This is a genomic window from Flavobacterium terrae, assembly GCF_900142035.1.
Lineage (GTDB): Bacteria > Bacteroidota > Bacteroidia > Flavobacteriales > Flavobacteriaceae > Flavobacterium > Flavobacterium terrae.
On sequence record NZ_FQZI01000005.1, the window covers coordinates 173,015 to 230,685 of the forward strand.

The window sequence follows — 57,671 nt, forward strand, 5'->3', positions numbered from 1 at the left end:
CTTGCTTGCAATAATTTTGCTAACGAAGCTGCAATAATCCCTTTTCCTAAAGAAGAAGTTACACCTCCGGTAACAAAAATATACTTTGTTTGATTCATTGTATTGTGTTGTTGTGTTGTTGCCCTTTGCTTCGACTACGCTCAGCATAAACTAAGCTCAGGGTAAATTTAGTTGTTGTTCTGATTTTAAATTAAAACCGCGCAAAAATACAATTATTAATTGATATTAAGCAATGCCTATTTGACAATTATTCGTTAAGAAATTATGGCTTTGGAAAGTTTCTTTTAATATTACGAACTAGCTCTTCGAGTCCGTTAAGTTTAAGTTCATGAACCAGTTTAAGTTGATCACCCAATTGTCCCTTAGGGAAACCTTTTTGAGAATACCAAACTACATAGTATTCTGGTAAGTCTATAAGATAACGCCCTTCGTATTTCCCGAAAGGCATTTTTGTATGTGCGAGTTTTATGAGGAGATCTTGATTGGAAGCCATTGTAAATAATCAAAAAATTAAAATTACAACTATATCTTAAAGATTTCGAGGTCTAATTTGATTTAACTTCAAATCAAAAATTTTATTTTTTTCAGTAACTATATATAAATCCGATTCTTTTCTATTTAGAAGTATTTTTTCTTTAGTTTTTACAATATCACCATCATAAACATCAATATTACTAGAATACTCTAAGGATTCAATCTTAAATTTATTAGTAGGTTCTATTACCCATTCAAATTTAACAAAATCATACACCCCCATCTTTCCCTTAATTGTAACTATTGAAAATCCTAAAGCTTTTATTAATTGCAAATCAAGAATTTCATTAAAACTTACTTTTGAAGAGTTTGTATTACCAAATATTGATTGAATTTTATAATTATTTTCTTTATCCTCAGTTACAAAAAAAGCCTCATTCTCATCTCTATACAAAAATTCCGGCTGAGACACTTTGCTTTTTAACTCCTTAATAATTTTTCCACTTTGATCCACAATAGTAAAATGATCATCCATTGTTGCTAAAGCATAATTGATATTATTAATTTTAAAAAAATCACTTAATCTCGTATCAGATTTTTTATTGTCATAAAATTTCTTGTTATAAGAAATTAAATTATTTTGCTTATCGACCTCAAACCCATCAATCTCTTTAACTTTTTTTATTTCATTATTTGAAAAATTAAACGCTACTTCTGCAAGAACTGTATCAGGTAATTCAATCTTAAACTTTTCTTCTATAACATATAATCTCAAACGACAATTTTCAAAATTTAAATTTTTTGATTCAAAATCTGATTCAAAATCTAGATAAATATATGGACTGAAGAATTTATATTTTTTTAAAACTGGTTCTACAACTTTATTTCCAGTCGTTAAATCAAAATAACCCCAAAGTTTACTTTCTTCAGAATAATATGGTAGAATTTTTTTTGAATCATACTTTTCAATATTTGATATAATTTTATTCTTCACAAACTCAAAGCATTTATTTTGAGCTACAACACTAAAATTAGCAACTATCAAAAAGAATAAAAAATGATTTTTCATTATAGAAAATTAAGAATATGAGATTTTTACATGACGCAGAATGAAAGCAGAGCACTTAATTATTTCCAATTAAAAACAATCTCCTTTTTAATATCCGGATGTAAACTGTAATGCACAGGGCAAGTCATTCCAGTACGTTCTAAAATAGTTTTTGTTTTTTCATCAGCCTCAAGATTCATATTAAAAGTGATATGAATTTCTGAAATTCTTCTTGGTTCTGTAGCCATAACTTTAGTAACCTCAGCAGTTGATCCTGAAAAATCAACATCCATTTCTCTAGCTTTGATTCCCATAACGGTAAACATACAAGACGCTAAAGCATTTGCAACAGTATCTGTTGGAGAAAAAGCTTCTCCTTTTCCGTTATTGTCTACTGGAGCATCAGATATAATTTCTGAACCTGAATTAATATGTATTGACGAAGTACGTAATTCGCCTAAATAAGTAACTTTTGAAGTTGCCATTAGTTCGCTTGTTTAACTGTTAAATCAGTGTCGTAGAATAAAATATAAATCCCTTTGTTAATATATCCGCCTTCAGGATTTTGAGCATAATTAAATTTACTTTCCACTTGCTCTGTAGCAGTTTCATTTATTGTTTCTGATAGTGTTTTTTCTTGTGACAAACGCATCAAGACATCAAAAGTAACATCAAAACCACGAGTAGCAAACTGATTAGGTAATACCTTATTCTTTTTTCTGTAAGCCGATTCAAAATCGGTTGCGGCATCTGAATCATTAATTCTAAACATTGACGGATAATGCATATTCAACTTAGTTAATCTATCCATTTGAATTTCTTCATAATCTAATGCAGAATTTTCACCTAGAATTACTAAATTGATTTGATATTCCTTTAATGATGATAATAGCGCCGAAGTAGTACTTAAAATCAAATTCGTTTTTTCAGTTTCTAAAATAACATAATTCATTTTATCTTTTACTAATAGTGCTTTTAAGCTCACTACATCAAGACTTCCTGCATCACTTACAGTTGCAAATAAAACATCTTTATGATTTTCTGAAATATATTGTTTTGAAGAACCTTTTTTAGGATCTACAACTGCAATCATGTTTCCTCCTTTTTCTCGCATGAAATCGAACATTGCTAAGCGAACATCGTCGTTTGTAGGTGTAGCTTGAATTAAGTTAGGAAACTTTTTATCATAATCTTTTGACAAAGGAGATATTACTGGCACTTCACCCAATAAAGAAGCTGCTTTTTCGGCATTATTTTGATAAAATGGACCAATAACTGCATTCATAGCTTTTAAGTTTTTGCTTTGAATTAAATCAGCAACATCAGAATTCGATTTGGATTCATTAGAATCGTAAATCGCAATATCAACATCAATACCAAGTGTTTTTGCAGAATCAATTGCCATTAAAGCTCCAGAATAAAAATCAAGAGTCATATTTAAGAACTTGTCCTTTTTAAGTCTTGACTTTGTAGAATTAACAGTATCGTTATCTAACTTTTCAATGTTAAATGGTAAAAGCATTGCTAGCTTTTTATTTCCTCCTTTTTTAATAGTTTTTGTTAAATCTGTATTTTGTCTATTAGGAGTTACAATTACTGTAGGTTTGTCATTTGAAGGAACTTTGATAGTCATTCCCTCTTTAAGTCCTTCTTTAAGCTCTGGATTAAGCTCTATTAGTTTTTCTTGAGAAACACCAAACTGAGCCGCTAAACTATATAATGTTTCTTTTGGTTTAACTATATATTCATCTGTCCCTAAAACCTTATCTACAACACTTGTAGGATTTTGAATTTTTGGTTCTTCTTTAACTACAATTGGTAAAGAAACTTGTTGTTTTGGTCTTTCTCCCTTGATTAACAATTGAAAACCAATTTTTAATCCGTCTTTAATTTCAGGATTTTTTTTCTCAAGTTCTTCAACTGTTATACCGTACTGCTTAGCAATTCCGTATTTGGTCTCTTTAGGTTCTACAGTGTGTAAAATTGCTTTTTGAGTCAAAGCATTATTATTTTTTACTTCTTGTTTTCCAGAGTTTAATTTCACCGGAATATTTAAAACTAAGCCAATTTTAAGTCCATCTTTTAAAGCTTCTACATTTGCCTTTTCTAGTTCTTGAATTGTTATACCATATTCAGTTGAAATGCCATACAAAGTTTCTTTTGGTTTAACTTCGTGTTTTTTTAAGACAAGCTTCGGCTTATTTTCAGCAACTTCTTTTTTTGTTGGCACTGCTGATTTATTAGGAATCAATAAAATAGTATTTTCTTCAACTCCTTTTGACGCATCTGGATTAACCTTATAAATATCACTAGGCGTAACACTGTATTTTTGGGCAATTTTAGTAACAGTTTCGCCTTTTGCGACTTTGTGTTTTATTAAATTTTGACCGAATACAGTTGTAAAACCTAATAGAAATAAAACTTTAATTACACTCTTCATTTTTGTCATTCTTTAAGATTCAAACTGTTTAACCGCAAAATTATTGCTCATTTTGGATATGTACAATAAATAATTTGTCAAAATTAGGTTTATTTATTTTTTGATTGTAAGCATATATAGCTTCATCTGAAGTTTCATATTTTTTCACATACACATAATATGAAAAATTATTCACGTTATAGAAAAAACTTGTTTCTGTTTCACCTGAATCTGAAATCTTTAACGCAAACTCATCACGAAGTTTTGCATCTTCAAAAGTATCTGCAACTAAATAAAACCCATTTTCAAGTTCTTTTAAGTTTCTGATAATTTCTATTCTTGTTGGTCTATCATTATCAATTACATTATCATTTAGTTTTTTCCTAACTTCTGCTGATTCTGGCATTGTTTCACTTACAGAAGCCACATCTTTTTTACTTTCAACTATTTCTTTTTGGTGACGTTGAAGTTTTACCAACGCCAATTTATCATCATATTCACGAGCTTCGGAACTATAAAAAGTAGCTTTAGTTATTTTACGCTTTAATTCTGTTTTCTTTTCTGCATCAATAGCTTCAATTTTTGTAAACAATGCTTCGTTACGTCTTTCACTAATTAACTGGCTTGTATTTAACTTATTCATCTCCTCAATAGAAGCTCGATCTTTATCCGACAAATTCTCTCTTACCTTCTTTTTGTATTCTTGATTCTCTTGAACAGTTAAACGTTGTACTTTTTGCATGGCTCCAGTAAAAATTTTTCTGTTCTCAGCTAAATCTTTTTTTAACTGAATAATCAGCTTATTTGTTTCTCCAATATTTTTATAGGATTCCTTCTCTAGTTTTTTTGACTCTTCAAGTGTACTGATATCCTTTTGTTTTAATTCTGCTAAATCTTTTTCCATTGTTGATGCTAGAGAGTCTAATTTCCAAATCAACACATCTTGTATCTTTTTATTCGCGTCTAAAATTAAACGTAACTTTTCTACAGAACCTGTTTTCGTTTCGTCAATAGCATTTAAGTTGATGTTTAGCTTATTTAGCGTAATCATTTTTCTATTCAAGTCTTTTTGCACTGTCAAGCGATCCTCCAAGTCTTCAATTTTAGCATTTTGTGCTTTTGACTTTTCAACTACAGCTTGTTTTTCTGCTAGAGCAATCATTAACTCTTCGTTCTCATTCTTTGCTTTCAACATTGACTTATTAATTGCCAACTTATTTCCTTCTACCAAACCATTTATGATTTCAGGGTTTTGCAATTCTAACTGTTCAATAGTTATGCCATATTTTTTTGAAATAGCATATTTAGTCTCTTTTGGTTGTACTATATGAAAAATTGTTTCATTATTGATAATCCTTGCCTGACCGTTGATGGTTTTCTTTTTATTAGGAATCGCAATTTTTTGACCAATTTTAAGTCCCTCCTTTAACAAATCAGCATTTAATTCATCTAAATCTTTTACAGAGACATTATACATTCTAGCTATACTAAACAGCGTTTCTTTAGGTTTAACTTCATGCAAATTCCCTTCTGATAAAATTTCTTTTTTAGTAGCAACTGTAATTTTCTTATCTGGGATATTTAGTGTTTGGCCAATTTTCAAACCTTCGGTTAAAATAGATTGGTTTGCTTGTTGAAGGTCTTCTACTGAAATATTGTGCTGTCTAGAAATACTATATAATGTTTCTTTAGGCTGTACTTCGTGTTTTGTGTAATTCACCGAAGAAACATCATTCTTCTTTAATAAATAAGAAATAGATTGAGGATTGGGTATAATTAAAGTCGTATTCTCCTGAAGTCCATTTTCTGAACCTGGATTTAACTTTATGATTTCTTTTTCAGAAACATTATACTTTTTAGCGATCTGCGTTATAGTTTCGTTAGAGGCAACCTTATGTTTAAATGACTTTTCTTGTTGGGCAAGCACAAGTTGACTCATTCCTAAAAAAAGGAGTAAAAATTGTTTCATGTAGGGTTCGTTTTTGGTTTGGTTTTTCTTGTCCCAACTTTGTTTCTAAAAACAAAGTCGCTACAAATATATTCTTTGTAACGACTTTTTTAACATTTTATTATGTTTTATTTATTCCCACTCAATTGTTGCTGGTGGTTTTGAGCTAATGTCATACACTACGCGGTTTACACCTTTCACTTTATTAATGATTTCATTCGAAATTTTCATTAAAAAGTCATATGGTAAATGTACCCAGTCGGCAGTCATACCATCTGTAGATTCAACTGCGCGAAGCGCTACTACTTTTTCATACGTACGCTCATCACCCATTACACCTACACTATTTACCGGTAATAAAATAGCACCAGCTTGCCATACTTTATCGTATAATCCATGGTCTTTTAAACCTTGGATAAAAACATAATCCACTTCTTGTAGGATTCTCACTTTCTCCGGAGTGATATCTCCTAAGATACGGATAGAAAGTCCAGGCCCTGGGAACGGATGACGTCCTAACAACTCATCATCAATACCTAATGTTTTACCTACACGACGTACTTCATCTTTAAATAACATACGTAAAGGCTCCACTATTTGAAGCTTCATAAAATCAGGCAAACCACCTACGTTGTGATGTGATTTGATTGTTGCCGATGGCCCTTTTACTGAAACCGATTCGATAACATCTGGATAGATAGTTCCTTGTGCCAAGAATTTTACATCTTCGATTTTGTGTGCTTCATCATCAAAAACTTCGATAAAAACGCGACCAATTGTTTTACGCTTAGTCTCTGGATCATCTATTCCTGCCAATTCAGAAAGGAAACGCTCTGAAGAATCTACTCCTTTTACGTTTAGTCCCATTCCTTCGTATTGTTTTAAAACATTTTCGAATTCGTTTTTACGAAGTAATCCGTTATTAACGAAAATACAATATAGGTTTTTACCAATCGCCTTGTTTAATAAAACCGCTGCTACTGTCGAATCTACTCCTCCAGAAAGTCCTAAAACCACCTTATCATTACCAATTTTAGCTTTCATTTCGGCAACGATATCTTCCACAAATGAACTTGGCGTAAAGTTTTGAGGTACTTCAGCAATTTTAACTAAGAAATTTTCTAGCATTTGTTTTCCATCTTCTGAGTGGTATACTTCTGGATGAAACTGAATTGCATAAGTTGTTTCTCCTTCAATTTTATATGCTGCATTTTCGACATCTTTTGTAGACGCTAAACGAACACCATTTGAAGGCAACTGTTTAATTGTATCACTGTGGCTCATCCATACTTGGCTATTCAAATTCACTTCATCAAAAAACAATTCATCTTCTTTGATAAAAGATAAATTAGCACGGCCGTACTCACGAATATTTGAGGGTGCTACTTCTCCTCCACTAAAATGTGCAAGATATTGTGCTCCATAACAAACCGCTAATAAAGGCATTTTACCACGAATTTGAGATAAATCAGGATGTGGTGCATCTTCGGCACGAACCGAAAAAGGACTACCCGATAAAATCACGGCTTTGTAACTTGATAAATCACTTGGAAAGTGATTGTAAGGAAAAATTTCGCAAAAAATATTTAACTCGCGAACTCTGCGGGCAATCAGCTGTGTGTACTGAGACCCAAAATCTAAAATAAGGACGTTGTGTTGCATGTGCAAAAATAGACATTTCTCGCAGACTGAAAAATAGAGGTAAAAAAGTTTTTTAATTATTTAATCTTTACATGTTTTTGCCGTTACAGAAATGCTTTTGTATTTTAACGAAGAGTTAAAACTTATTAAAGTAAAGGCACGGATTATAAATCCGCGCTATCGGGTTTAAATGCTATAAATAATAATCAAGCTTATTCAAATTTTCATCCATAAATTATGAGAAAGTTAAAAATAAACCTTAAGAGTCAATTAAGAAATTGGAATGACTTTACAATACAAACTTTAATATTGATTCCTTTTGCAATCTATGCCTATCATGAATATAAATCAGACAAAGTCTTATACCCTTTTTATATTTTTTCATTTATTCAATTTTCTTTTACAGCCTATCTTCATTTAAGATATTATTTTCAAAATAAAGGTGAAGAATATATAATTGATTCAAAGAGTATAACTAAATTTAAAAAACATACAAAAGAGGTTTATTTAAATGATGATATTAAAAAAATTGAAATTTGCAAATCTGCTAATATGGATTCATTAGGAATCCCATATACTACTTTTGAGAGGTTTCGATGTGCTAGAATTTATCTTAAAAATGGACAAAGTTTCATTTTAACAAATTTATTAGAATTTGATTTAGAAAGCTCATTAAAAATACTGAAAGATGTAGAATTTATAAGGAGAAAAGGATTTTCTTTTTTTATATAAAAACTACAAGACTGATAGAGCGCAAAATATCTCCCCCGCTGGCGCGAGCTTCTAGCTCGTGTATACAAAGTAAAGTTTACAATCTTTACAAAAGCTCATAAAAAGCAAAGCCTAACTTTTTGTTAGGCTTTGCTTTTACTACCCAATAGCACGGAAATATTTCCGTGTCTGTAAAGAATATAAACTACAACCTTAAAAGTCGTAGTTTTTTTATTCAAAAACACATTTTATAAGTTTACTTTTTAAGTAGAATAAATTGTATTTTCGCAACATGATGAATGAACAAGATATTGAAGCAATAAAAGTACTATTAGCTTCGCCAAAAAAGATAGTTATAATCCCGCATCGCAATCAGGATGGGGACTCAATGGGCTCTACCTTAGGATTGTATCATTTTTTAATACAATTACAACACGAAGTCACTGTAATTTCTCCCAACGAATTTGCTGATTATTTAAAATGGATGCCAGCAGCAGATAAAGTATTACTTTTTGAAGAAAATCATGAAGCTTGTGAACCTAAACTTAATGAGGCAGATATTATTTTCACTTTAGATTTTAATGCCTTTCACAGAACGGGTGAGTTTATGGGAAGCTTTTTAGAAAAGCTTGATAGAACTTTTATCATGATAGATCATCATCAGTTACCTGATGATTATGCAAAATATATGTATTCTGACACTAAAATGAGTTCAGCATGTGAAATGGTGTATCATTTTATAACACAATTAGGGTATGAAAATTTAATTAATTCTACTGTTGGCACTTGTTTGTATACAGGATTAGTGACTGATACTGGTTCTTTCCGTTTTTCATCTACTACTAGCACTACTTTACGCGTTGCAGCCAGTTTAGTAGACAAAGGAGTAAACAGTGCACAAATTCACAACAACCTATTTGACACAAGCTCCTACAATAGATTACAACTTTTAGGCAAAGCTTTACAGAACATGAAGCTTATGCCAGAGTACAAAACATCATATATAACTCTGACTCAGAATGAGCTTGACTCGCATCATTATCAAAAAGGAGATACTGAAGGTTTTGTTAATTATGGATTATCTATTGATGGAATCGATTTTACTGCTATCTTTATCGAAAATAAACCGGAGGGAATTATAAAAATTTCGTTCCGTTCGCAAGGTGATTTTGATGTAAATCAGTTTGCTCGAAATTATTTTAATGGCGGAGGTCATATCAATGCAGCCGGTGGTAAATCGACAGTAAACATTGAAGAAACTGTTGCAAAATTCATCAAAATTGTAAAAGAAACTAAAAAGTAAAAAATATGAAGGCTATAAAAATTGTGGGATGTTTACTTCTTGGCATGAATTTAGTTACTTGTTGTTCACAAAAGCAAGAAGCAAGAAGACCTGTTTCGCATGCTTCGGGGGAATTTATGAAACAATCGGTAGAAAGAAATAAAAAGTTAAATCAGAACGAGGAAAGCATTATTGCTAATATTATTAAAAAGGATACTGCATCAGATTATATTGCTTCGACAAAAGGATATTGGTATACCTATTTAGCTAAAAACGAAGCCTCGACAGAAAAACCTGAAAAAGGTGAAATTGCGTTCTTTGATTATGAAATTAAAGATTTGAATGGTAAAACCATTTATTCGCAAACCGAATTGAAACCTCAACAATACAAAGTTGACAAACAGGACATGATCATTGGGATTAGATACGGTCTTAAACTAATGAATACAGGTGATAAGGTAAAATTCCTTTTCCCTTCACACTTGGCTTTTGGGTATCACGGTGACAACAACAGAATTGGTACCAACCAACCTTTAATGTGTATTGTTACACTTAATGATGTTAAGCCTGATCCTACTGCAAAACCAGAAACTAAAATTGAATAACTATAATAACTATTATTAACTAAAATGAATCGAATGACAAGTTTATTTTTAAGTTTTTTCGCTTTATTATTCTCATGTAATTCAGGTGATCAAAATTTACCTGACGGAATGTATGCAGAATTAGAAACAAGCAAAGGAAAAATCGTTTTACAATTAGAATACGAAAAAACTCCGGTAACGGTTGCAAATTTCGTTGCATTAGCCGAAGGTAAAAACACTATGGTTAATGAAAAATACAGCGGAAAACCATTTTATGACGGATTAAAATTTCATAGAGTTATTGCTGATTTCATGATTCAAGGTGGTGATCCTGATGGAAACGGTTCTGGAGGACCAGGATATAAATTTAAAGATGAAATTGTTCCTGATTTAAAACATACTGGCCCTGGAATTTTATCAATGGCTAATGCTGGTCCTGGAACAAACGGATCACAATTTTTTATCACACACAAAGCAACTCCTTGGTTAGACGGTCGTCATACTGTTTTTGGACACGTTGTAACAGGTCAAGATGTAGTTAATACTATTGCTCAAGATGATTTGATTAAAAAAGTTACTATTATTCGTAAAGGCGCTAAAGCTAAAAAATTTGATGCCGCTAAAATCTTCAAAGATCATGTACAAAATCAAATAGCGGAGCAAAAAGCAAACGAAGCTAAATATGCTAAAGTTAAAGCGGATAAAGTTGCTGCATTTGCTCAAGCTAAAGCTTCTGGAACAAAAACGGAATCTGGACTAGTATACAATATCATTCAAAAAGGTTCAGGTAAAAAACCAGTTGCTGGTTCAACAGTATATGTGAACTATGCTGGTTATTTTGAAGATGGTAACTTATTTGATTCTAGCTACGAAGATGTAAACAAAGCGTATGGAAAATGGGATGCGAATCGTGCTGCACAAAAAGGCTACCAACCTTTCCCTTTCCAAGCTGGAAATAAATCAGGTTTAATCCCTGGATTTTTAGAAGGTTTAGAGAAAATGAATATTGGTGACAAAGCATTACTTTTCATTCCTTCAAACTTAGGATACGGTGCTCAAGGAGCTGGTGGTGTTATTCCTCCTAATACTAATTTAGTTTTTGAATTAGAATTACTAGAAACTGCTCCTGGTACTCCAGCAGTTGCAAAATAATAAAAAACAAATCCCGCCTTTGAGCGGGATTTTTATTATAAACAACTCTCCCTTCGACTACGCTCAGGGTTCGTAAGAAAATTTAACTTTTAAACTTCCAGTCAAATTCGTCTTCTTTTTCGTTAAAAACTGCTCCTAGTTCAAAACGAATTATTTGATTGAATTCTACCTGAAAAATCATCCAATTGCTTTCGTTAAAATAATTATCTACAGAATCGAATGATTCTACTTCTAAAGCTTTAAAATTCTTAGATTTAAGCAAGTCTTCAATAGATTGAATAGGCTGACTAATTATTTTTTGATCAAACAATTCTAAATCTAAATTCGAAGAAATCATGTAACCCAAACGATACTCTTCATCTTCATAAAATGTCAAACGCCATTTTTTATCGTTATATAGATAAATAATGTTTTGATCTTCGTCTTTGAATTGCTTGTCTGGACTTCCGTAGATTTTCTCAACATCTTTCTGTTTCATTCCAAAAACCAGTTGATCAATTCCTATTTTAGGGTTTATTTTCATTTTTAACTTTTTTTTACAAAAGTAACACAATTGCTTTGTAAGAAAAACGGCTACATTTACAAATATTAATTCCTTTATTAAAATAAACAATCTTAAACAAAACAGAAAATCTAACATTTATGAAAAAACTTTTTTTAGTTCTCTTTTTAGCTTCAATACAATTTCTACAAGCACAAAACAGTGTAAGTAAAAAACCTGAATTTATAATGGTTATTAATGACGAGATTGTTTCGAAAGAAAAAATGAAAGAGTATGAAGAAAAGGGACTTATAGAATCTGTAAATATGGGGGTTTCTGAAGAGGAAAGACTTAGACTTTATAACAAACTAGGTGATAAGATTGGTGACAAAGAATTTATCATCATTTTAAAATTAAGAGCTAAAATTGAGAATACTGAAAAAGTAACTACTACATCAGAAATAGTAGCTAGTGACAATAAAAAAGCAACACCATACACTAAATTAAAAACAAACCAAGTTGCACCTGAATTTACAGTTAGCATGCTAGATGAAAGCGAGATAAAACTTTCTGATTTAAAAGGCAAAGTGGTTCTTTTAAACTTTTGGGCAACATGGTGTGGCCCATGCTTAATGGAACTACATGAGATTCCTTCAAAAATTATTGAACCTTTTAAAAACTCTCCTTTTGTGTTTTTAGCGATATCTTCTGGAGAAGAAAAAGAAAAAGTAGCAAAAAAAATAAATGCTCTGAAAACAAAGGGTGTAAACTTTGACACTGGAATTGATCCAAACAAAACTATTTGGGCCAACTACGAAAGCGGCTCTATACCTGCAAACTATCTAATAGATAAAAATGGTATTATTAGATACATCTCAATAGGAAATAACGAAGAAAATCTTAACAAACTTGCTGAGGAAATTAAAAAGTTACTTAATGAATAATCTTAATAGATTATTCATTAAACTCATCATAACGAACCGGCACTTGAGGGTCGTATAATGGACATTTAAACTCTTCCATTATTTGACATAGTTTTTCCATGTCGGCTCCTTTAGTTCCATAACAATTAATCTGAATACTTTGTGGTGTAGTAATGATATGAAAAGCCCCTACTCCATTTGTGTTCTTAAAACTAAACTCATCAACCTTCTCCCAATTGGAGAATACTTTCGCAATTCGGTTTAAAACGACTTCTATAGGTAAATCTTCCAATCCTTCTACCGATTGATTTTCTATTAAAGCTTCGTAAACTTCTTGATGATTTAAATAAACCTCATCTAAGTATTTCCAGAAAAGTAGTTCGTACATATTTTATTTTTTCGTCAGTTCGAGTTTTTTTGAAGTAAATGTATCAAGAACAAGAAAAAAATTAGTTCTCGATACATTTTAGTTCATTTCATTTCACAAAAATACTCGAACAGACGTATTTTTAATATTCAAAAGTACCAAATTCTGATGTAATTGTAAGCTTTTTGCTATCTGAAGCTTCTACTCTACCCACAATTTGGGCATCTACATTGAATGATTTAGATATTTCGATAATATCATTTGCAATTTCTTGCGACACATACAATTCCATACGGTGACCACAATTGAACACCTGATACATTTCTTTCCAATCCGTTCCTGATTGTTCTTGAATTAACTTAAACAAAGGTGGCACTGGAAATAAGTTATCTTTAATCACATGAACATTATCTACAAAGTGTAACACTTTTGTTTGCGCTCCACCACTGCAATGTACCATTCCATGAATATCGTTGGGAGTATATTTTTCTAATATTTTTTTAATGATTGGAGCATAAGTACGTGTTGGTGACAATACCAATTTTCCTGCATCAATAGGAGAACCTTCTACAGCATCTGTCAATTTCACATTTCCTGAATACACTAAATCCGAAGGCACTGAAGCATCATAGCTTTCAGGATATTTTTCAGCCAAATATTTAGCAAAAACATCATGACGAGCCGATGTTAATCCGTTACTTCCCATTCCGCCATTATACGACGATTCGTAAGAAGCTTGTCCGTAAGAAGCCAATCCAACGATAACATCACCCGCTTTGATATTTGCATTATCGATTACATCAGCACGTTTCATTCGAGCCGTAACTGTTGAATCTACAATAATAGTACGAACTAAATCACCTACATCGGCAGTTTCACCTCCAGTTGAATTGATAGTAACACCAAAAGATTTTAGTTCTTCAATTAACTCTTCAGTTCCATTAATGATTGCCGAGATTACTTCGCCAGGAATCAGGTTCTTATTTCGGCCAATTGTTGAAGAAAGCATAATATTATCTACAGCTCCTACACACAATAAATCATCAATATTCATAATTAAAGCATCCTGAGCAATGCCTTTCCAAACAGACATATCTCCTGTTTCTTTCCAGTACATATAGGCTAATGAAGATTTTGTTCCAGCACCATCTGCATGCATGATCAAACAATAATCTTCATCATTAGTTAAATAATCCGGAACAATTTTACAGAAAGCTTTAGGAAATAAACCTTTGTCGATGTTTTTAATGGCATTATGCACATCTTCCTTAGCAGCAGAAACGCCACGAAGTGCATACCTTTTTGAAGTATCTGAACTCATGAAATTAGTTAGTGTTGTTGTTTCCAATTACACTTCGATGCTTCGACTATGCTCAGCACAAGCTACTCAGTGTACAATGGATTGTTGTTGTGCCGCAAAGATAAAATTTAATTATGAATTATGAATTATGAGTTCATTTTTAGTTTGCAATAATTTCAATTTCAACTCTTCGATTTGCTGCTCGTTCTGTTTCTGTTTTCTCGGGTAAAGCGAATAGTGGTTGTGTGCTTCCAAACCCTTTATAGCTCATACGTGTTTTATCAATTTCGTTTATCTCTAAAAACTTATACACAGCTTTTGCTCTTTGAGTAGACAAATCCTGCTTGTCCGATTTTACACAACACACATGGCCTTGAATATCAATTTTCAATTTTGGATTTCTTTGCATAACTAACAATAATTCATACAGTTTCCCTCTTGACTCGTTAGTTACCGCAAATGTATTTAGTATAAAATTCAGATTTTCTATTTTAAGCTTTTGCCCTTTTTGTGCTTCATCGAGTGTTTTCATAAACTCAATATCGAGCTTATATTCTGATTTGGTTCCGTTAGGGTTCGTGACAGTAACTTTATCTGGAAAAGTTTTTCTTTTTACTAAAACATATCCTTTAGCTTTCATTCCTAAAATCTCTTCTTCACGTGCTAGATCTTTTGGCAATAAATAATAAACTACAACCTTTCTATTTTCTTTTTTATCAGGCGATTGCTTGAAGTTTTCGCCAAAACTTATTTTTTTAAAATCTTCGCGAATTTTAATTTTTCCATCAATGATTTTTAAAATAGATTCAACCCTTCTTGATGCTAAACTATCATTGTATTCATTGGTTCCGTCTTCGTCTGTGAAACCATGAATCGACAAAATTTTTGAATCTTTATTATTGGCCATCCATTGTAAAAAAGAATCATATTCTGCTGTAGTCAAATTATGCTTATTACTTTCAAAATACACCGAAAATTGTTCTTGAGCATTACTATTTAATGTCAAAAAATAAAATATTAGTATTGTAAGCCAAGTCTTCATAGTACGAATATAATAAAAAAACCGCCCAAATACTGGACGGTTTTTTTCAATAGAATAATAATGTTCAAATTATTTTGTAAACAATAACTCTCTGTATTTTGTTAATGTCCAAATTTCGTCATCCACTAACAATTCTAGTTTATCACAATGCTCACGGATAACATCAAAGTATGGTTTCACTTTATCGCAATAAGCTTCTGCCATTTTTTCTGAAGAAGAAAGATTGTTTGCTTTTTTACGCTCTTCAATCATATCATCAACATTTTTGTTGATCCCTTCTATATGCTCAGAGATTTCTTTGATTAAACCAATTTGCTCTTTAGCGATTTTCTCGAAATCCTTACCAAAAATTTCTTTTAATCCTTTTACGTTTTCGATTAACACATTTTGGTAACGAATAGCGGTAGGAATTACATGATTACGAGCAATATCACCTAAAACGCGTCCTTCAATTTGAATTTTCTTTGTGTATTCTTCCAATTCAATCTCGTAACGAGCTTCAACCTCAACATGGTTCATTACTCCTAATTCATGGAATAAGTCCATTGCTTTTTTAGAAACTTTGGCTTTTAATGCTTTAGGAGTTGTTTTATGATTACTCAATCCACGTTTTTTAGCTTCTTTTTCCCAAGCATCACTATAACCATCTCCTTCAAAAAGAATATTTTTAGTTTGCTTAATATATTCTCTTAATACATTAAAGATTGCTTCATCTTTCTTTAATCCTTTTTTATCGATTAATGCATCAACCTCAGCTTTGAAATCAATTAATTGTTTTGCAACGATTGAGTTTAATGTTGTCATTGAAACTGCACAGTTAGCCGAAGAACCTACTGCACGGAATTCGAATTTATTTCCTGTAAAAGCAAACGGAGATGTTCTATTTCTATCTGTATTGTCTAATAATACATCTGGAATTTTACCTACAACATTTAATTTAAGATCCGTTTTTTCTTCAGGAGATAATTTCCCTTTAGTCACACCTTCTAATTCTTCTAATACTTTAGTCAATTGTTGACCAATGAATACCGAAATAATTGCTGGTGGTGCTTCATTAGCTCCTAAACGGTGATCGTTACTTGCCGATGCAATAGACGCTCTCAATAATTCTTCATAATCATGAACCGCTTTGATGGTGTTGATGAAGAACGTTAAGAACTGTAAATTACTCATTGGCGTTTTACTTGGAGACAATAAATTAACTCCAGTATCAGTTGCCAAAGACCAGTTATTATGTTTTCCTGAACCATTTACTCCTTTGAAAGGTTTTTCATGGAATAATACTTTAAAATCATGACGCTCAGCCACTTTTTGCATTACGTCCATTAATAAAGAGTTGTGGTCAACCGCTAAGTTCGTTTCCTCGAAAATTGGAGCCAACTCAAACTGATTAGGCGCTACCTCGTTATGACGTGTTTTAACTGGAATACCTAACAACATACATTCGTTTTCCAAGTCACGCATATATTGTAATACACGAGTAGGAATTGAACCAAAGTAATGATCTTCTAATTGTTGTCCTTTAGCAGAAGTATGACCTAATAAAGTTCTACCCGTTGCTAAGATATCAGGTCTTGAAGAAGCCAAAGCTGCATCTACCAAGAAATATTCTTGTTCCCAACCAAGTGTTGGCGTTACTTTTTTAACGTTTTTATCGAAATATTTAGCCACATCAGTAGCTGCGTTATCAATAGCGTGTAATGCTCTTAACAAAGGTGTTTTATTATCTAAAGCTTCACCTGTGTAAGAAACGAAAACTGTTGGAATACATAATGTAGTACCAAAGATAAAAGCAGGAGATGTTGGATCCCAAGCTGTATATCCACGAGCTTCAAATGTATTACGAATTCCTCCATTCGGAAAAGAAGACGCATCTGGCTCTTGTTGTACTAATTGACCACCACCAAATTTTTCAACTGGATCACTACCATCAAATGAAGTTTCAAAGAAAGCATCATGTTTTTCGGCAGTTGTTCCTGTTAAAGGTTGGAACCAGTGTGTATAGTGAGTCACTCCTTTTGACAAAGCCCACTCTTTCATTCCCATTGCGATATAATCAGCTAGTTTACGGTCAATTTTTGTCCCATGCTGAATTGCACTCTGAACTGCTTTATAAGCTTCTGGAGTTAAAAATTGTCGCATCGCTTTGTCTCCAAAAACGTTTGTACCAAAAATTGTCGACTTTTTGTCTAATTCTTCCACTGCAACTGGTTTTCTGCTAGTCGCTTTTTGTAAAGATTGAAATCGTAGTGTTGCCATAAAATTAATTAAATTGAGTTATACCCCTTAAATTTGAAGCAAATATATTGAAATTTTTAATTTAATACATATATACCCCCTAAAATTTAATGGTAAATTATTAAAAATATAATTTTAAGACAACAAAACGTTAAAAGTTTAATATTCCAAAATCAAAGATTATATTTGTAAACCTCAAAATAGTAAGATATGATTGTTTGGATTTGTTTTTTAGTAGCCGTATTTATTTTTCTTGCATTAGACTTAGGAGTTTTTAATAAAAACCCACACATCATTTCTACAAAAGAAGCCAGTATGTGGACAGCGATTTGGGTTTCTTTATCATTTGCCTTTTCCGGAGTAATTTATTGGTTATACCAAAACGGACACGTTGCCAATCCAGATCAGTTGAAGCCTGCAGCCGCAACAATGAAATACATCACTGGTTATTTGATAGAGCTTTCCTTAAGCATTGACAATATATTTGTGATTGCCGTAATCTTTGCTTCTTTCAAAATCCCTCAAAAATACCAGCACAGAGTTTTATTCTGGGGTATTTTAGGAGCTATTATTTTTAGAGGATTGATGATATACTTCGGTGTATTAATCATTAACAAATTTAGTTGGACTACTTATTTATTTGGAGGTTTCTTAATCTTTACAGCTATCAAAATGTTGTTTAATAGTGAAGAAGACGATTTTGAGCCAAAAGAATCTTTTATATACAGAGCTTTAGGCAAAATAATGCCTTTAACTTCTGAAACAGATGGTGAAAAATTCTTCGTACCTACCAAAAAAGGAAGAGCTGCAACCCCTTTATTTGTGGCATTAATAGTAATTGAAGTAATGGATGTTTTGTTTGCCGTTGATAGCGTTCCAGCAATCCTTGCAATTACTTCTGATCCTTTTTTAGTATTCAGTTCTAATATTTTTGCAATTCTAGGCCTGCGTTCAATGTATTTCTTCTTAGCTAATATGTTGGAAAAATTCAGTTACCTAGAATATAGTTTGATTGCGATTTTGACTTTCGTAGGAATTAAAATGTTATTAGTACACCACTACAAATTTCCAGAATGGGTATCGTTAGGATTTATTGCAATATCTCTTATAACAGGTATTTTAGTTTCTCTTAAATTAGGCGGAGAAGAAGATTTAGAAGAATAACCAAATGAGTTCAAATTGTTATTGCGGAAGACCAATTTCTTTTGAAGAATGTTGCAAACCTTTAATCGAAGGAAAACAAAAAGCATCATCTGCTGAAGATTTAATGCGTTCTCGTTACAGTGCTTTTGCAACTGGTGCTGCTGATTATCTGGTTAAAACAACACACAATTCTACTCGAAAATTTCACAAAAAAGAAGATATTCTGGATTGGTCACAAAGTAATCAATGGATTAAGCTTGAAGTTTTAGCAACAACCACAAATACTGTTACTTTTAAAGCGTATTACCTTGACAGTTCCCTTAAAGCTCAAATACATTACGAAAAATCAACTTTTATTTTTGAAAATGACAATTGGTTTTATGTAGATGGAGAATTCTAATCTACTTTAAAAAATCACTCAAATCGAGTTTATGTATTTGTTGGGATTTATGAATTGGGCCAAATTTTAATTCTTCATTGGTCAAATAATAATGAACACCATCATTTGTAGAAATGGCCTCAATTTGCATAAATCTAGGCTTTAGCTTAATTCTTTTTTTACTCCCTGAAAAAAAATCATTGCCTTTAAAATTGTAAAACAACTCAATAAAAGGCTTTCCTTTTCTAGTATAACCACAAAGTGCCAGTATTTTTTTTGAAGGATAATAACTTGCACCAGTCACCAATCCTTTTGTATTATAACTTTTTCCTTTTTCAGCAGCAAAATCCCCTACTCGATTTGGTAATTTATACACTGTAGTCTTTTTACTCTTCCATTCTTTAGTAAACAAAAAAAGACTGTCTTGTACAACTATAAAAGCTTCACAATCAAAATTAGTTGTATTAGGTTTATTGACACTAAAATCCTTTTGGTCTTCGTAAGCGAATTTGATATATCCTATAGAAGGTTTTCTCATCAGTAAAGATTGTTTTTCTATTTTAAGAATATGCAAGTCTTTTCTATTTCCTGAAGCATTATTACCAAAATCACCAACATATAAATATTCATCATCCTGAGCAATCTCCTCCCAATCATTATTAGAAACACCTTGTAAAGCATATGTTTCTAAAATAGCTCCACTTACAGTATCAAGTGCATATAAATTTGTATCAGTATCATCATTGTGTGTCCACAATTTACCATTCCAATGAATCAAACCAGAGGTTTCTTTTAGCTTATCGTCAAGAATTATCGAATTAACCAGTTTAATTTTTCCTTTTTTAAAAGTTGATTCTTTTACCTCTTGAGCATTAGCAAAAGATGTAAACATCAAAAAAAGAAAAAATGATTTTAAATTCATATTAACAAAAAAGAAATTTCTTTCAAATCTAACTCATTCGAATAAAAAAATATCAATTCTACTAAATATACTTTGAAAACTGACTAACTAGTTCGTTTAGAGTAATTCGGCTAGCGGAAGAAGTCGAATTAAGAATTACACATTTTATTTCTCGGTGTTGATTGTAAATAAAAAACACATTTTCAGACCCTATTTTAAAATCAATAGGAAACTTGGTCAATAATTTTTGATTTTGGGTGTACTTTATAAAATTTTGAGCCGCACTATTTTTAGCGGAAAAACCAAGAAGTACAATTTGTTCCAATTCAGGATGGTTGTTTATAATTGCCATTATATCCTGAAACTCCACAATTTCAATATTAGAATCGAGCGAACTGTTATTTTTCCTTTTTATTTTTAACGCTATATCATGAATTCCCATCGCTAGTTTTCGCATTATAGCCTTACGTTCTTCAATGACTTTTTGTGTATTTGAAAGGTTAGCCACCAGCTCAATCCCTGAAATAACCGACATTACTTTCCAAAATCTATTTTGCTTATTGGGATAATAAAACGGAAAAGAATGCTTGCTTTGATGTGGCGGAAAACTTCCTAACACCAACGTTTTCATTGGCTTGAAATCATAAAACCAATTGGGATGGGTTTCTATTGACATTTTTTACAGCTGTTAATCCTGTAAATGTAACTAAACTATTTTTCGTCACATACTATTCTACTTTGTGATATTATTTTGTGATAAATAAAAATATCACGTTTTTTTTATCACAAGGTTGTGATAATTATTTTCATTGTAGAAAAAAAACACATTTGTCTTTTAGAAGCTAACAACAACACAATACCTTATTTTAATAATGATTTTCGCTATATTTGAAAGAAACAATAAATACAATTGAATAGGTTTGCCTATTTATGAGTTAGCAGTAATGTTGAAGAAAATCGTATTTAAATAAGAAAAATAAAGATATGACAGCAAAAGTTGAAATTTTTACTTTTAATATTCTAAATAAAAGTAATAACGATGTTAAAATTAAATTTGAAGATGAAACTTTAAAAGAAATATTCAAATATTTAAAAAAGAATATACCTAATAAAGTTAATCAGTTTCCTCCAGGTAAAGATAAAAAGACATTCAAAATTGACACCTACATTGATGAAAAATCAAAAGAAAAAAAATCATACTTTGAATTCTCGGAACCTAATAATAGATTAGAAGGTGTTTTTGTTGTTGGCAGTGATGCAGACAAAGTTCTAAAATTCACATCAGCTGATAAACATAAAAAAGAAAGTGGACAAAAAGAAAAAGGAGTAAACATCGATAATAATCATTACTTTCAAATATTATTCATAGAAGGAAGCGACACAGGAATTATTGTGTTAGAAAAAAATCAGAAAAGTTGTAAAAAAGAATTTTGTAATATTTTAGAATCTATTTTAAATCAACTATATAGTGGAGTTCAATTATCAGTAAAGCAGTTTATTGAACGTGAATTTTATATGAACTACTTAAAAGACGGAAATTACAATTCAATAACTTGTGTTAGAAAAGGAGTAAAAACTGAAAGTAATGATGGAATTCTAAACATAATAAATCAAGGAACTTACAAAATAGAAACAAAATTAACAACAAGCGGAGATTTGACAACAAGAATAAAAACCAAAATTGTTAACGCATTTGAAGACCATAAAAACTTCATAGAAATTCCTGAATTTGAAGACTTAAATTACAATAAAGACAATGGAAGTTACCTAATAATCAATTCTGAATATAATGGTAAGTCAAGAACAATCGATTTATCTAATGTTCTAAAAGTTAAACCAATTTATGATTTAGATGATGTAAAAGAAAATTCCGATGGCAATTCTAATTTCAAATCGATACGAAATAAAGTAAATGATTTATTAACTGAACTTGATATTCATATTTATTAATCAAATGAGTAAATTATTTGGCTTTTTTAATGAATTTTACGACAGATTTAATAAAAACACAAAAATAGTGATATTACTATTTTCATTTTTTTTGTCAGGTCTATCATTTTTCATTTTAAATCTTGATACAAATATAATCAATCTAATTTCTGTTGTATTATCCATAACAATTGGTTTGATGTTCAACTTTGCATCAAGTTTATCTGATAAAATTAATTCTGAACATTTAACTATTAAATTTAAGTTCAAAGAAATACGACTTGATAAACTTGAACTTTCTTACCGAAGTTCATACTTTTCAATTTATATCTCAATAATTTGCTTATTAATATGTTTAATATTGATGACTTTAGACACAAAAAATATTTATATAGTAAAATTTGTAACTAGTATTTTAGTATTTTCTCTAATTCAAATGTTTCTTTCATTTTATTTTGTACTAAACGATATGAAAAATTTTGTAGATTACGATATTAAACAAGAAAGAAAAATTATAAAGAAAGAACGAATAAACGATACAAATAGAAATAAATAGAAACCCCTAGCAGGTGCGAACGTCTAGCTCTTGCCTATTGAAAAACAAAATATTTTCCCCGCTACGCAAAGTCTCCTGACTTTGCACAGTTTTGATATTAAACCCATAAAAAATGCCCCAATTAGGGCATTTTTTATTTATATATTTTTTTCAAAGACACTTCGACAGGCTCAGTGTAAGCGATTCACACGAAATCTTTGAAAAGATTTCGATTCTCTGGGATGCTTCGACAAGACTTCGACAAGCTCAGCCCAAAACTCAGCATAAGCGACCACTAAGTCTTCACAAAATGTGAAGACAAGTGTCTGAAAAAACACTTCGACTTCGCTCAGTGTAAGCGATTCGCACAAAATCTTTATGAAAGATTTTGGCTCTCTGAGATGCTTCGACAGGCTCAGCATAAGCGATATGCAATCTTCAACTTCGGCTTTAGCCTTGTTTCAGATGCATCCTGAGACACTTCGACAGGCTCAGTGTAAGCGACCACTAAGTCTTCACAAAATGTGAAGACAAGTGTCTGAAAAACACTTCGACTTCGCTCAGTGTAAGCGATTCGCACAAAATCTTTGAAGAAGATTTTGGCTCTCTGCTTACATATTCCTCCTATATTGCCCACCTACTTCAAACAAAGCTGAAGTGATTTGTCCTAACGAACACACTTTAGTAGCATCCATCAGCTTTTCAAAGATATTATGGTTTTGAATGGCTGCTTCCTGAATGATAGCCAATTGTTCTTCTACTTTATCTTTATTAGCCGCATGCAAATGATCTAACATTACGATTTGATATTGTTTTTCTTCTTCCGTAGCACGAATTACTTCTGCAGGAATAACAGTAGGCGATCCTTTAGAACTTAAGAAAGTATTTACACCAATAATTGGGAATTCACCCGTATGTTTCAATGTTTCGTAGTATAAACTTTCTTCTTGAATTTTTGAACGTTGATACATGGTTTCCATCGCTCCTAAAACACCTCCACGCTCAGTAATTCTGTCGAATTCTTGTAAAACAGCTTCTTCCACTAAATCGGTTAATTCTTCAATAATGAATGAACCTTGAATTGGATTTTCGTTTTTCGCTAAACCTAATTCTTTATTAATAATCAACTGAATCGCCATTGCTCTACGCACTGATTCTTCTGTTGGCGTTGTAATCGCTTCGTCATACGCATTTGTATGTAACGAGTTACAGTTATCGTAAATCGCATACAATGCTTGTAATGTTGTACGAATATCATTGAAGTCAATTTCTTGTGCGTGTAACGAACGTCCAGAAGTTTGGATGTGGTATTTCAACATTTGTGCTCTTTCGTTCGCTCCGTATTTATTCTTTAAAGCTTTCGCCCAAATTTTACGTGCCACACGTCCAATTACAGCATATTCTGGATCGATACCATTCGAGAAGAAGAACGATAAGTTAGGTCCGAAATCATTGATATTCATTCCACGACTTAAATAGTATTCCACGTAAGTGAAACCATTTGCTAACGTGAAAGCTAACTGCGTAATTGGATTTGCTCCTGCTTCAGCAATATGGTAACCGGAAATCGAAACTGAGTAGAAATTACGAACGTTTTCTTTAATGAAATATTCTTGCACGTCACCCATTAAACGTAAAGCAAATTCTGTAGAGAAAATACAAGTATTTTGCGCTTGATCTTCTTTTAAAATATCTGCCTGAACTGTTCCTCGAACTTGTGCTAAGGTTTTTATTTTGATATCGTTATAAACATCTAAAGGTAAAACTTCATCACCAGTTACACCTAAAAGCATTAATCCTAATCCGTTATTTCCTTCTGGTAATTCTCCTTGGTAAGACGGACGAGCAACACCTTTCTTCTTGTAAATTTCAGTGATTTTCGCTTCAACTTCTTTTTCTAAGCCGTTTTCTTTGATGTATTTTTCACAATTTTGGTCAATCGCCGCATTCATGAAGAATCCTAATAACATCGGCGCTGGCCCGTTAATTGTCATCGAAACGGATGTTGCAGGGTGACTCAAATCGAAACCTGAATATAATTTCTTAGCATCATCCAAACAACAAATAGAAACTCCGGCATTTCCGATTTTTCCATAAATATCAGGACGAACATGCGGGTCATTTCCGTAAAGTGTCACCGAGTCAAACGCTGTTGACAAACGTTTTGCAGGTAAACCAGCACTTACATAATGGAAACGTTTGTTGGTTCTCTCTGGTCCACCTTCCCCAGCAAACATACGAGATGGATCTTCTCCCTCACGTTTGAAAGGATACAAACCAGACGCGAAAGGAAATTCTCCAGGAACATTCTCCTGTAGGTTCCATTTTAAGATATCACCCCAAGCTTTGTATTTTGGTAACGCCACTTTCGGGATTTGAGAATGCGACAAGCTTTCGGTGTGTGTAGCAATCTTAATTTCCTTATCACGTACTTTAAACGAGTATATTGGGTTTTTATATTTATTTACTTTTTCGTCCCAAGTTAAAATGATTTCCCAGTTGTATGGGTCCAAATTCATTTTTACGCGGTCAAATTCTTTCGTTAAAAGAGACAAAAATTCTTTTTTATCAGCTGAATGATTTAAAGATTCTTCAACAATTCCTGATTTATCAATTTTAGGCACTCTACCCGAAACTGTTTCAATTGTTTTGAAGATACCGTATAATTTTTGAGCCACGTCAACTTGCGACAATGCAGTTTCATCATACTTACGATTATTCTCTGCAATTTCAGATAAATAACGCGTTCTGTGTGGTGGGATTACGAAAATTTTCTCGCTCATTTCACGAGTAATCTCGAAAGTCGAATGCAAATCGATTCCTGTTTTCTCTACAATTTTATCCATAATGGATTTGTAAAGTGTATTCATTCCAGGATCGTTGAACTGAGAGGCAATCGTACCAAAAACCGGCATTTTATCTGGATCAACATCCCAAAGATTATGATTACGTTGGTATTGTTTTTTCACATCACGAATAGCATCCAAAGCACCACGTTTGTCAAATTTATTTAAAGCCACTAAATCGGCGAAATCCAACATGTCGATTTTTTCCAACTGCGTAGCTGCACCAAATTCTGGAGTCATTACATATAAAGAAACATCAGAATGATCCATGATTTCTGTATCAGACTGTCCAATTCCAGAAGTTTCCAATACAATCAAATCATATTTAGCCGCTTTCAATACTTCAATCGCTTCCTGAACGTATTTTGACAAGGCCAAATTAGATTGACGGGTTGCCAATGAACGCATATAAACACGAGGATTATTAATAGCATTCATACGAATTCTATCCCCTAACAAAGCACCGCCAGTTTTACGTTTTGATGGATCGACAGAAATCAAACCGATTGTTTTTTCAGGAAAATCAATCAGGAAACGACGAACCAATTCATCCACTAATGAGGATTTACCTGCGCCACCTGTTCCTGTAATTCCTAAAACCGGTGTTTTACTGTCTACATTGATTTTGGCAATTTTCTCCAAAGCAGGTTTTGCTACTTCTGGGAAATTTTCAGCAGAAGAAATCACACGAGCAATAGCCGTTGGATTTTTCTCTTCCAAATGATTTACTTCACCATTTAATTTATCACCCACAGGATAATCAGCACGTTGTACCAAATCATTGATCATTCCTTGTAATCCCAATTCACGACCATCATCTGGAGAATAAATTCTTTCGATACCATATTCGTGCAATTCAGAAATTTCAGAAGGAAGGATTACTCCTCCACCACCTCCAAAAATTTTGATATGACCTGCTCCTTTTTCTTTTAGCAAGTCGTACATGTATTTGAAATATTCATTGTGACCTCCTTGGTACGAAGTCATAGCAATCGCATTAGCATCTTCCTGAATTGCGGTATTCACTACTTCTTCCACACTTCTGTCATGTCCTAAGTGAATCACCTCAACACCTGTTGCTTGAATAATTCGGCGCATGATATTTATTGCAGCATCGTGTCCGTCAAAAAGCGAAGCAGCTGTTACTATTCTAACTTTATTTTTTGGTTGATAAGGTTGTACTTGTTCCATTGTAATGGTAATAATTTTGTGCTGCAATTTACATATTTCTAAAAAATTAAAACCTTATTTTTTTGTATTATTAAGAATAGAAAAGAAAAATTACAAAACTTCTGTAAAATTTATCTCACTATATCGCTTCGCTTTTGCATTTTAATTAAAAAATTAACCATAATCTCAACTTCAATTTTATCCAAATTAAAAAAAGGCATGGACTTTGCTTATCTTTGGTAAACCAATTTTTTATTTATGAAAAAGATATTCCTACTATTATTTTTGATTCCAATTGTTAGTAACGCACAATTAAAAGATTTACTTAAAAAAGCAGAAGAACAACTTACTTCGATCACTAATAAAGATAGTGGATTAGATATTGCTGCTGGTCTAAAAGAAGCTTTGAATAAAGGTGTCGATGTACAAGTAAGTAAATTAACTGCTACTGATGGTTTTTACAAAAATCAAGCAGTAAAAATTTTAATGCCAGAAGAACTTCAAAAAGTAGACAAAGCTTTACGCAAAATGGGAATGTCTAAATTAGCTGATGATGGTATCAAAGCATTGAATAGAGCTGCTGAAGATGCTGTGAAAGAATCGACACCTATATTTGTTGATGCGATTAAAAACATTACGATTACTGATGCAAAAAACATACTACTTGGTAATCAAGATGCAGCAACAAACTATTTACAAGGATCTACTAGAAATCCACTTTACGCGAAGTTTAATCCAGTGGTTCAGAAATCGATTGGTAAAGTTGGAGCTGACGTAATTTGGAACAACATTATCAAAAAATACAACAGCTTACCTTTAGTTTCAAAAGTTAATCCTGATATTAACGATTATGTTACGAATAAAGCACTTGATGGCGTTTTTAAAATGATTGCTGTTGAAGAAGTAAATATTAGAACCAATATTAAATCAAGAACCTCAGATTTATTAATGAAAGTTTTTGCGCTGCAAGACAAAAAATAAGACTATGAAAAAAACATTAATCCTATTAGCCGCATTACCATTATTTTCTGGTTGTGCCGAAATGCAACAAGTAATTAATCAATTACCACAAACACAAGGTATTTTATCTCAGGCAGAAATTGCATCTGGCTTAAAAGAAGCTTTAAATAATGGTATAGACAAACAAGTTGTTAAGTTGACAGCACTTGATGGTTTTTACAAAAATGAATTGGTTAAAATTTTATTACCAGAAGAATTAAAAAAAGTTGACAAAGGACTTCGCGATATTGGGATGGGAAAATTAGCCGATGAAGGCTTAAAAGTTCTAAACAGAGCTGCAGAAGATGCTGTTAAAGAATCGACACCCATATTTGTTGATGCGATTAAAGGCATGACATTTACAGATGCAAAAAACATTCTTTTAGGTAACGAAAGTTCTGCAACAACTTATCTACAAAATTCGACCTCAACAGCGTTGTACGGAAAATTTAATCCAGTCATTAAAAACTCATTCACAAAAGTTGGAGCTGATAAAGTTTGGACAAATATTATCACTAAATACAATTCGATTCCATTAGTTAAAAAAGTAAATCCTGATTTAACAGATTATACTACAAACAAAGCTATGGAAGGTGTATTTAAAATGGTTGCCATTGAGGAAAAAAACATAAGAACTAGCATTGCTTCTAGAACTTCTGATTTATTAAAAAGAGTATTCGCTTTACAGGATAACAAATAGTTAAAATTTTCATAATCAAGAAGATAATAACATTCTCTTAACAATAGCATTCAAAAAAAATACTGACCTTTGTAAAAGAAATTCATAGAATTTTGTTTGGTTTGGTTAGTTTACAAAAAAGTCGGTATCTAGGTACCGGCTTTTTTATTTGAATTCCTTTAAAAAACCAATGACTTGATCATTAAAAACCGAAGCCTGCTCTACGTTTACAACGTGTCCACATTTTTCAATCACAAAAAGTTTTGCCGTTTTATAATGCGCTTCAACCACTTTTTTTACAGAAGGTAAAAACATATAATCTTCTTCCCCCATAATGTAAAACGTTGGAATATTTAACTCCACTTGACGGAACCATCTTAACACAGGGTTAATCTCGGCTGTAAGCTTAAACCACTTAATAAATTCTTTCTGATAAAGCTTTTTTGCTTCGTTGATAAACAACAAACGAGACTGTTTGTGATTATCTTTGGGCATGATAATGAAAGCAAATAATTTATACAATACTAAGTAAGGAAGTATGTATTTAAAAACATTTCCTACTCGCATTAAAATTTGAGATCTGAAATTCATTTTTAAAATAGCGCCTCCCATAATCATGCTTTTTACTCTTTCAGGATACATTTCGGCCAATTGTCTAATCACAATGGTTCCAAGCGAAATACCCACAAAATGAGATGATTGTATTTTAAGATGATCAATCACTTTTATTACATCTTGAGCAATAGATTTGAAAGTATATTTTTTTGTAAAAGATGTTTTTTTAGAATCTCCATGACCTCTCAAATCAAGAAGTAAAACATTAAAATGCTTTTGAAATTCTCTAATCTGTTTAAACCAAATAGATGAACTTCCTCCAGCTCCGTGAACAAATGTCACCCACTGATTACTTGAAGGATTATCGTAAATGGTATAGTTTGTCACAGGATATTTTTGAGCAAATATAACTTTTTAATGCGAATGTGAATGTTGCAAATGTAATTCCCCTATTCTACTTCTAAGTTTCTTGAAATAATCAAAGGCTTTTACCAATCTGCTACCGTACCAAGAAAACATTTCTCCATCTACAAAAACAGTTTTTGCATGGTGAGTATGTCTTCCTAATTCAAAAGCATGCTCGTCATTAAAAGGAAATGGTTCTGAGGAAAGAAACAACAAATCGGGATCTCCTTGAATTCGCATTTTTTGTACTACTACTTCAGGATAACGACCAGTATATTTTTCGTGATTGGCATAAATATTGTTCAATTTATTAAGCTCTAACAAATGATTTATAAAAGTATCTTGAGCAGCAACCATATAAGGTTTTCCCCAAATAAAATAAGCTACACTTTGTGTTTCGTAATCTTTAATAAAATTTAGAAAATCTTGTTTTGCAAAATTGATTTTATCAATCCATTTTTGAGATTCGGTTCTCACATTAAAGAGTCTACCAAAATCTTCAATCATTTTGTTGTTGTCTTCAATAGTATAAATGTCTGTTACCCAAACTGGACATATTTTACTCAATTCTTCTACAATCTCAATCGTATTTTCTTCTTTATTGCAAATAATAATATCCGGCTGAAGTGCTTTTATTTTATCAACCTTTACTTGTTTTGTACCTCCAACAATTGTTTTAGTTGATTTAAAATGAAACGGATGCACACAAAACTTAGTAATACCCACAATTTTATCTTCTAAACCTAAATCGTACAACAATTCGGTTTGAGATGGTACCAATGAAACTATTCGTTGTGGCGAATTTTCGAAAGTATACTGGGTTCCTAGTTGATCAACAAAAATTTTCAAATCTTACTTTTTATTTTTTAAACTTATTCCATTAGGAAACATTATGAAAGTCAAAACGGCAATTAGCAAAAAATTGAATTCTACTCCGTTTCTTCCACCTCCTACTACAAACCAACCTTCTTGCAAATGCACCATAAAAATTCCAACAACAAGTATAAAAATTGTTATAATACAAGCTGGTTTTAAATATTTATTTGCCAACAAACAAATTGCTGCGACAACGTGTGACAGTTTAATTAACCAAGCCAGGATCAATCCAAAAGGAGCAAAACCAACTTCATTCAAATAAAGATTCCCAAAATCATTAACTCCGTTGTTAAACATTCCTCCCATGCCATGAACTAATAGTATTACAGCAACAGCAATTCGTAAAATTAATGTATTCATGACTGATGAGTTTTTAAAATATCCTCCATTTCCTGTTGAAGCTTCAAAGCTTCTTCCCTTGCCTTTTGAGCAAAATCTTCACCATTCGAAGTATAAATAATACCACGTGAAGAATTAATTAATAAACCTACATTCTTATTCATTCCGTATTTGCAAACTTCTTGCAAACTTCCCCCTTGAGCGCCTACACCAGGCACCAATAAAAAACTATCAGGAACAATTTTTCTAATTTCTGTGAAATATTCTGCTTTTGTCGCGCCAACTACATACATCAAGTTTTCAGAATTTTTCCAAGTCTTTGAGGTTTCAATTACTTGTTTATACAATTCCTTACCGTTAACATTTAAAGTCTGAAAATCAAATGCTCCTTCATTAGAAGTTAATGCTAACATTATAGTATGTTTTCCTTCAAAAGCTAAAAAAGGTTCAACAGAATCCTTACCCATATAGGGAGCTATAGTAACCGAATCGAATTCTAAATCTTCAAAAAAGGCTTTAGCATACATTGAAGAAGTATTTCCTATATCACCACGTTTTGCATCGGCAATAGTGAATAAATTAGGATAGTATTGATTTATATAATCTATTGTTTTTTGTAGCGCCTGCCATCCTTTAATTCCATAAGCTTCAAAAAAAGCAATATTTGGTTTATAAGCCACACATAAATCATGTGTTGCATCTATAATCGCTTTATTGAATTCGAAAATTGGATCTTCTGTACTTAGTAAATGCTGTGGAATTTTTGTCAAATCAACATCTAAACCTACACAAAGGAATGATTTTTTGATTTGAATTTGTTCGATTAGTTGTTGTGTTGTCATTTGTTATAGTTGTTGTGCAAAAGTACAAAGTAGAAACTCAATTCTCAAAATTATATAACATTCTCAAAAAATCATGTAAGAACTACCTTAACAAGTCGTCGCATCTTTGTCATGTAATCAAAACATTAAAAATTGGAAATTATGAAAACGATGAAAAATTTAATTTTAGGATTAGGGTTATTAGCTGCAAGTTCAATGATGGCTCAGAGTGAAAGAATGAACAATATGATCAAAGTAGGAGTTAATGGTGGTGTTGCTTTACCATCTACAAATGCTACTGCAAATGCTGGTGTAGATTTAGCGTATCAAAAATTAGTTGTTCCTGGATTTGGTTTAGGTTTTGCTACAGGATACAATCATTTTTTTGGAAAAGAAAATGACGGAATTAAAAACAATGACTTCGGAATTGTTCCAGTTGCTGCGCTAGTACATATTTACCCTGGAAAAACAGGTTTCTATTTAGGCTCTGATATTGGTTATGGATTTTTAGTTGGTGACGAAAAAGTAGCTAGCAATAGCAATGTTGACAGACCAGATGGTGGTTTATACATAAAACCAGAATTAGGATGGCATAATAGACATTGGAACTTCTCTGTTCAATACACAAAATTATTTACTGGTAGCAAAGGAGAAATAGGCAATCAAAATTATAACGCTTCTAGTTTAGGAGTGGGTATTAGTTACAATTTACCATTAGGAAAATAAAAGACATATATTTTGTTTGAGTTAGTTAGTTGGTTTGAAAAGCCTCGATAGTATTCGAGGCTTTTTCTTATATGAAAATTCTATAACAATAAGGCTAGAAGATGTAAGAGGAATTTAATGTTAAAAAGGCAACTTTGAATGTAACCTAAAATAAAAGCCAAAATGGAAAATTTAAATCAAATTATCGCTAAGGTTTTAAAACCTTTCTTTGCAGCTTTTTGCAATGACTTGGTTTTATTTGCAGGGCAACACAATTATTTTGAAATGTTTTTAATTGCCTTTTGCATAGAATTGAAAAGCACTATTTTCAATTAAAATTTATATATTTAAAAATTCAACTTATTAAGAAAATATGAAAGCTTTTTTAAAATTCGATTTTACTATTTTAACAAAAAAGTTTCTTGAAGAAAAATTATCATCTTTTGGATTAAAATATACTATTACAGGTTTTGGAGAAGTTGAATTTTTAGAAAATATTCCTGATGAAAAAATAGAAGAAATCACTTCTTTACTTAATGAATATGGGATAGAAATTATAGAGAACCAAAAAACTGTTTTAGTTCAAAAAATTAAAGATACAATCATTGAAATGGTTTTCAAGGAAGATGCTCCTAACGTGAAGGCTTCGGTGTATTTAGCTGAAAAACTAAATCATAGCTATGGTTATTTGTCAAATTTATTCTCTGAAGTAACTTATGCTTCAATTGAAAATTTCATAATTCTTCAAAAGATAGAATATGCAAAACAGCTTATAGTAAATGATAAATTAAGTTTAACAGAAATCGCTTTCAAGCTTAACTATTCTAGTGTAGCACACTTAAGTACACAATTTAAAAACACAACAGGAATTACTCCTTCTCAATTTCAAAGAATAATTGCCAAAAGAAGAGAAATTGCCAACACCAAATAATTAAAACATGCAAAAGGAATATATACACATTGTACTTGCGGATGATGATGAAGATGACAGACTGTTTTTTACAGATGCGTTTAGTGAATTAAAAATGAGCACAAAAGTACAAACCTATAATGATGGAGTTGCGCTAATGGATTATTTAAATCAAGAAGATGCTATTTTACCAAACGTGTTATTTTTAGATTTAAATATGCCTAGAAAAAGTGGTATTGAATGTCTACAAGAAATAAAATCAAATTCAAAGTTTGATAATATTGCGATTGCTATTTACTCTACTTCATCTTCAGAAGAACACATTGAAGAGACTTTTGTATTAGGAGCTAACATTTATATAAAAAAACCAAACGATTTTAATGCACTGAAAAAAGTTTTGTCTGATGTAATAACCATAAATTGGCAATACCATACATCAGGGCTAAACAAAGAAAACTTTTTACTTAGAATGTAACCAATGAATATTCTTTCGTTTTACAGATCACCCATTTTTTTAAGAATTGTTTTTGTACTATCAATCGCAATTATATTTTTTATTGCTGCTGTAACTTATAAGCAAATAAATGCATTAACAAATTCATCAAATCAAGTTTTGAACACTTACAATGTGGCTGTTGAACTTGAAAAAATGTACACTTATATTAATGATTTAGAAACCGCTAAAAGGGATTATATAGCATCAAACGATCAAACGATAAAATTTGCTATAAAAATCCATCAAAAAGAGATAGAAAAAGCATTACTAAAAGTTGAAAAAATAACAAAAGGAAACAAAACACAACGTGAATATTTAAAAATTCTTAGGAGCTTAATTAAACATAAATACTATATAGTTAATAGCATTTTAGCAAAAGATTACTCAAATGGTATATTAGGAAGTACAGAACTAAACAATGATTTTTTATCAGGTAAAAAAGTCATGTACGACATTCGCAAAGTAATAAACAAAATGATTACTATAGAAGAAAGTCTATTAAACAAACGAAATAGTATTTATAAAGACAATCAAAAAACCACTCCGTTATACATTTATCTTACACTACTAATAACACTGGTTCTTTTAGTTCTTTCCTATGTAAAAATGAGCAAAGATTTAAACAATATAAAATCTTACAACAACGAATTACTTGTGTCAAATGAATCCAGTAATTTATCAGAAATTGTTGGTAATTATGGAACCTGGCAATTAAATCTCGACACAAATAAATATACTTTTTCAGACAATGAGTATAGACTTTTAGGATATGAACCTAAAGCTTTTAAGGCAAACCTTGACGATTTCATGAAACACATTCATCCCGATGATTATGAAATGGTAAAAGAAGTGACGCTTAAAATGATTTATCAAGAAGTTTTACCTTCATTTACCTATAGAATTTATAAAACTAACGGAGAATTACGTCACTTTAGAGCATCAGGAAGAGTAGTTACAAAATCCGAAGAAAGAATTCTAATTGGCACAACAACTGATGTAACAGAAGTAATTATTGCCAATCAGGAAATTGAAGAACGTAATAGAATTTTAGAATCAAACAACAAAGAGCTACAAGCTTTTAACTATGTTGCCAGCCATGATTTACAAGAGCCATTGCGAAAAATTGAAACTTTTATATCAAGATTAATTGACAAAGATCTTGACAATTTATCGGAGTCTGGTCAACAATATCTCTCTAGAATTAATGCTGCAGCTGGAAGAATGCGCATATTAATTGATGATTTACTTCAGTTTTCTAGAACTACAAGAGCTGAACAAGTTTTTATGAAAACAGATCTAAATGAGTTATTAGAAAACGCAAAACAAGAACAAGCTCAACTTATTGAAGAAAAAAAGGCTATCATTAATAATGAAACACTTCCAGAATTAGAAGTAGTCCCTTTTCAAATTCAACAATTGTTTAGTAATTTAATTAACAATTCAATTAAATATAGCAAAGAAAACATCCCTCCAGTTATAAACATATCCATAACTGAAGTTGATACTGAAAGTGACGAAAAAATTAATTCCATCACAAATACTAAGTTTTATAAAATTATTTTCAGTGATAATGGAATTGGTTTTGAGCAAGAATATGCAGATAAAATATTTACTCTTTTCACAAGACTTCATAATAAAGATGAATATGCTGGAACGGGGATTGGTCTAGCAATTTGTAAAAAAATTATTGAAAACCATAAAGGTTATATTTTTGCAAACAGTGAAATAGATCGAGGTAGTACCTTTACTATATATCTTCCAAAAGAAATTTAAACAAAAAGCCATACTATGTATGGCTTTTTTATTTCATTCTTGAGTAATAATGGAAATTCTATAACATTTAAAAAAATTGTTGTAACACAAACCCCTGCAAGTAGCCCCATCTTTGTAATGTAATCAAGCAACACTGTTTACAAGTATTATTAACTTAAAAATAGAAATCATGCAAAATTTACTTTACATCGCCGCTATAGTATGCATCATTCTATGGGCAATAGGATATTTTGTTTACAGCTTAGGGAACTTAGTACACATCTTGTTAGTGATAGCAGTTATATCAGTTCTATTAAGAGTAATTAAAGGAAAACCATTATAAATTTTTAAAACTAAAGATTATGAAAACAGACAAAGTAGTATTAGGACTATTAGGAGCAGCAGCTGTGGGAGCAGCAATCGGAATTTTATTAGCTCCAGACAAAGGAAGTGAGACTAGAAAGAAAATTGCCTCTAAAGGAAAAGATTTAAAAGATTCTTTAAAAACCAATTTGAACAGTTTAACTGAAAAAGTTAATGAGGCATATGGCTCTTTAAAAGGAGAAGTAAAAGATGCTGCTGATGATTTAAATCATGAAATAGCTAATTTGAAAAACATTAACAAATCTATCATGTAACTATAAAAAGTAAACAAAATGAACAATCAATCAGCAAATACTAGTTCTCTTTTTGATAAAATGGAGAACTATACAAGAACGAGTATAAATCTATTCAAATTAAATTCAATTGAAAGATCAGCAGATGTGGTGTCTTCATTACTATCTCGAATCACGATTGTTACTATTGCTTCATTGTTCATTTTGTTTGCTAATGTTGGATTAGCCTTTTGGATAGGAAAAATGTTGGGTGAATATTACTTAGGCTTTTTTATTGTTTCTGGATTTTACATCATTTTAATGATACTAACTTTTATTTTCAGAAATAAAGCAATTAAAAAACCAATAAGTGATATGATAATCAAAAAAATGATACATGAAGATGAAATTGATAATATCATACGCAACAATTAAAATAATGAAGACATGAAAAATGAGAACCTTTCCAATAAATTAAAAGTTGCTATTTCAATTTTAGAAAAAAAGCAAACCTCTGAATTCAACGAATTAAGAACTGAATGTGAGATTGTACTTAATGAATTTAAACCCTTAAACATGATGGGACAAGTTTCAAAGTTTATCACATCAGAACCCAATATAAAAAACAATCTTTTCAATGCCGTATTAAGCTTAGGATTGGGTTATGTATCTAAAAAATTTATTCCTAAAAAAATAAATTCATTATTAAATAGGATTACCCAGTTTGCCTCAAACTTAAAAATGGCATAAAACATGTTTAACCATTAAAATTATGATTATGAAAGCAATTAAATTATTTGCTGCATTAACAATATTTGTATTTGTAGCCACGTCGTGTAAAAATGAAAGCGAATCGAAAGCCGAAAAAAGTGTAGATCAATATGTAACATACATTGATTCTGTAATAAAGATTGAACCCGAAATTGCGGCAGAAGATTGGGTAGATATCGAAGCTAGTGCCGAATTTAAAAAATCTGAAGCCCAAGAATCATTGGATGCGATTGACGATAGAGAACTTTTAGAAACAAAATTAGAATCTAGTTCTAAAAAGTTTGATGTATATAAAGAAGGAGTTGAGTCTAAAATGGAAATTGCAGAAGGAAATAGTTCTTCAGAAGTTCCTTTAAGCAAACGGCTCTTTGGAATTGTAATTGGTAAAGATTTGAATTTTAATTGGGTAAATAAAGATAATATTTTAACCGTATACCAAAACTTTGTCAATACAGTTTCTTCAAATAAAAAACAATATTCTAGAGAAGACTGGGACGAAATCAAATTGCTATACGAAGCATTAGATACTCGTAAAAACACTGTCGAAAAAGAAGGCCTTTCAACTAAAGACAATTTAAAAATTGCTGCTTTAAAAACAGAATTTGGCCCAATGTTCAAACTCAACAGAATGAGCGCTAAATCAGAAGAAAATGCAGAAGCGAAAAGCTAATAAAAAAAAGACCAGTATAAGCTGGTCTTTTTTTTATTTATTTATTTTATTTAACTAGTTTAACTTCTACTCTCCTATTTTGAGCTTTACCTGCTTTAGTTTTATTAGTCGCAATTGGTTTACTTTCCCCATATCCCATCGAGGTTAAACGACTAGCATCAATCCCATTTTCAATAAGGTAGTTTTTAACTGCAGCAGCTCTGTCTTCAGATAATTTTTGATTTAAAGTATCTTTACCATCACTGTCTGTATGTCCTTCAATTGAGAATTTTGATGATGGATATTCTTTTAAAATGGCCAACATAGCTTGTAACACTGGATAAGTTTGTTGTTGAAATGATGATTTACTTGTATCAAACAAAATTGTTTTAGCATAATCATTTAATTTTTTAACAACCTCATCAGTAACTTCAGGACAACCATTATTGTTAACAGTTCCTTTTACATCTGGACATTTATCTTCCTTATCAATAACTCCATCTTTATCAGTATCAGGCCAAGGACATCCTTTGTTTTCTTTTGGCCCTGCCACATCAGAACATTTATCATCTTTATCTAAAATTCCATCTTTATCTGAATCTTCCCAAGGACAACCTCTATTCGCTTTTTCACCAGGAACTGTTGGGCATAAATCTTCTTTATCAATAACTCCATCGTCATCAGTATCCTTATAAGGACAACCTCTATTTTCAACCGGACCTGCTACATCTGGACAAATATCATCCTTATCAATAACTGTATCACCGTCTTTGTCATTTACTTTAGGAACTCTTTTGCTCCCATATATAGGAATTCTTAAACCAGCATAAACATCAGCCCCTTTAGACTTATCGTTAAATAAATTTGTTATGACTGAACCAGAACCTAAAAATAATGGTCCCGCTCTAAAACCAAAACCTGCTTGAAAATCTCTGTACTCCGAATAATTAACTGGTAGATAAACTCCTATCCATTTTGATTCGTAACGGGGTGTTAATGTTATTGTAGTTGGATTAAAGTTTTTATTTAAACCATCTTTTGCAGTTAGTCCTAAATCTCCATTTAAATTCAAGAAAAATCTTTGGTATATATTCCAATCCACATTTGCATGCAACGCCGTTGGTAAAACTGCTTTTACAGATTTTACAATTTCTGGATTCGAGTCAAATAGTTCTAACACATCCTGAAAATCTTCTGCGTTATCAACTTCAATAGCAGATACTGTTCTATCAAAAGAATACTTTCTTAATGTATCATTCTTAAATTTTAATGAACCTAAATCTGTAACCGACAATCCTAATTTAAGTTTGTACTTACTAAGGCTATTTACAATTACTTTGTCGGGTCTCCATTCGTAAACTACCCCTAAATCTGCAGCAAAACCATTAGAATTAGAACCAAAGTCAAAATCTTTTGCAGAATTTTCAAAATCAGTAGTTCCTCCATAGATAATCTCGCCACTTGCAGTTACTGTACTTAATGCAGGAACTATATTATCATTGTATTTGATATTTAAATTTCTTCCATTAGAATAAGTATTTGCAAGTCCTTGAAGATATTTGGCACTAACACCCGCTTTTAAAAAATGCTGATCTTTATCTAACAATATTGTTCCGTAAGTTAACCCTACTTCAGCCCAACTATTGCCAACAAGATTATAATTCCCTTCGTTAATCTCAAAACTATCATTTCCTAAAAATCCAGAATCTAATCTACTAAAAGTCGTTCCATTAATATCTGTTGCGTTAACAATTGCTCGACCTCTTGTAAATAATCCTAATGAATGTTTGGGAGTCATATTAAACATTACCGACAGACCTTGAGTATCAACATTTATATAAGCATTATTACTATTCATAGGGAATTTTTTAGCACTTGCCTCAAAATCGTAATTATTTTTTAAAACATCTGTGAATTTAACCCCATAGTAATCATTTGAAGCAAAAACACTTCCTGACACTAAATTAATATCAATTTTATAAGGAGAATCAACAACGTTTGCTGGATTGTACAAAAGCCCTTGAGTACCACTATAATTGTCACTAAAGTACCCTAAATACGATTGAGCTTTAACAGAGTAAATTCCAGCAATAGTTAAAGCAACAAGAAGAAATTTTTTCATTTATTTCAGGTTAAAATTAGTTAAAAAAATAACTCCCAAACTCAGTAAATATTGTGTTTGGGAGCATAAATTTAAGAAGAATTTGTATATTATTTTAAATTAAAATACTTCGCTTTCTTTTAATTTTTCTGTATTCGAAACTAATTGTAACTCTTCAATGAATTTTTGAATCTTTCCAGCCATTACACCATCCATATCAAAAATATCCATTCCTATTCTGTGATCAGTTACACGTCCTTGTGGATAGTTGTAAGTTCTAATTTTTGCAGAACGGTCTCCACTACTTACCTGAGAGTTACGCTTTTTAGCATCTTCCTCTTGTTTTTTAGCCAATTCCATTTCATACAAACGAGAACGTAAAACCGACAATGCTTTGTCTTTATTTTTATGTTGCGATTTTTCATCCTGACACTGAGCCACTAAACCTGTTGGAATGTGAGTCATACGAACAGCAGATTTAGTTGTATTTACTGACTGACCACCAGGCCCAGACGAACAGAATAAGTCGATACGAACATCGTTCATGTCAATTTGCACATCAAACTCCTCAGCCTCTGGTAAAACCATAACTGTAGCCGCAGATGTATGCACACGACCTTGAGTTTCTGTTTGAGGTACACGTTGTACACGGTGCACTCCTGCTTCAAATTTCAAAGTACCATAAACATCCTCTCCTGTAACTTCAAAAATAATTTCTTTGAAACCACCAGAAGTACCTTCGTTTAAGTCAACCACAGATGTTCTCCAACCTTTAGTCTCACAAAACTTAGTGTACATTCTATATAAATCTCCAGCAAATATTGAAGCTTCATCACCACCAGTACCTGCTCTAATCTCAACCATTACGTTTTTTGCATCTTCAGGATCCTTAGGGATAAGCATAAACTTAATTTCATCCTCTAATTGAGGTAATCTTTGCTGAGCTTCATCTAATTGCATCTTAGCCATTTCCACCATTTCGGCATCACTACCATCAGCAATAATTTCTTTAGCCTCCTTAATGTTACCATCAAGATTTATATACTCTTCACGTTTTTCAACAAGAGCTTTTAAATCCTTATATTCTTTATTTAACTGTACATAACGCTTTTGATCGGCAATAATATCAGGTTGAATAATCAAGTCTGAAATTTCGTCGAAACGCTGTTTTACGTATTGAAGTCTGTCTAACATTTTATTGTCTTCTATTTTGGAGTGCAAAATTACAAAAAAGATTTTAGATTTTAATCTTTGATTTTTAGGAGCTTTCTCCAGCTTTCGTCTTTATCTTTTTTGAACAAAAAAGGATATCGACTCAATCTGGGCTATTTTTTTTTAAATTTGATACTCTACCTAAAAACCAACTAATATGAAAAAAGCAGTTCTTTATTTATCCATAATCACAACTTCTTTATTATTAACCTCTTGTTTAAAAAAAGAAGATCAAAAAAATGAGATTAAATCAAAAAAGTACACAAAACTTGAAGATGTTAAATGGCTCATAGGCTCATGGGGCAATACAACCAAAGAAGGAAATTTAACTGAGACTTGGAGTCAAAAAAACGATAGCACCCTATCAGGAAAAACAACTTTTATAGCAGGCAAAGACACTTTGTTCACAGAAACCATTGAAATAATTCAAACAAAAGACTCATTATTCTACAACACAAGTGTATCTAATCAAAACGAAGGAAAAATAATTTCTTTTAAGTCCTCATTTGCTTCAAAAAACGAAATAGTGTTTGAAAATTCCAAACATGATTTTCCTCAAAAAATAGAATATAAAAAAATAGCATCTGATAGTTTAGTTGCTAAAATCTCTGGTAATAAACAAGGTAAAGAATCATTTGAAGAATACCCCATGAAGAAAAAATAGAACACGAAAAAGTGTTTTTTCATATAAAATAGAATTTTTAAAAAATTATAAAACACTTAAAAACAACAACTTAATTTAAATTTTAAAAATTTATTTAAATTTAATCTAAATAAGTTTTAGAAATCGAGAAATACATTTTATTTTTGCACTCGAAATCAAACATTATTTTAATTAATTCTAAATAAATGAAAAAATATCTGTCTCTACAAGCTGTATTTTTACTACTAACAACAATTTCTTTTGCTCAAACTGCTTATATATCAAAAGCAGAATACGATTTAGAAGATTATTCTGAATTGAATGATACAGTAAAAAACAAAAAAAGAAAAATCCTTAATGAAGTTACTATCACTTCAAATCAACAAAGAAAACCAGTAAGTGTAGTAAGATCTGGTTTAAAAGAAATGGATAACCCACAAAGTGTTCAGGTTATAGCTAATGAAGTTATAGAGCAACAACAAGCTATCCGTTTAAGCGAAGTTATTAAAAATGCAAATGGTGTTTATGTTGGTTCAGCTCGCGGTGGAGCTCAAGAATCATTTTGGTCTAGAGGCTACGATATGGGAGCAAACAATATGTTTAAAAACGGATTTCGATACAATGCAGGTTCAATCCCAGAGGTTTCTTCGCTAGAAAAAGTTGAGTTTTTAAAAGGAGGCTCGGCATTGTTATACGGAAATGTAACTCCTGGAGGGATATTAAACTTAGTAACTAAAACTCCAAAATTCAATAAAGGTGGTGAAATCAATATGCAACTAGGGAGTTATGATTATTACAAACCATCTGTTGATTTTTATGGACCATTAAACAATTCAATAGCATATCGTTTTACTGGATCATATGAAAAGTCAAACAGTTTTAGAGATTATGTAAAAAACGATCGAATTTATATAAACCCTTCCTTTTTATTTAAAATTTCTGAAAAAACTGATGTCACTGTACAAGGAGATTATTTAAGTGCAGACTGGACTCCTGACTTTGGAACTGGTATCATTGGAAAACAAATTTTAGACATCCCTCGTAACACATATTTTGGAGCACTTTGGTCAACTGGAAATACAAAATCAGCTAGTGCATCATTATTATTTAACCATGATTTTAACAAAAACTGGAAACTTAGTTTCAATTCTTCATTTCAATCTTACAGAAGAAAACAAAAATCTACAGCACAATTAAATACTATTGATGCCAATGGGAACTGGAAACGTGGTTTAACACAAGCAGATGCAGCTGAAAAAATATTTGGAGACCAATTAAGTTTACAAGGAAGCTTTAATACCGGTAAAATTAAACACCAAATATTTACTGGTGTTGATTTTGAAAATTCTATCGCGCCAAACTATACTTTTGGATTTTTTGCAACTCCAGATGGCACAACACCAATCACTACAGAAGCAACTGCTATAAATCTTTTTAACTATGATTATAGTACACAAAGTTTGACTGCTCCATATCCAACTAGAGCTACTCAACTTGCCTCAACAAATACAAAACGTTTTGGTGCTTATGCGCAAGATTTGATTTCTATTACAGATTACATTAAAGTTTTAGCTGGTATAAGATGGTCTTGGCAAGAAAGTCAAGTTACAACTACTAAAGAGGTTATTGAAAAAATTTCAGGAGTTGATGTACTAACAACTAGACTTGAAGATGCCACTCCAGTAGAAGGAACAAAAACATTAAACAGAGCATATTCACCAAAAGCAGGATTAGTTATTCAACCAAATAAAAATTTATCATTCTTTGGAAGTTACTCTAATTCATTTACTCCAAACACAGGCACAACTGTTAACTTAGAACCATTAAAACCTTCAATAATTGATCAATTTGAAGTAGGGGTTAAAAAGGAATTTTGGAATGGAGCATTAAGTACCAATGTAACCCTTTACCAAATAACCAATAATAATTTAGCGCAAACAGCTCAATTTTTAGCTGATGGTGTTACTCAAAACGTAAATACTAGTTTAAAAGAATTAGTTGGAGGAGTAAAAGGTAAAGGAATTGAAATTGACATCACTGCAAAACCTATTGAAGGCTTAAATATCATGGCAGGATATAGCTTTAATGAAACAAAAGTTGCTAAATCTTCTGGAACTAGCGGAAGTCTTGTGGTTGGAGACATTTTAACAAGAACCCCAAAAAATACAGCAAATCTTAGTTTCTTTTACAAAATACCTAACGGAAAATTAAAAGGCCTAAGCTTTGGAGCAATTGGAAACTACATTGGAGATCGTATGGGAGGATGGAATGACCGTTATGTTTGGACTGAAATCAAGCCATCGACAAATCCAAGAACATATAATGTAACTATTGAAGATCGTGACATTCCATTAAAAGGTTATTTTACAGCAGATGCATCAATAGGCTACGAATGGAATCAGATTTCATTACTTTTTAAACTCTCAAATGTAACAAACGAATTAAATTACACAGTTCATGAAAACTATAGTGTAAATCCAATTACACCTCGTCAAGTAATGACATCATTAAAATACAAATTTTAATTTGAGTTATTTTCATAAAGAAGATGAAACATTTAGTCTTTTCATCTTCTTTAAATTTTTGATTAGTTAGTATTAAGGCTTTAAAAAGATACAAATACACACTTTTGAATTTAATTTTAAAGACAAAAAAACCCTTCTTTTACCAAGAAGGGTTTTTAATTTTTCAAAAAACTCCTTTAAAGTCAAGGATACTAATTCTGAATTAAGGACATTGTTGTGTACCACTAACCCAATATGTACAAACTCTTGTTCCATTAGCGTTATAATCCCACTCACAACATCTTCTTAATGCTGCACCCACGATTTGTTTTTGCTCTGACTTGCTCAACTCCTTAACTCCAGACAGATTTGAAAGATTCTTAATCATAGTTTTTTGGTTTTTTAATTTGTAATATTTTTCTTATATAAAATTACAAATCTCTGAGAGGACTCATTACGGTTTTTCCTCATAAAAAGTTAAAATATATAAAAAAACCCATCTCATTGAGATGGGTTTAAATTTAATTTTTAGACGGTATATTCTCTAAAATCTCTAAAAGGAATTTCCAGAATTTTTGCGACGATTTAATTGATGCTCTTTCATCTGGACTATGCGCTCCGTGAATAGTTGGTCCAAAAGAAATCATATCCATTCCTGGGTAATTTGTTCCTAAAATACCACACTCTAAACCTGCATGACATGCCACAACTTTTGGCTTCTCATTATTCTGTTTTTCATAGATAGTAGTTAAAACTTCTAATATCTCTGATTGAACATTTGGCGTCCAACCAGGATAACTTCCAGAAAAAACAACTTCACAACCAAATAATTCATAAGCTGAACGAAGAGCATTAGCTAAGTCAAACTTAGAAGATTCTACAGAAGAACGAGTTAAGTTTTGAATTGAGATTTCTCCATCCTTTACCACTACTCTAGCAATATTGTTTGATGTTTCAACTAAATCTTCCATATCAGGACTCATTCTATAAACACCATTATGAGCCGCATAAATAGAACGTAAAAGTCCTTCTTGAACTCCTAAATCCATTACCTTAGAAGGCAAATCTGATTTCTCAATACTAATTTCTAATTTAGGTTCTGTAGTTTTGAATTCTGCTTTGATATCATTTATCACTTCTTGCATATCAAATACAAAAGCCTCATCATACATTGAAGCAATAATCACCTTTGCAACACTTTCCCTAGGAATTGCGTTGCGTAAGCTTCCTCCACTAATTTCAGCTATCTGCAAACCAAAATTTTCAAAACCATCAAACAACAAACGGTTCATAATTTTATTAGCATTACCTAATCCTTTATGAATATCCATTCCTGAATGACCACCATTTAAACCTTTAACAGTAATTGTATAACCCACAGATCCTTCTGGAGTTTCCTCTTCATTATACTCTCGAGTTGCCGTTACATCTACTCCACCAGCACATCCTATGTCAATTTCATCATCTTCTTCAGTATCTAAATTCAAAAGAATCTCTCCTTTCAAAATTCCTCCTTTTAAATTTAAAGCACCTGTCATTCCAGTTTCTTCATCGATAGTAAACAAAGCATCGATAGCTGGATGAGGAATATCTTTACTCTCTAATATTGCCATAATTGCAGCAACTCCAAGTCCGTTATCAGCACCTAAAGTAGTCCCTTTTGCACGAACCCAGTCACCATCAACATACATATCGATACCTTGTTGATCGAAATCAAAAACTGTATCGTTGTTTTTTTGATGCACCATATCTAAATGACCTTGCATTACTATGGTCTTTCTATTTTCCATCCCTGGAGTAGCTGGCTTACGAATAATTACGTTTCTAATTTCGTCTTCAAAAGTTTCAAGTCCTAAACTTTCTCCAAACTTTTTCATGAACTCAATAACTCTTTCTTCTTTTTTTGAAGGACGAGGTACTGCATTTAAATCGGCGAATTTGTTCCAAAGTGCTTTTGGCTCCAAATTTCTTATTTCTTGGCTCATTATTGTTTATTTTATTTTTAAGAAGTTCAAAGTTACAAAGTTTAAATTCTTTTTTGACTAATTCATAATGTATATATTTACGGATAATTTATTTTTTTGTGAGCCGAAAATATTTTTTACCGCTGTTTTTATTATTTCAATTGATTGGATTGAAAATACTCACTCTATTTCCTGAATTTATAGAAACATACTATACAAATGGCTTATACCATTATATATCTCATTTTTCGAGAACAATTTTTGGCAAAATTCCTTTCTCTGTTGGAGATCTCATTTACACATCAGTTATTGCTTGGATAATAGTTTGGTTTTATAAAAAACGTAAAGAAAATTGGAAGCGCAAAGTATTCGCAGCGGTTAACTTTATATCAATTTTCTATTTTTTATTTAATCTTTTGTGGGCTTTGAATTATTACCGAGTTCCGTTGTATCAAAAACTAGACATAAAAACTGATTATACTGATGAACAATTAATAAGTTTTACCAAAAAATTAATACTTAAAACCAACGAAATTCATTTTCAAATCACAAAAGACACAGCTCAAAAAGTTATAAATCAACTTGACAAAGAATCAATATTCAAAACCGCATTAAATGGTTATGGAAATTTGAGCACCAATTATTCTTATTTGAAGTATGAAATACCTAGCCAAAAAAAATCATTAATTAGTTTTTTCCTTTCTTACATGGGATTTGGTGGTTATTTAAACCCTTTTACAAACGAAGCTCAAGTAAACAGCGAAATTCCTAACTATACCTTTCCAGCAACATTGTGCCACGAAATGGCTCATCAAATTGGTTTTGGAAGTGAAAGCGAATGCAATTTTATTGGTTTCATGGCTTCGACAAAAAATGAAAATTTATACTTTAAATACGCTGGATATACACTTGCTCTTCGTTATTGTTTAAATAACATTGGTTACAAAAATGAAAGACTATATAATGATTTGAGAAAAACTGTAAATCCAGGTGTTTTCAAAAATTACAAAGAAAGTGAAGCATTTCACAAAGCACACGAAACATTTATAAATACTTTTTTTGAGGCTTTCTATGACAATTTTCTAAAGCTCAATCAACAAAAAGATGGTCTACTAAGTTATAGCAAATTTGTAGATTTGATGGTTAATTACTACCAAAACCGTGACTTATAACAATATAACTCTAAAATAACTTTTCATTTTAAAACATTTTAACTAAAAAAATGTATTTTTATACATAAATCAATTTTAGTGGAGCTAACTTTATTCAAAAAAACCAGTTCAACTTATACCAAAGTAATAAGTTTACTTACGGTTATGTCATTATGCCTCTTACTTCTTGTTATATCTCTGTATTATTACATGAAAGTACAAGAAAAAAACATCTATGACACCAGTAATCGTGTATATAAACAAGAAATAAATTCTTTACTAAAACTAAATACTGAAAACTATATTTCATTAATTACAGAAATCACTTATTGGGATGAATTTGTTGACTTTATAAGTACAAAAAATTTAAAATGGTTTAACAGTTCTGTAGCTAGTGTAATAGACAACTATAAAGTAGAATATGTTTGCGCCTACGATACTAAAGGCAAACTTTTAACTAAAGTTGCGACTCCTAAAATTAGAAGTTCCAACTTTATTCCTCAAGATGCTATTACTAAATTATTAAAGAAAAAATTAGATAAATTTTATCTACAAATTCCTGAAGGTGTTGTAGAAGTTTATGGAGCTACAATACATCCATCTGATGATCCATATAAAAACAAAACCAAACCTGCTGGTTGTTTTTTCATGGTAAGATTATTAGACAATGAATATTTTGCCAATTTTGAAAAGATAAGCACTTCTAACATCGAATTTTTTAAATCTATTGATAAAAATAGTAAGGCTGTATATTATGTATTTCCACTGAAAGATTATAAAAATGAAACGGTAGAGAAATTATATTTTAAAAGATCTTATGATATCGATTTTTGGATTACAAGATTTATATTGATTACAATTTCATTGGCTCTTTTTTTATCTTGGATAGTTTATTATTACTATGCTAATAAATGGTCAAGAGCTCCTTTAAGCTACATTAAAAGTTTCTTAAAAACTGGCGATAAAGCTGCTTTACAAGCCTTAAAAAATGTGAGAGGTGAGTTTAGATATATAGGTAAACTTTTTGAAGAAAATCAACAAAAAACAATAGAATTAGAGAAGTCAAAACTAAAAGCAGAAGAAGGGGAAAAACTAAAATCTGCATTCTTAATGAATTTATCTCACGAAGTAAGAACACCCATGAATGCCATTATCGGGTTTTCGGACTTATTATTGAATCCAAACTTAACGCAAGAGGAAAAAGCCGAATATATAAGAATCATTCATCAAAGTGGTAAAAACCTAATTGAAATTATTGATGATTTAGTTGAAATGTCTAAAATCGAAATAAATAGTATTGAACCAAACATCTTGCCTATAAACATTGACACAATGGTTCAATCCGTTTTTGACTCAATCGTTATTACAAATAAAAATCCAAAAATTGATATTAAATTAATTAAACCTAAAAGAGCATTAAAAAAAGATATAAGAACTGATGGTGTAAAAATCAATCAGATTCTAATCAACTTACTAAACAATGCCATTAAGTTTACAGAAGAAGGATATGTGATTCTAGATTACGATGTTGATGAAGTAAAAAAGCAAATTATTTTTACAGTTAAAGATTCCGGAATTGGTATTGCTAAAGAGCATCAAGAAAAAATTTTTAAACGTTTCAACAAGATTGGGTCAACAAAAATTTCTGCCAATGAAGGACTTGGACTAGGCTTGGCTATTGCAAAAGCATACATAGAAATGTTAGGAGGAAGCATTACACTTACTTCGCAACCTGGAGTTGGATCAGTTTTTAGTTTTAACATCCCATTAGATTATGAAGAAGCAATCAGACAAACAACTATTGAGGATACTAAAATTAATTATTCTCAGGGTGAAGAAGAGCTTATTCTTGTAGCGGAAGACGACAATATAAACTTTGCTCTCATCAAAAAAATATTAACCTCAGCCAACTACAATGTAATAAGAGCCTGTGACGGTGTCGAAGCTATAAAAATTGCGCAAGAAAATCAGGAAATTGACCTTATACTAATGGATATTAAAATGCCTAATTTGAATGGTTACGAAGCCTACACAAAAATTAGAGAATTTAATACTCAAATTCCAATCATAGCACAAACGTCCTACTCTTTCCCAGAAGAGATTGAACGCATTAAACAAATAGGATTTTCGGATTTTATATCTAAACCTCTTAACAAAGAAAAGCTTCTAGAATTAGTAGGTAAATATTTCAATAAGGCTTAAAAGAATATAATTTCACCAAGATAGATCTAGATTTTTAACTTTATCTAAACCTCATCACTAGTAAATGTTGTAAAACTTCGCTTTTTATAAGGTCGAATAATCAATCTTCCTTCCCTATCAAAACGGATATAATTGTAAACCCAATTTAAGAAAACTACTGCCTTATTTTTAAATCCTATCAAAGAAAATAGATGAACGAACATCCAAACAAACCAAGCAAAAACACCATTAAAATGATATTTTGGTAAATCAACAACAGCTTTATTACGACCAATAGTTGCCATAGAACCTTTATCATTGTATTCAAAAGGCTTCATGTTTTGTCCATTAACTAAACGCCAAAGGTTTTCTCCTAATAAATTACCTTGTTGAATAGCTGGCTGTGCCATCATAGGGTGACCTTGAGGATATAACTCAGATTCCATTGAAGCTATATCTCCTATTGCAAAAATATTATCATATCCTTTTACCTGATTGAATTGATTTACTTTAATTCTTTCAACTCTTTCTACAAGTGAATTAACGTCAAGCCCTGAAATTGCTGCCCCTTGTACACCAGCTGTCCAGATTACTGTAGCTGAATCAAAAGTCAAATCGGAATTGGTTGATATAATTCTCCCATCATAATTTGTAACTCTAACATTTTTCCAAATCTTAACTCCTAAGCTTTCTAAAAAAGCCTCTGAAGCATTAGACGATTCAACACTCATCGTATTTAGAATTCTATCGCCACTTTGAATTAAGTTGATTTGCATTTTTTGAATGTCTAAATCTGGGTAATCTTTTTGCAAAATAGCTTTTTTCATCTCTGCTAAAGCACCTGCAAGCTCAACCCCTGTTGGCCCTCCACCAACTAAAACAAAATTAATTAGTGCCTCTCTATCAGATTGATTTTTAGTTAAAACCGCTTGCTCGAAGTTTTCCAAAATCAAACTTCTAATATTTAAAGCCTGCGGAATAGTTTTCATCGACATTGAGTTTCGCTCAATTTCTTTATTACCAAAATAATTCGTTTTAGAGCCCGTAGCAATTACCAGAAAATCGTAATGTAAATCCCCTATTTCCGATATTACTTTTTGTGCATTAGTATCTATTTCTTTTACAGAGGTCAATCTAAAATAAAAGTCTTCACAACCTTGCATTACCTTCCGAATTGGGTAAGCAATTGATCCCGCTTCAAGTCCACCAGTCGCAACTTGATAAAGCAATGGCTGAAATGTATGATAATTATGTTTGTCTAGTAAAACTACTTGGAGATTTTTATTTTTAAGTTTTTTTGCTAATGCAATTCCAGCAAAACCGCCTCCTATTATTATAACTCTTTTTTTATTAGATTGAGGTATATTCATTGTATTAAAAAGTGTTGAATTCCAAAGTTACAAAAGTGATTCAAACAAATCATTCAAAATTAAAAATCAACTTATGAATTTTTATTTCATTCTAAAATTATTTCATTTGTAACAAAATATAAATTTCTACTACTTATTGCGTATGAGTAATGAACTAGAAAAGTCATTTGTTAGCCAGTTAAAAGAGAATCAGAATATTATTCATAAGATTTGTCGGCTATATACTCATGACGATGATGAGCATAATGACTTATTTCAAGAAATTACGATTCAATTATGGAAAGCTTTTCCAAAATTTAGAGGAGAAAGTAAATTTTCTACTTGGGCCTACAGAGTAGCACTTAATACTGCTATTACACTCTATCGAAAATCAACAAAATCTATCAGTACTATTGAATTTGAAACTGGAAGACATTTTATTCCTCAAGAGGAATACAACTACGAAGAAGAGGAGCATATCAAGTTACTTTACAAAGCAGTACATCAATTGAATGACATCGAAAAAGCTTTAGTTTTTATGTATTTAGAAGACAAAGACTACACTGAAATTGCCGAAACACTTGGTATTTCAGAGGTGAATGCACGTGTAAAAATGAATAGAATAAAAACTAAACTTAAACAAATTATTAATCCGTAAAGAAAAAGGCATATAATGGAAGAGTTGGATTTACTAAAAAAAGATTGGAAAAAGAATCAAAATTTTAGAGAGGTTTCTGAAAAAGAAATCTATACAATGTTGCATAAAAAATCATCATCTATAGTAAAACTTATTTTAATAATAAGTGTATTAGAAGTTGCCTTTTGGTTTTTGATAGGTTTTCTTTTTGATTCTGAACAATATTTCAAAAAATTAAATAATCCTTATTTAGTTGATTTTTTCAATGTTTTCACAATAATTAATTACTTAGTAATAGCTGTATTCATTTATATTTTTTATAAAAACTACAAAAATATTTGTGTAGTATCTTCTACTAAAAATTTGATGAAAAGCATTATAAAAACTAGAAAAACAGTGAATTACTACATTTGGTATAATCTTGGAATGATTATTATTGGAACAATTTTAGGATTTGCTTTAGCATTTAACACTGACCCGAACTTAATGAAACTGACAGAACATAATGATAGTGTATTTTACATTGCTCTAATTATATGTTTTGTATCGATAGTAGTGATGGTTGGACTATTTTGGTTATTCTATAAATTACTTTACGGAATTTTACTCAAAAAATTATTCAAAAACTATAACGAATTAAAAAAAATAGATTTATAAAAAAAAGACCCTAATTAGGGTCTTTTTTTAATCTATATTCCATTGACGCAATCGGTCTAATTCTTTTTGTTCTTCAACCTCCTCAACAGAAAGCACTTTTAAAAATGAAGGATGTTGCTCAATTGCATACTCTATTTTTTCTACAATTTGATCAACTGTATCATTTTCATAATCAATTTCTAAAGGCTCTTTAATTATAAAAGATTGCAAAATCCCTTTCTTTTTAAGTCGTAATCCTTTTTTATCAAACGATCTTCTAAAACCATCAATGACAATAGGCACAACTACTGGTTTGTAATGTTTTATTATATGAGCAGTTCCTCTACGTACAGGTCTAAACGATTTTGTAGTACCTTGTGGAAAAGTAATTACCCAACCATCTTCAAGTGCAATTTGAATGTTTCTAAAATCACTTAAATTAACTTTCTTTTGTTCATGTTTTTCAAGATCTTTTCCATCAGCCCTCCATGTTCTTTCTACAGAAATTGCACCAACATAAGCCATGATTTTAGTCAAAAGGTTTGCTTGTAGAGTTTCTTTTGCACCAATGTAGTACATATTTAATTTTGGCTCCCAAAGATATCCGATATTTTTAATGTTATCTTCTCTACCTTTTAAACTTGCATTAAATACATGAAACATTGCTACTACATCAGCAAAATAAGTTTGATGATTTGAAATAAATAAAACATTTTTATCTGGCAAAGCTCTAATTATTTCTGAACCGTCTATTTGAAGCTGATTAAAACCTCGATACCTTCGGTGCGTAAAGGCACCAAATACCATTATTATAAATCGTTTTAAAAAAAGTATATGCCCAAAAGGATTTCTCTTAAATAATCCCATATTATTAAAAAATAAGCTGCAAAATTACAAAAAGTATTACACTATAATACCTTTTTAAACATTTCTTTGAGTTCACTCATCATCATAGCTGTTGCTCCCCAAACTAAATGTTCATCAATTTGAAAAGCCGGAACGCTAATGTTTGTAGCATAAGAAGTTGACATATTAACACTTACAACAATACTTTCATCTAAAAACATTGCAAGAGGTAACTCTATAATACCAGAAACTTCTTCTGGATTTAAGTCGAATAACAATTCAGTATTAGAAAAACCTAGAAATGGAGAAACTAAATAATTACTTGGAGGTATATATACCTCACTAAAAGCTCTAATTACATTTACCTTTTCTTTTGCTACACCAATTTCCTCATGGGTTTCTCTTAACGCAGTTTGAGATAAATCTGCATCATACAATTCTACTTTTCCTCCAGGAAAAGCAATTTGTGAGGCATGAATTCCGGGATAAGAATTTCTAACAATTAATGCTAAATGTGTAACATCATCCTTGGGATATAATAGCATTAAAACAGCTGCCTTTTTAGGAACTAAACTTGAAAAACTATTTGTTTTTAAAAAATCTATTCTTTCTGGTGGAACCATTTTTGCATGCGCCTCTGTCGCAGGAAGCGTTTCTTTTGCTATTTTTGGAACATATTTTAAAAACTCAGAAAAGTTCATTTTTGACACTTTTTAACAATAGTTATCCCATTGATTTCAATCAACATTTTCATAAAGATAGCTCATTTTTTTGAATTTAACAATCATTTGTATTACTAGCTCATGTACAGTAAAGAAGAAAGCCAAAGAATAAAACGTGAATTTTGGATCCAATTTGCAGAAGCTTATCCAAGAAAATGGATGCTTTATGACACTAAGATTAAAGATTTTTCTTTTAAGTTTTATGTAGACAATAAAAAGGCTCAAGTTATATTAGATATCGAACCTAAGGATGATGAAAAAAGAAAAATATATTACGAAAAAGTCGAATCGTTAAAAGCCATTTTACTTGAAGACTATTTACCTGATGCTATTTTTGAAAGACATTATTATTTAGAATCTGGAAAAGAAATTAGTCGTATTTGGGTAGATCTTCCAAATGTGAGCGTAAATAATAGAAATACTTGGGATGAAATCTTCGATTTTTTTAATGAAAAAATGACTTCTTTCGAAATATTTTTCTACGAAAACCAAGACTACATCAAGGATTTAGAAATAAACACCTAATTTTTTTACTTTTTTTGTAACAATTGATTTCGGTTTGTATCATAAGAGAAAATAAACAAACTTAAAAAATCAATAATCATGAAAAAGTCAATCATCTTAGTATTAGCAATTCTTGCATTTGTAAATGTATTTGCTCAAAAACAACAATCATTTGAAGTAAAAGTAACTGGAAAAGGAAAACCTGTAATTTTAATTCCTGGTTATTCATGCAGTGGTGATGTTTGGAACGAAACTGTAAATCATTTAAAAAACGATTATCAGTTACATGTAATCACGATTGCAGGCTTTGGTCAAGCAAAACCTATCGAAAATGATGAAATTTTAAAAACAGTTAGAAACGAAATTATACAATACGTTAAAGACAACAAACTTAAAAAGCCAATGCTTATTGGTCACAGTTTAGGTGCTTTTATGACATTATGGTTACAAAGCACAGAACCTGAAATGTTTGGAAAGAGTATTTGTGTTGATGGCCTACCTTTTGTTTCTGCTGTAGGTAAACCAGAAACAACTGTAGAAGCTGTAAAAGCAAATCCTCAATTTAACAAAGAAGCAGTTATTAACAACTTCAAATCATTACCATCTGAAGGTTATGTAGAAAACATGACAAAAGCTATGCTTTATCAAGTAAATGATTCTGTTAGAGCAAAACAAATTGCTAAATGGAGCTTTCAAAGCGACAGAACTACTTTAGGAAGTACAATTGTAGAAATGTCATCGACTGATTTAAGAAAAGAAATAGCAAAAATTAAATCTCCTATATTAGTTATGGCCAGTCTTTGGGGAACAAAAGAAGGAAGCGAAAAAGAATACAATTTGCAATATGCTGAATTAAAAAACAAAACTATCAAAGTTGCAGATGCAAAACATTTCATCATGTATGATCAACCAGAATGGTTTTATAATGAAATTGATTTATTTTTAGGATCAAAATAATCAACATATACTCTGTGGAAAGTCAATTTAAACAAATCTACGCCGATTACTCTCTAAAAGTTCACCGCCTTTGTTTAGGATATACAGGAGACAGCATGCAAGCTGATGATTTAATGCAAGAAGTCTTTATTAAAATATGGGAAAATTTACCAAAATTTAGAGGAGAATCTCAAGTAAGTACATGGTTATACAGAATTGCAGTTAATACGTGTTTATTACACTTAAGAGATTCGAAAAAGTTTAGCAAAGTAGATATAGAAAAAACTACTTTAAAAATGAGTGATGACACTAACGATAAAGAAAACCAAGTTCAGTTATTATATAAGTGCATAAGCGAATTAAACGAAGCAGACAGGTTAATCATTACTCTTATGCTCGAAGAAGTACCTTACAACGAAATTGCTGAAGCGACTTCGATATCTGAAGGGAATTTAAGAGTAAAAATTCATAGAATAAAACAACAATTAAGCGAAATCTATTCTAAATATGAAAGACTTTGATAACATAATGGATGTATGGAAACAGCAAAAGGAAGTAAAAATCCCTGAAGCTGGAGCAATCATTCAAAAAGCAAAAAAAGAGCGAAATAGTTTTACTAATAAAATAATTTTACAAGCGACTATCTTATTACTTACTGTTGTAGTATTAATTTGGGTTGGAACAGCAATCAATTTCAAAATGATAACTACCTATATAGGTTTGGGACTGATGTTTCTATGTGTATTTGGTTTTTCAATGATAAGACTTTACCAAATGTCAAAAATCAAAAAGATTGACTTCACACAAAAACCCTCTTTAACATTGATTGAATTAGAAAAAACATATAAATTTCAACAATTTGTAAGTAATAAAGTTGGTCTAATGTATTTTATTCTATTGAATTTAGCTTTTGTATTTTATTTTATAGAAGTAATGCAACCAATGTCATTGCAACTAAAATCTATAGTTATTACTGCATACATAAGCTGGATGCTATTTGCTTACTTTTATTTGGGCAAAAAAGAAAAGAAAAAAGAAAACGAAAGAATTCAAAAAATGATTGATTCTATCAAAGAAATGGAAGCCAATTATGAGAAATAAAAAAAGCACTCGAATTGAGTGCTTTTTTTATATTATTTCTATTTTTATTCAATTTGAGATATAAATTCAATAACAGCTTGAGCCACTCTATTTTGATTTTCGTCTGAAGTTATTATTTTTCTGTCTGAGTAATTTGACATAAAACCTACTTCGGCTAATATTGTTGGGCAATTAGATTTTTTCAAAATTAAAAAGGGAGCAGTTTTTACACCTCTTGACATTAAACTTGTTTTATCAACTAAAAGACCTAAAAATTTATTAGCCAGTTCTTCAGACTTTACGGTGTGAGCTAAATCCTTTGGAACATATACTTCTACCCCATTTGACTCAGGATTTTTATTATTATTTACATGCAAAGAAATCACTAAGTCTGGCTTTATTTCGTTTATTTTTTGAACTCGGTCAGACAATGAAATTAATTCATCATTATTTCTTGTAAAGAACAATTCAACATTCTCACTATTATGTAAAGCTTTAATTTTATTAATTATAGAAAGTGTTAAGTCTTTTTCATTTAATCCACTATGCATACCACCAAAGTCAGTTCCTCCATGTCCAGCATCAATAACAACCTTTATTTTCTTAGGATCATTTGAATTGAAAGACAATAATAACCCAATACTCAATAATAAAACAATACTTTTCAAAGCTTTTCTCATGATGATAATTTTTTAGTTATTTAAAAGTAACGATTCAATTGTAAGAATAGTATTAAATCGTAAAAAATATACAAGATTTATATTTTTAAAAATATATAGAATAAAAAAAAGCACTCAAATTGAGTGCTTTTGTGGGCGATAAGGGATTCGAACCCCTGACCCTCCCGATAAATCGGGATGCTATGAACCACAATTTATATTTTATTGATTAGTTCTAATATTTTAGTTCTACTTTTCCAATTTTTTATTTGTTTCTCTCTTGTCATTGCCTCATGTTTACTAGAAAATACTTCATGATACTTAAGCTCCCAATCATTGAACTGACCAGTAAATCCTTTACTTTTTTGATTATGTCTAATTATTCTTTCTTCTAAATTTGAAGTATAGCCAATATAGAATTTATCAACCGTGACACTATAAAGAATATAGACGTAGAATTTTGAATTTTCCATAAAACAAAAAAAGCACTCAAATTGAGTGCTTTTGTGGGCGATAAGGGATTCGAACCCCTGACCCCCTCGGTGTAAACGAGGTGCTCTGAACCAGCTGAGCTAATCGCCCGATAATTCTTTTTATCAGTATGTTTTTTTTGTGGGCGATAAGGGATTCGAACCCCTGACCCCCTCGGTGTAAACGAGGTGCTCTGAACCAGCTGAGCTAATCGCCCGATAACATTGGAAGCATATCTTCCGTTATTGTGGGTGCAAATATAGGACAGTTTTTTATATCTGCAAACATTATTTCAAAAAAAATTAAACAATTTCTGCAACAACAAAAGTACTACCGCCTATATAGATAAAGTCATTTTCAGTTGAAGCTTTCAAAGCTTCCTCATAAGCTTCTGAAATCGAATTATATACAAATCCAATCAATCCATAAACTTCTGCTTTTTCTTTAAGAACTGCAGTATCTAATCCTCGAGGAACATTTGGCTTAGAAAAATAATATTTTGCATTTTTGGGGAATAATGGCAAAATATCTTCTAAATCTTTATCATTAACCACACCTAAAACGAAGTGTAATTGATTAAATTTTTCTTTCTGAATTTGATTTAAAACTATTTTTAAACCATGACTGTTGTGAGCTGTATCGCAAATTACTTTTGGATTAGAATGAATTTGTTGCCAACGACCAAGTAAACCTGTGTTTTGAACTACATTCAAAAGTCCATTTTTAACTTCATCTGCAGAAATTTGAAAATGCTGCTTCAATAGTTTTATGGCTTGAAGAACTGTTTTTTTATTATGAATTTGATAATCACCTAACAATCCAGATGGATAGTCTTCTTGAATTAAGTCCGAAGCAAAATAAATATTTGATTTACATTCTTCCGCTTTTGCTAAAAATACCTTTTTGGTTTCTTCTGTATACTCACCAACAACTACCGGAATCTTTGACTTAATAATACCTGCTTTCTCTCCTGCAATTGCTTCAATAGTATTCCCTAAGAACTGAGTGT

59 protein-coding genes and 2 tRNA genes (2 of these 61 running past the window's edge) are annotated in these 57,671 nt (G+C 31.1%); 30 read left to right on the forward strand and 31 right to left on the reverse strand.

The annotated features are described in order from the left end of the window. The 7 genes from BUC09_RS12730 to guaA all read right to left on the reverse strand — a co-directional run. On the reverse strand, positions 1 to 98 hold the beginning of the coding sequence (locus BUC09_RS12730) for a CTP synthase (RefSeq protein ID WP_073311982.1). 1,513 nt of this gene lie to the left of the window's left edge; only the first 98 of its 1,611 coding nucleotides appear in the window; its start codon is at positions 96 to 98; its stop codon lies beyond the left edge, outside the window. A gap of 164 nt (positions 99 to 262) precedes the next feature. After that, positions 263 to 493, reverse strand: a complete 231-nt coding sequence (locus BUC09_RS12735) for a DUF3820 family protein (protein ID WP_073311983.1) — start codon at positions 491 to 493, stop codon at positions 263 to 265. A gap of 36 nt (positions 494 to 529) precedes the next feature. Further along, on the reverse strand, positions 530 to 1,543 hold the full coding sequence (locus BUC09_RS12740; protein WP_073311984.1) for a hypothetical protein: 1,014 nt from the start codon (positions 1,541 to 1,543) through the stop codon (positions 530 to 532). Between the two features lie 59 nt (positions 1,544 to 1,602). Then, complete coding sequence (locus BUC09_RS12745; protein ID WP_073311985.1) at positions 1,603 to 2,007, reverse strand: OsmC family protein; 405 nt, start codon at positions 2,005 to 2,007, stop codon at positions 1,603 to 1,605. Then, complete coding sequence (locus tag BUC09_RS12750) at positions 2,007 to 3,962, reverse strand: LysM peptidoglycan-binding domain-containing protein (RefSeq protein WP_073312055.1); 1,956 nt, start codon at positions 3,960 to 3,962, stop codon at positions 2,007 to 2,009. The genes BUC09_RS12745 and BUC09_RS12750 overlap by 1 nt, the downstream gene beginning before the upstream one ends. 40 nt (positions 3,963 to 4,002) lie before the next feature. Continuing rightward, a complete protein-coding gene (locus BUC09_RS12755) occupies positions 4,003 to 5,910 on the reverse strand; it encodes a LysM peptidoglycan-binding domain-containing protein (RefSeq protein ID WP_073311986.1) in 1,908 nt (635 codons plus the stop codon). A 111-nt stretch (positions 5,911 to 6,021) separates the two neighbouring features. Beyond that, complete coding sequence (guaA, locus tag BUC09_RS12760) at positions 6,022 to 7,551, reverse strand: glutamine-hydrolyzing GMP synthase (protein ID WP_073311987.1); 1,530 nt, start codon at positions 7,549 to 7,551, stop codon at positions 6,022 to 6,024. A 216-nt stretch (positions 7,552 to 7,767) separates the two neighbouring features. Here guaA and BUC09_RS12765 point away from each other — a divergent pair, with 216 nt between their 5' ends. The 4 genes from BUC09_RS12765 to BUC09_RS12780 all read left to right on the forward strand — a co-directional run bounded on the left by BUC09_RS12765 (position 7,768) and on the right by BUC09_RS12780 (position 11,259). Next, entirely contained in the window at positions 7,768 to 8,262 is a 495-nt protein-coding gene (locus BUC09_RS12765) for a PH domain-containing protein (RefSeq protein ID WP_073311988.1), read from the forward strand. 274 nt (positions 8,263 to 8,536) lie between these two features. After that, positions 8,537 to 9,544 (forward strand): DHH family phosphoesterase, encoded by a 1,008-nt coding sequence (locus BUC09_RS12770; RefSeq protein ID WP_073312056.1) that lies wholly within the window; start codon positions 8,537 to 8,539, stop codon positions 9,542 to 9,544. Positions 9,545 to 9,549: 5 nt separating this feature from the next. Continuing rightward, positions 9,550 to 10,128 carry a gliding motility-associated peptidyl-prolyl isomerase GldI gene (gldI, locus tag BUC09_RS12775; RefSeq protein ID WP_073311989.1) on the forward strand — a complete coding sequence of 193 codons (579 nt, stop codon included), beginning with the start codon at positions 9,550 to 9,552 and terminating at the stop codon, positions 10,126 to 10,128. A gap of 24 nt (positions 10,129 to 10,152) precedes the next feature. After that, a complete protein-coding gene (locus tag BUC09_RS12780) occupies positions 10,153 to 11,259 on the forward strand; it encodes a peptidylprolyl isomerase (protein ID WP_073311990.1) in 1,107 nt (368 codons plus the stop codon). 82 nt (positions 11,260 to 11,341) lie between these two features. Here BUC09_RS12780 and BUC09_RS12785 read toward each other — a convergent pair whose 3' ends face one another. After that, positions 11,342 to 11,782 carry a hypothetical protein gene (locus tag BUC09_RS12785; RefSeq protein ID WP_073312057.1) on the reverse strand — a complete coding sequence of 147 codons (441 nt, stop codon included), beginning with the start codon at positions 11,780 to 11,782 and terminating at the stop codon, positions 11,342 to 11,344. Between the two features lie 119 nt (positions 11,783 to 11,901). On the opposite strand from BUC09_RS12785, the gene BUC09_RS12790 reads away from it, so the two are divergent. Further along, positions 11,902 to 12,684, forward strand: coding sequence for a TlpA family protein disulfide reductase (locus tag BUC09_RS12790; RefSeq protein WP_084127249.1), 783 nt, complete (start codon positions 11,902 to 11,904; stop codon positions 12,682 to 12,684). Positions 12,685 to 12,694: 10 nt separating this feature from the next. Here BUC09_RS12790 and BUC09_RS12795 read toward each other — a convergent pair whose 3' ends face one another. The 4 genes from BUC09_RS12795 to BUC09_RS12810 form a co-directional block, all read right to left on the reverse strand. Beyond that, the gene (locus BUC09_RS12795) at positions 12,695 to 13,051 is read right to left on the reverse strand and encodes a hypothetical protein (protein WP_073311991.1); all 357 of its coding nucleotides are present in this window, start codon (positions 13,049 to 13,051) and stop codon (positions 12,695 to 12,697) included. Positions 13,052 to 13,172: 121 nt separating this feature from the next. Then, positions 13,173 to 14,351 (reverse strand): AIR synthase related protein, encoded by a 1,179-nt coding sequence (locus tag BUC09_RS12800; RefSeq protein WP_073311992.1) that lies wholly within the window; start codon positions 14,349 to 14,351, stop codon positions 13,173 to 13,175. A 139-nt stretch (positions 14,352 to 14,490) separates the two neighbouring features. Next, on the reverse strand, positions 14,491 to 15,336 hold the full coding sequence (locus tag BUC09_RS12805) for an OmpA family protein (RefSeq protein ID WP_234972634.1): 846 nt from the start codon (positions 15,334 to 15,336) through the stop codon (positions 14,491 to 14,493). A gap of 105 nt (positions 15,337 to 15,441) precedes the next feature. Further along, positions 15,442 to 17,631, reverse strand: a complete 2,190-nt coding sequence (locus BUC09_RS12810; protein ID WP_073311994.1) for a glutamine synthetase III family protein — start codon at positions 17,629 to 17,631, stop codon at positions 15,442 to 15,444. 189 nt (positions 17,632 to 17,820) lie between these two features. Here BUC09_RS12810 and BUC09_RS12815 point away from each other — a divergent pair, with 189 nt between their 5' ends. Further along, positions 17,821 to 18,774: a TerC family protein gene (locus tag BUC09_RS12815; protein WP_073311995.1), complete on the forward strand. Its 954-nt coding sequence runs from the start codon at positions 17,821 to 17,823 to the stop codon at positions 18,772 to 18,774. Positions 18,775 to 18,778: 4 nt separating this feature from the next. After that, positions 18,779 to 19,153 (forward strand): YchJ family protein, encoded by a 375-nt coding sequence (locus tag BUC09_RS12820; protein ID WP_073311996.1) that lies wholly within the window; start codon positions 18,779 to 18,781, stop codon positions 19,151 to 19,153. 1 nt (position 19,154) lies between these two features. Here BUC09_RS12820 and BUC09_RS12825 read toward each other — a convergent pair whose 3' ends face one another. Beyond that, positions 19,155 to 20,024, reverse strand: coding sequence for a T9SS C-terminal target domain-containing protein (locus BUC09_RS12825; protein WP_394333006.1), 870 nt, complete (start codon positions 20,022 to 20,024; stop codon positions 19,155 to 19,157). A 91-nt stretch (positions 20,025 to 20,115) separates the two neighbouring features. Further along, positions 20,116 to 20,709, reverse strand: coding sequence for a uracil-DNA glycosylase family protein (locus BUC09_RS12830; RefSeq protein ID WP_073311998.1), 594 nt, complete (start codon positions 20,707 to 20,709; stop codon positions 20,116 to 20,118). 308 nt (positions 20,710 to 21,017) lie between these two features. Here BUC09_RS12830 and BUC09_RS12835 point away from each other — a divergent pair, with 308 nt between their 5' ends. After that, positions 21,018 to 21,983 (forward strand): hypothetical protein, encoded by a 966-nt coding sequence (locus BUC09_RS12835; RefSeq protein ID WP_073311999.1) that lies wholly within the window; start codon positions 21,018 to 21,020, stop codon positions 21,981 to 21,983. Between the two features lie 1,125 nt (positions 21,984 to 23,108). On the opposite strand, the gene BUC09_RS12855 is transcribed toward BUC09_RS12835, so the two are convergent. Beyond that, a complete protein-coding gene (locus tag BUC09_RS12855) occupies positions 23,109 to 26,534 on the reverse strand; it encodes a methylmalonyl-CoA mutase family protein (RefSeq protein WP_073312003.1) in 3,426 nt (1,141 codons plus the stop codon). A 237-nt stretch (positions 26,535 to 26,771) separates the two neighbouring features. On the opposite strand from BUC09_RS12855, the gene BUC09_RS12860 reads away from it, so the two are divergent. After that, positions 26,772 to 27,494, forward strand: coding sequence for a DUF4197 domain-containing protein (locus tag BUC09_RS12860; protein ID WP_073312004.1), 723 nt, complete (start codon positions 26,772 to 26,774; stop codon positions 27,492 to 27,494). Positions 27,495 to 27,498: 4 nt separating this feature from the next. After that, a complete protein-coding gene (locus tag BUC09_RS12865; protein ID WP_073312005.1) occupies positions 27,499 to 28,212 on the forward strand; it encodes a DUF4197 domain-containing protein in 714 nt (237 codons plus the stop codon). 144 nt (positions 28,213 to 28,356) lie between these two features. Here the strand turns inward: BUC09_RS12865 and BUC09_RS12870 are convergent, their stop codons facing one another. The 4 genes from BUC09_RS12870 to pyrF are packed head-to-tail and all read right to left on the reverse strand — an operon-like array spanning position 28,357 to position 31,208. After that, entirely contained in the window at positions 28,357 to 29,133 is a 777-nt protein-coding gene (locus tag BUC09_RS12870; RefSeq protein WP_073312006.1) for an alpha/beta fold hydrolase, read from the reverse strand. Between the two features lie 27 nt (positions 29,134 to 29,160). Further along, positions 29,161 to 30,000 (reverse strand): ABC transporter substrate-binding protein, encoded by an 840-nt coding sequence (locus tag BUC09_RS12875; RefSeq protein WP_073312007.1) that lies wholly within the window; start codon positions 29,998 to 30,000, stop codon positions 29,161 to 29,163. Positions 30,001 to 30,003: 3 nt separating this feature from the next. After that, positions 30,004 to 30,387, reverse strand: coding sequence for a DoxX family protein (locus BUC09_RS12880; protein ID WP_073312008.1), 384 nt, complete (start codon positions 30,385 to 30,387; stop codon positions 30,004 to 30,006). After that, complete coding sequence (gene pyrF, locus BUC09_RS12885; protein ID WP_073312009.1) at positions 30,384 to 31,208, reverse strand: orotidine-5'-phosphate decarboxylase; 825 nt, start codon at positions 31,206 to 31,208, stop codon at positions 30,384 to 30,386. Before pyrF ends, BUC09_RS12880 begins: the two co-directional genes overlap by 4 nt. Before the next feature lie 141 nt (positions 31,209 to 31,349). On the opposite strand from pyrF, the gene BUC09_RS12890 reads away from it, so the two are divergent. The 10 genes from BUC09_RS12890 to BUC09_RS12925 all read left to right on the forward strand — a co-directional run bounded on the left by BUC09_RS12890 (position 31,350) and on the right by BUC09_RS12925 (position 37,087). Further along, entirely contained in the window at positions 31,350 to 31,913 is a 564-nt protein-coding gene (locus BUC09_RS12890; RefSeq protein WP_073312010.1) for a hypothetical protein, read from the forward strand. A 162-nt stretch (positions 31,914 to 32,075) separates the two neighbouring features. Further along, positions 32,076 to 32,228, forward strand: coding sequence for a hypothetical protein (locus BUC09_RS14830; RefSeq protein ID WP_159432952.1), 153 nt, complete (start codon positions 32,076 to 32,078; stop codon positions 32,226 to 32,228). 37 nt (positions 32,229 to 32,265) lie between these two features. Further along, a complete protein-coding gene (locus BUC09_RS12895; RefSeq protein ID WP_073312011.1) occupies positions 32,266 to 32,823 on the forward strand; it encodes a helix-turn-helix domain-containing protein in 558 nt (185 codons plus the stop codon). Positions 32,824 to 32,830: 7 nt separating this feature from the next. Further along, the gene (locus BUC09_RS12900; RefSeq protein WP_073312012.1) at positions 32,831 to 33,277 is read left to right on the forward strand and encodes a response regulator; all 447 of its coding nucleotides are present in this window, start codon (positions 32,831 to 32,833) and stop codon (positions 33,275 to 33,277) included. Positions 33,278 to 33,280: 3 nt separating this feature from the next. Then, positions 33,281 to 35,071 (forward strand): ATP-binding protein, encoded by a 1,791-nt coding sequence (locus tag BUC09_RS12905; RefSeq protein WP_073312013.1) that lies wholly within the window; start codon positions 33,281 to 33,283, stop codon positions 35,069 to 35,071. Positions 35,072 to 35,240: 169 nt separating this feature from the next. Further along, on the forward strand, positions 35,241 to 35,393 hold the full coding sequence (locus BUC09_RS14710; protein ID WP_143161933.1) for a lmo0937 family membrane protein: 153 nt from the start codon (positions 35,241 to 35,243) through the stop codon (positions 35,391 to 35,393). 19 nt (positions 35,394 to 35,412) lie between these two features. Continuing rightward, positions 35,413 to 35,688, forward strand: coding sequence for a YtxH domain-containing protein (locus BUC09_RS12910; RefSeq protein ID WP_073312014.1), 276 nt, complete (start codon positions 35,413 to 35,415; stop codon positions 35,686 to 35,688). A gap of 18 nt (positions 35,689 to 35,706) precedes the next feature. Next, complete coding sequence (locus tag BUC09_RS12915) at positions 35,707 to 36,081, forward strand: hypothetical protein (protein WP_073312015.1); 375 nt, start codon at positions 35,707 to 35,709, stop codon at positions 36,079 to 36,081. A gap of 12 nt (positions 36,082 to 36,093) precedes the next feature. Then, positions 36,094 to 36,396: a hypothetical protein gene (locus tag BUC09_RS12920; protein ID WP_073312016.1), complete on the forward strand. Its 303-nt coding sequence runs from the start codon at positions 36,094 to 36,096 to the stop codon at positions 36,394 to 36,396. 28 nt (positions 36,397 to 36,424) lie between these two features. Then, entirely contained in the window at positions 36,425 to 37,087 is a 663-nt protein-coding gene (locus tag BUC09_RS12925) for a hypothetical protein (protein WP_073312017.1), read from the forward strand. Between the two features lie 46 nt (positions 37,088 to 37,133). Here BUC09_RS12925 and BUC09_RS12930 read toward each other — a convergent pair whose 3' ends face one another. Both BUC09_RS12930 and prfA read right to left on the reverse strand, forming a co-directional pair. Then, positions 37,134 to 39,188 carry a DUF5723 family protein gene (locus tag BUC09_RS12930; RefSeq protein ID WP_073312018.1) on the reverse strand — a complete coding sequence of 685 codons (2,055 nt, stop codon included), beginning with the start codon at positions 39,186 to 39,188 and terminating at the stop codon, positions 37,134 to 37,136. A 99-nt stretch (positions 39,189 to 39,287) separates the two neighbouring features. After that, complete coding sequence (gene prfA / locus BUC09_RS12935; RefSeq protein WP_073312019.1) at positions 39,288 to 40,361, reverse strand: peptide chain release factor 1; 1,074 nt, start codon at positions 40,359 to 40,361, stop codon at positions 39,288 to 39,290. 175 nt (positions 40,362 to 40,536) lie between these two features. Between prfA and BUC09_RS12940 the strand changes: the two genes are divergently transcribed. Both BUC09_RS12940 and BUC09_RS12945 read left to right on the forward strand, forming a co-directional pair. After that, a complete protein-coding gene (locus BUC09_RS12940; RefSeq protein ID WP_073312020.1) occupies positions 40,537 to 41,043 on the forward strand; it encodes a DUF6265 family protein in 507 nt (168 codons plus the stop codon). Between the two features lie 185 nt (positions 41,044 to 41,228). Beyond that, positions 41,229 to 43,547 (forward strand): TonB-dependent siderophore receptor, encoded by a 2,319-nt coding sequence (locus BUC09_RS12945; protein WP_073312021.1) that lies wholly within the window; start codon positions 41,229 to 41,231, stop codon positions 43,545 to 43,547. Positions 43,548 to 43,749: 202 nt separating this feature from the next. Here the strand turns inward: BUC09_RS12945 and BUC09_RS14835 are convergent, their stop codons facing one another. Both BUC09_RS14835 and BUC09_RS12950 read right to left on the reverse strand, forming a co-directional pair. Then, a complete protein-coding gene (locus BUC09_RS14835) occupies positions 43,750 to 43,914 on the reverse strand; it encodes a hypothetical protein (protein ID WP_159432953.1) in 165 nt (54 codons plus the stop codon). Positions 43,915 to 44,047: 133 nt separating this feature from the next. Continuing rightward, complete coding sequence (locus tag BUC09_RS12950; protein WP_073312022.1) at positions 44,048 to 45,511, reverse strand: aminoacyl-histidine dipeptidase; 1,464 nt, start codon at positions 45,509 to 45,511, stop codon at positions 44,048 to 44,050. 149 nt (positions 45,512 to 45,660) lie between these two features. On the opposite strand from BUC09_RS12950, the gene BUC09_RS12955 reads away from it, so the two are divergent. Both BUC09_RS12955 and BUC09_RS12960 read left to right on the forward strand, forming a co-directional pair. Beyond that, positions 45,661 to 46,662 (forward strand): DUF3810 domain-containing protein, encoded by a 1,002-nt coding sequence (locus BUC09_RS12955; protein WP_234972644.1) that lies wholly within the window; start codon positions 45,661 to 45,663, stop codon positions 46,660 to 46,662. Between the two features lie 189 nt (positions 46,663 to 46,851). Continuing rightward, the gene (locus tag BUC09_RS12960) at positions 46,852 to 48,843 is read left to right on the forward strand and encodes a response regulator (protein WP_073312024.1); all 1,992 of its coding nucleotides are present in this window, start codon (positions 46,852 to 46,854) and stop codon (positions 48,841 to 48,843) included. Positions 48,844 to 48,887: 44 nt separating this feature from the next. Here the strand turns inward: BUC09_RS12960 and BUC09_RS12965 are convergent, their stop codons facing one another. Next, on the reverse strand, positions 48,888 to 50,192 hold the full coding sequence (locus BUC09_RS12965) for an NAD(P)/FAD-dependent oxidoreductase (protein ID WP_073312025.1): 1,305 nt from the start codon (positions 50,190 to 50,192) through the stop codon (positions 48,888 to 48,890). A 142-nt stretch (positions 50,193 to 50,334) separates the two neighbouring features. Between BUC09_RS12965 and BUC09_RS12970 the strand changes: the two genes are divergently transcribed. Then, complete coding sequence (locus BUC09_RS12970) at positions 50,335 to 50,829, forward strand: RNA polymerase sigma factor (RefSeq protein ID WP_073312026.1); 495 nt, start codon at positions 50,335 to 50,337, stop codon at positions 50,827 to 50,829. A gap of 15 nt (positions 50,830 to 50,844) precedes the next feature. Continuing rightward, the gene (locus BUC09_RS12975) at positions 50,845 to 51,465 is read left to right on the forward strand and encodes a hypothetical protein (RefSeq protein WP_073312027.1); all 621 of its coding nucleotides are present in this window, start codon (positions 50,845 to 50,847) and stop codon (positions 51,463 to 51,465) included. Positions 51,466 to 51,492: 27 nt separating this feature from the next. On the opposite strand, the gene BUC09_RS12980 is transcribed toward BUC09_RS12975, so the two are convergent. After that, complete coding sequence (locus BUC09_RS12980; RefSeq protein ID WP_073312028.1) at positions 51,493 to 52,311, reverse strand: lysophospholipid acyltransferase family protein; 819 nt, start codon at positions 52,309 to 52,311, stop codon at positions 51,493 to 51,495. A 41-nt stretch (positions 52,312 to 52,352) separates the two neighbouring features. Then, positions 52,353 to 52,991, reverse strand: a complete 639-nt coding sequence (locus tag BUC09_RS12985; RefSeq protein WP_073312029.1) for an NUDIX hydrolase — start codon at positions 52,989 to 52,991, stop codon at positions 52,353 to 52,355. Between the two features lie 102 nt (positions 52,992 to 53,093). On the opposite strand from BUC09_RS12985, the gene BUC09_RS12990 reads away from it, so the two are divergent. The 4 genes from BUC09_RS12990 (at position 53,094) to BUC09_RS13005 (ending at position 55,553) form a co-directional block, all read left to right on the forward strand. After that, positions 53,094 to 53,537, forward strand: coding sequence for a DUF4268 domain-containing protein (locus BUC09_RS12990; RefSeq protein WP_073312030.1), 444 nt, complete (start codon positions 53,094 to 53,096; stop codon positions 53,535 to 53,537). 78 nt (positions 53,538 to 53,615) lie between these two features. Continuing rightward, positions 53,616 to 54,473: an alpha/beta fold hydrolase gene (locus BUC09_RS12995; protein ID WP_073312031.1), complete on the forward strand. Its 858-nt coding sequence runs from the start codon at positions 53,616 to 53,618 to the stop codon at positions 54,471 to 54,473. Positions 54,474 to 54,487: 14 nt separating this feature from the next. Then, positions 54,488 to 54,973, forward strand: coding sequence for an RNA polymerase sigma factor (locus BUC09_RS13000; protein WP_200778495.1), 486 nt, complete (start codon positions 54,488 to 54,490; stop codon positions 54,971 to 54,973). After that, entirely contained in the window at positions 54,960 to 55,553 is a 594-nt protein-coding gene (locus BUC09_RS13005; protein ID WP_073312033.1) for a hypothetical protein, read from the forward strand. The genes BUC09_RS13000 and BUC09_RS13005 overlap by 14 nt, the downstream gene beginning before the upstream one ends. A gap of 44 nt (positions 55,554 to 55,597) precedes the next feature. Here the strand turns inward: BUC09_RS13005 and BUC09_RS13010 are convergent, their stop codons facing one another. The 5 genes from BUC09_RS13010 to BUC09_RS13030 form a co-directional block, all read right to left on the reverse strand. After that, positions 55,598 to 56,212, reverse strand: a complete 615-nt coding sequence (locus tag BUC09_RS13010) for an N-acetylmuramoyl-L-alanine amidase family protein (protein WP_073312034.1) — start codon at positions 56,210 to 56,212, stop codon at positions 55,598 to 55,600. Positions 56,213 to 56,406: 194 nt separating this feature from the next. Next, positions 56,407 to 56,664, reverse strand: coding sequence for a GIY-YIG nuclease family protein (locus tag BUC09_RS13015; protein ID WP_073312035.1), 258 nt, complete (start codon positions 56,662 to 56,664; stop codon positions 56,407 to 56,409). A 34-nt stretch (positions 56,665 to 56,698) separates the two neighbouring features. Continuing rightward, positions 56,699 to 56,773 (reverse strand) — tRNA-Val (locus BUC09_RS13020). A gap of 31 nt (positions 56,774 to 56,804) precedes the next feature. Then, positions 56,805 to 56,879 (reverse strand) — tRNA-Val (locus tag BUC09_RS13025). Positions 56,880 to 56,964: 85 nt separating this feature from the next. Then, on the reverse strand, positions 56,965 to 57,671 hold the 3' portion of the coding sequence (locus BUC09_RS13030; RefSeq protein ID WP_073312036.1) for a bifunctional folylpolyglutamate synthase/dihydrofolate synthase. The gene runs 508 nt beyond the window's last position; only the last 707 of its 1,215 coding nucleotides appear in the window; the start codon falls outside the window, past its right edge; its stop codon occupies positions 56,965 to 56,967.

Bases quoted from the DNA above. Each gene is read 5' to 3' on its own strand.
- BUC09_RS12735 (WP_073311983.1), bottom strand. From the start codon at position 493: ATGGCTTCCAATCAAGATCTCCTCATAAAACTCGCACATACAAAAATG.
- BUC09_RS12740 (WP_073311984.1), bottom strand. From the start codon at position 1,543: ATGAAAAATCATTTTTTATTCTTTTTGATAGTTGCTAATTTTAGTGTT.
- BUC09_RS12745 (WP_073311985.1), bottom strand. From the start codon at position 2,007: ATGGCAACTTCAAAAGTTACTTATTTAGGCGAATTACGTACTTCGTCA.
- BUC09_RS12750 (WP_073312055.1), bottom strand. From the start codon at position 3,962: ATGAAGAGTGTAATTAAAGTTTTATTTCTATTAGGTTTTACAACTGTA.
- BUC09_RS12755 (WP_073311986.1), bottom strand. From the start codon at position 5,910: ATGAAACAATTTTTACTCCTTTTTTTAGGAATGAGTCAACTTGTGCTT.
- guaA (WP_073311987.1), bottom strand. From the start codon at position 7,551: ATGCAACACAACGTCCTTATTTTAGATTTTGGGTCTCAGTACACACAG.
- BUC09_RS12765 (WP_073311988.1), top strand. From the start codon at position 7,768: ATGAGAAAGTTAAAAATAAACCTTAAGAGTCAATTAAGAAATTGGAAT.
- BUC09_RS12770 (WP_073312056.1), top strand. From the start codon at position 8,537: ATGAATGAACAAGATATTGAAGCAATAAAAGTACTATTAGCTTCGCCA.
- gldI (WP_073311989.1), top strand. From the start codon at position 9,550: ATGAAGGCTATAAAAATTGTGGGATGTTTACTTCTTGGCATGAATTTA.
- BUC09_RS12780 (WP_073311990.1), top strand. From the start codon at position 10,153: ATGAATCGAATGACAAGTTTATTTTTAAGTTTTTTCGCTTTATTATTC.
- BUC09_RS12785 (WP_073312057.1), bottom strand. From the start codon at position 11,782: ATGAAAATAAACCCTAAAATAGGAATTGATCAACTGGTTTTTGGAATG.
- BUC09_RS12790 (WP_084127249.1), top strand. From the start codon at position 11,902: ATGAAAAAACTTTTTTTAGTTCTCTTTTTAGCTTCAATACAATTTCTA.
- BUC09_RS12795 (WP_073311991.1), bottom strand. From the start codon at position 13,051: ATGTACGAACTACTTTTCTGGAAATACTTAGATGAGGTTTATTTAAAT.
- BUC09_RS12800 (WP_073311992.1), bottom strand. From the start codon at position 14,351: ATGAGTTCAGATACTTCAAAAAGGTATGCACTTCGTGGCGTTTCTGCT.
- BUC09_RS12810 (WP_073311994.1), bottom strand. From the start codon at position 17,631: ATGGCAACACTACGATTTCAATCTTTACAAAAAGCGACTAGCAGAAAA.
- BUC09_RS12815 (WP_073311995.1), top strand. From the start codon at position 17,821: ATGATTGTTTGGATTTGTTTTTTAGTAGCCGTATTTATTTTTCTTGCA.
- BUC09_RS12820 (WP_073311996.1), top strand. From the start codon at position 18,779: ATGAGTTCAAATTGTTATTGCGGAAGACCAATTTCTTTTGAAGAATGT.
- BUC09_RS12825 (WP_394333006.1), bottom strand. From the start codon at position 20,024: ATGTTTACATCTTTTGCTAATGCTCAAGAGGTAAAAGAATCAACTTTT.
- BUC09_RS12830 (WP_073311998.1), bottom strand. From the start codon at position 20,709: ATGTCAATAGAAACCCATCCCAATTGGTTTTATGATTTCAAGCCAATG.
- BUC09_RS12835 (WP_073311999.1), top strand. From the start codon at position 21,018: ATGACAGCAAAAGTTGAAATTTTTACTTTTAATATTCTAAATAAAAGT.
- BUC09_RS12855 (WP_073312003.1), bottom strand. From the start codon at position 26,534: ATGGAACAAGTACAACCTTATCAACCAAAAAATAAAGTTAGAATAGTA.
- BUC09_RS12860 (WP_073312004.1), top strand. From the start codon at position 26,772: ATGAAAAAGATATTCCTACTATTATTTTTGATTCCAATTGTTAGTAAC.
- BUC09_RS12865 (WP_073312005.1), top strand. From the start codon at position 27,499: ATGAAAAAAACATTAATCCTATTAGCCGCATTACCATTATTTTCTGGT.
- BUC09_RS12880 (WP_073312008.1), bottom strand. From the start codon at position 30,387: ATGAATACATTAATTTTACGAATTGCTGTTGCTGTAATACTATTAGTT.
- pyrF (WP_073312009.1), bottom strand. From the start codon at position 31,208: ATGACAACACAACAACTAATCGAACAAATTCAAATCAAAAAATCATTC.
- BUC09_RS12890 (WP_073312010.1), top strand. From the start codon at position 31,350: ATGAAAACGATGAAAAATTTAATTTTAGGATTAGGGTTATTAGCTGCA.
- BUC09_RS14830 (WP_159432952.1), top strand. From the start codon at position 32,076: ATGGAAAATTTAAATCAAATTATCGCTAAGGTTTTAAAACCTTTCTTT.
- BUC09_RS12895 (WP_073312011.1), top strand. From the start codon at position 32,266: ATGAAAGCTTTTTTAAAATTCGATTTTACTATTTTAACAAAAAAGTTT.
- BUC09_RS12900 (WP_073312012.1), top strand. From the start codon at position 32,831: ATGCAAAAGGAATATATACACATTGTACTTGCGGATGATGATGAAGAT.
- BUC09_RS12905 (WP_073312013.1), top strand. From the start codon at position 33,281: ATGAATATTCTTTCGTTTTACAGATCACCCATTTTTTTAAGAATTGTT.
- BUC09_RS14710 (WP_143161933.1), top strand. From the start codon at position 35,241: ATGCAAAATTTACTTTACATCGCCGCTATAGTATGCATCATTCTATGG.
- BUC09_RS12910 (WP_073312014.1), top strand. From the start codon at position 35,413: ATGAAAACAGACAAAGTAGTATTAGGACTATTAGGAGCAGCAGCTGTG.
- BUC09_RS12915 (WP_073312015.1), top strand. From the start codon at position 35,707: ATGAACAATCAATCAGCAAATACTAGTTCTCTTTTTGATAAAATGGAG.
- BUC09_RS12920 (WP_073312016.1), top strand. From the start codon at position 36,094: ATGAAAAATGAGAACCTTTCCAATAAATTAAAAGTTGCTATTTCAATT.
- BUC09_RS12925 (WP_073312017.1), top strand. From the start codon at position 36,425: ATGAAAGCAATTAAATTATTTGCTGCATTAACAATATTTGTATTTGTA.
- BUC09_RS12930 (WP_073312018.1), bottom strand. From the start codon at position 39,188: ATGAAAAAATTTCTTCTTGTTGCTTTAACTATTGCTGGAATTTACTCT.
- prfA (WP_073312019.1), bottom strand. From the start codon at position 40,361: ATGTTAGACAGACTTCAATACGTAAAACAGCGTTTCGACGAAATTTCA.
- BUC09_RS12940 (WP_073312020.1), top strand. From the start codon at position 40,537: ATGAAAAAAGCAGTTCTTTATTTATCCATAATCACAACTTCTTTATTA.
- BUC09_RS12945 (WP_073312021.1), top strand. From the start codon at position 41,229: ATGAAAAAATATCTGTCTCTACAAGCTGTATTTTTACTACTAACAACA.
- BUC09_RS14835 (WP_159432953.1), bottom strand. From the start codon at position 43,914: ATGATTAAGAATCTTTCAAATCTGTCTGGAGTTAAGGAGTTGAGCAAG.
- BUC09_RS12950 (WP_073312022.1), bottom strand. From the start codon at position 45,511: ATGAGCCAAGAAATAAGAAATTTGGAGCCAAAAGCACTTTGGAACAAA.
- BUC09_RS12960 (WP_073312024.1), top strand. From the start codon at position 46,852: ATGAAAGTACAAGAAAAAAACATCTATGACACCAGTAATCGTGTATAT.
- BUC09_RS12965 (WP_073312025.1), bottom strand. From the start codon at position 50,192: ATGAATATACCTCAATCTAATAAAAAAAGAGTTATAATAATAGGAGGC.
- BUC09_RS12970 (WP_073312026.1), top strand. From the start codon at position 50,335: ATGAGTAATGAACTAGAAAAGTCATTTGTTAGCCAGTTAAAAGAGAAT.
- BUC09_RS12975 (WP_073312027.1), top strand. From the start codon at position 50,845: ATGGAAGAGTTGGATTTACTAAAAAAAGATTGGAAAAAGAATCAAAAT.
- BUC09_RS12980 (WP_073312028.1), bottom strand. From the start codon at position 52,311: ATGGGATTATTTAAGAGAAATCCTTTTGGGCATATACTTTTTTTAAAA.
- BUC09_RS12985 (WP_073312029.1), bottom strand. From the start codon at position 52,991: ATGAACTTTTCTGAGTTTTTAAAATATGTTCCAAAAATAGCAAAAGAA.
- BUC09_RS12990 (WP_073312030.1), top strand. From the start codon at position 53,094: ATGTACAGTAAAGAAGAAAGCCAAAGAATAAAACGTGAATTTTGGATC.
- BUC09_RS12995 (WP_073312031.1), top strand. From the start codon at position 53,616: ATGAAAAAGTCAATCATCTTAGTATTAGCAATTCTTGCATTTGTAAAT.
- BUC09_RS13005 (WP_073312033.1), top strand. From the start codon at position 54,960: ATGAAAGACTTTGATAACATAATGGATGTATGGAAACAGCAAAAGGAA.
- BUC09_RS13010 (WP_073312034.1), bottom strand. From the start codon at position 56,212: ATGAGAAAAGCTTTGAAAAGTATTGTTTTATTATTGAGTATTGGGTTA.
- BUC09_RS13015 (WP_073312035.1), bottom strand. From the start codon at position 56,664: ATGGAAAATTCAAAATTCTACGTCTATATTCTTTATAGTGTCACGGTT.